This is a genomic window from Niallia sp., assembly GCF_031978665.1.
In the GTDB taxonomy this organism is placed as follows: domain Bacteria; phylum Bacillota; class Bacilli; order Bacillales; family Cytobacillaceae; genus Niallia.
The window spans coordinates 1-57,671 of record NZ_DALZDK010000035.1 but is presented as its reverse complement, the minus strand read 5'-3'; the positions used below and the strand labels follow the sequence as shown (position 1 = coordinate 57,671).

At 36.0% G+C, this 57,671-nt stretch carries 57 protein-coding genes, 1 tRNA gene and 1 pseudogene (1 of these 59 running past the window's edge); 3 read left to right on the top strand and 56 right to left on the bottom strand.

Annotated elements, in window-relative coordinates; genetic code table 11:
• The 18 genes from lysS to spoIIE all read right to left on the bottom strand — a co-directional run.
• On the bottom strand, positions 1-1,011 hold the 5' portion of the coding sequence (gene lysS / locus RTL21_RS18015; RefSeq protein ID WP_312097831.1) for a lysine--tRNA ligase. The gene continues 480 nt to the left of window position 1, outside the view; 1,011 of the gene's 1,491 nt are visible here — the first part of the coding sequence; the start codon lies at positions 1,009-1,011; its stop codon lies off the left edge, out of view.
• A 189-nt stretch (positions 1,012-1,200) separates the two neighbouring features.
• On the bottom strand, positions 1,201-2,202 hold the full coding sequence (dusB, locus tag RTL21_RS18010; RefSeq protein WP_312097829.1) for a tRNA dihydrouridine synthase DusB: 1,002 nt from the start codon (positions 2,200-2,202) through the stop codon (positions 1,201-1,203).
• 27 nt (positions 2,203-2,229) lie between these two features.
• Positions 2,230-2,445 (bottom strand): helix-turn-helix domain-containing protein, encoded by a 216-nt coding sequence (locus tag RTL21_RS18005; protein WP_016204768.1) that lies wholly within the window; start codon positions 2,443-2,445, stop codon positions 2,230-2,232.
• A complete protein-coding gene (gene folK / locus RTL21_RS18000) occupies positions 2,394-2,921 on the bottom strand; it encodes a 2-amino-4-hydroxy-6-hydroxymethyldihydropteridine diphosphokinase (RefSeq protein WP_312097826.1) in 528 nt (175 codons plus the stop codon). Before folK ends, RTL21_RS18005 begins: the two co-directional genes overlap by 52 nt.
• Positions 2,918-3,283 (bottom strand): dihydroneopterin aldolase, encoded by a 366-nt coding sequence (folB, locus tag RTL21_RS17995; protein ID WP_312097824.1) that lies wholly within the window; start codon positions 3,281-3,283, stop codon positions 2,918-2,920. The genes folK and folB overlap by 4 nt, the downstream gene beginning before the upstream one ends.
• Positions 3,276-4,109 carry a dihydropteroate synthase gene (gene folP, locus RTL21_RS17990; protein ID WP_312097822.1) on the bottom strand — a complete coding sequence of 278 codons (834 nt, stop codon included), beginning with the start codon at positions 4,107-4,109 and terminating at the stop codon, positions 3,276-3,278. Before folP ends, folB begins: the two co-directional genes overlap by 8 nt.
• On the bottom strand, positions 4,106-4,978 hold the full coding sequence (gene pabC, locus RTL21_RS17985) for an aminodeoxychorismate lyase (RefSeq protein WP_312097820.1): 873 nt from the start codon (positions 4,976-4,978) through the stop codon (positions 4,106-4,108). The genes folP and pabC overlap by 4 nt, the downstream gene beginning before the upstream one ends.
• Position 4,979: 1 nt before the next feature.
• Positions 4,980-5,564 carry an aminodeoxychorismate/anthranilate synthase component II gene (gene pabA / locus RTL21_RS17980; RefSeq protein ID WP_312097818.1) on the bottom strand — a complete coding sequence of 195 codons (585 nt, stop codon included), beginning with the start codon at positions 5,562-5,564 and terminating at the stop codon, positions 4,980-4,982.
• Entirely contained in the window at positions 5,561-6,973 is a 1,413-nt protein-coding gene (locus RTL21_RS17975; RefSeq protein WP_312097816.1) for an anthranilate synthase component I family protein, read from the bottom strand. The genes pabA and RTL21_RS17975 overlap by 4 nt, the downstream gene beginning before the upstream one ends.
• 676 nt (positions 6,974-7,649) lie before the next feature.
• The gene (cysK, locus tag RTL21_RS17970) at positions 7,650-8,585 is read right to left on the bottom strand and encodes a cysteine synthase A (protein ID WP_312097815.1); all 936 of its coding nucleotides are present in this window, start codon (positions 8,583-8,585) and stop codon (positions 7,650-7,652) included.
• A gap of 318 nt (positions 8,586-8,903) precedes the next feature.
• Positions 8,904-9,782, bottom strand: a complete 879-nt coding sequence (hslO, locus tag RTL21_RS17965) for an Hsp33 family molecular chaperone HslO (RefSeq protein WP_312097813.1) — start codon at positions 9,780-9,782, stop codon at positions 8,904-8,906.
• Positions 9,783-9,860: 78 nt separating this feature from the next.
• On the bottom strand, positions 9,861-10,637 hold the full coding sequence (locus tag RTL21_RS17960; protein WP_312097811.1) for a type III pantothenate kinase: 777 nt from the start codon (positions 10,635-10,637) through the stop codon (positions 9,861-9,863).
• 286 nt (positions 10,638-10,923) lie between these two features.
• Positions 10,924-12,834, bottom strand: coding sequence for an ATP-dependent zinc metalloprotease FtsH (ftsH, locus tag RTL21_RS17955; protein ID WP_312097809.1), 1,911 nt, complete (start codon positions 12,832-12,834; stop codon positions 10,924-10,926).
• Positions 12,835-12,940: 106 nt separating this feature from the next.
• Positions 12,941-13,489 (bottom strand): hypoxanthine phosphoribosyltransferase, encoded by a 549-nt coding sequence (gene hpt / locus RTL21_RS17950; RefSeq protein ID WP_312097807.1) that lies wholly within the window; start codon positions 13,487-13,489, stop codon positions 12,941-12,943.
• A gap of 22 nt (positions 13,490-13,511) precedes the next feature.
• Positions 13,512-14,897: a tRNA lysidine(34) synthetase TilS gene (gene tilS / locus RTL21_RS17945; protein ID WP_312097805.1), complete on the bottom strand. Its 1,386-nt coding sequence runs from the start codon at positions 14,895-14,897 to the stop codon at positions 13,512-13,514.
• Positions 14,898-15,047: 150 nt separating this feature from the next.
• Positions 15,048-16,049, bottom strand: coding sequence for a protein kinase domain-containing protein (locus tag RTL21_RS17940; RefSeq protein ID WP_312097803.1), 1,002 nt, complete (start codon positions 16,047-16,049; stop codon positions 15,048-15,050).
• A complete protein-coding gene (locus RTL21_RS17935; protein ID WP_312097801.1) occupies positions 16,018-16,752 on the bottom strand; it encodes a vWA domain-containing protein in 735 nt (244 codons plus the stop codon). The genes RTL21_RS17940 and RTL21_RS17935 overlap by 32 nt, the downstream gene beginning before the upstream one ends.
• A 132-nt stretch (positions 16,753-16,884) precedes the next feature.
• The gene (gene spoIIE / locus RTL21_RS17930) at positions 16,885-19,362 is read right to left on the bottom strand and encodes a stage II sporulation protein E (protein WP_312097799.1); all 2,478 of its coding nucleotides are present in this window, start codon (positions 19,360-19,362) and stop codon (positions 16,885-16,887) included.
• A gap of 514 nt (positions 19,363-19,876) precedes the next feature.
• Here spoIIE and RTL21_RS17925 point away from each other — a divergent pair.
• A tRNA-Met gene (locus tag RTL21_RS17925) sits at positions 19,877-19,950 on the top strand.
• Between the two features lie 178 nt (positions 19,951-20,128).
• Here RTL21_RS17925 and RTL21_RS17920 read toward each other — a convergent pair.
• The 28 genes and pseudogenes from RTL21_RS17920 to metG all read right to left on the bottom strand — a co-directional run bounded on the left by RTL21_RS17920 (position 20,129) and on the right by metG (position 48,687).
• A complete protein-coding gene (locus RTL21_RS17920; RefSeq protein ID WP_312097797.1) occupies positions 20,129-20,611 on the bottom strand; it encodes a S1 domain-containing RNA-binding protein in 483 nt (160 codons plus the stop codon).
• 94 nt (positions 20,612-20,705) lie between these two features.
• Positions 20,706-21,101, bottom strand: a complete 396-nt coding sequence (locus tag RTL21_RS17915; RefSeq protein ID WP_312097795.1) for an FtsB family cell division protein — start codon at positions 21,099-21,101, stop codon at positions 20,706-20,708.
• A gap of 17 nt (positions 21,102-21,118) precedes the next feature.
• On the bottom strand, positions 21,119-21,742 hold the full coding sequence (gene yabQ / locus RTL21_RS17910; RefSeq protein WP_312097793.1) for a spore cortex biosynthesis protein YabQ: 624 nt from the start codon (positions 21,740-21,742) through the stop codon (positions 21,119-21,121).
• Complete coding sequence (yabP, locus tag RTL21_RS17905; RefSeq protein WP_312097791.1) at positions 21,739-22,041, bottom strand: sporulation protein YabP; 303 nt, start codon at positions 22,039-22,041, stop codon at positions 21,739-21,741. Before yabP ends, yabQ begins: the two co-directional genes overlap by 4 nt.
• A gap of 142 nt (positions 22,042-22,183) precedes the next feature.
• The gene (locus RTL21_RS17900) at positions 22,184-22,441 is read right to left on the bottom strand and encodes an RNA-binding S4 domain-containing protein (protein WP_312097789.1); all 258 of its coding nucleotides are present in this window, start codon (positions 22,439-22,441) and stop codon (positions 22,184-22,186) included.
• A gap of 15 nt (positions 22,442-22,456) precedes the next feature.
• Positions 22,457-23,920, bottom strand: coding sequence for a bifunctional methyltransferase/pyrophosphohydrolase YabN (gene yabN, locus RTL21_RS17895; RefSeq protein WP_312097787.1), 1,464 nt, complete (start codon positions 23,918-23,920; stop codon positions 22,457-22,459).
• The gene (locus RTL21_RS17890; protein ID WP_312097785.1) at positions 23,913-25,532 is read right to left on the bottom strand and encodes a putative polysaccharide biosynthesis protein; all 1,620 of its coding nucleotides are present in this window, start codon (positions 25,530-25,532) and stop codon (positions 23,913-23,915) included. The genes yabN and RTL21_RS17890 overlap by 8 nt, the downstream gene beginning before the upstream one ends.
• A 162-nt stretch (positions 25,533-25,694) precedes the next feature.
• Positions 25,695-26,792: a DUF1648 domain-containing protein gene (locus RTL21_RS17885; RefSeq protein WP_312097783.1), complete on the bottom strand. Its 1,098-nt coding sequence runs from the start codon at positions 26,790-26,792 to the stop codon at positions 25,695-25,697.
• A 2-nt stretch (positions 26,793-26,794) separates the two neighbouring features.
• A complete protein-coding gene (locus tag RTL21_RS17880; protein ID WP_312097781.1) occupies positions 26,795-27,175 on the bottom strand; it encodes a GntR family transcriptional regulator in 381 nt (126 codons plus the stop codon).
• A gap of 220 nt (positions 27,176-27,395) precedes the next feature.
• Positions 27,396-27,932: a stage V sporulation protein T gene (gene spoVT / locus RTL21_RS17875; protein ID WP_312097835.1), complete on the bottom strand. Its 537-nt coding sequence runs from the start codon at positions 27,930-27,932 to the stop codon at positions 27,396-27,398.
• A 731-nt stretch (positions 27,933-28,663) separates the two neighbouring features.
• Positions 28,664-32,203 (bottom strand): transcription-repair coupling factor, encoded by a 3,540-nt coding sequence (gene mfd / locus RTL21_RS17870; protein WP_312097779.1) that lies wholly within the window; start codon positions 32,201-32,203, stop codon positions 28,664-28,666.
• A gap of 430 nt (positions 32,204-32,633) precedes the next feature.
• Positions 32,634-32,864 carry an anti-sigma-F factor Fin gene (gene fin, locus RTL21_RS17865; protein WP_312097777.1) on the bottom strand — a complete coding sequence of 77 codons (231 nt, stop codon included), beginning with the start codon at positions 32,862-32,864 and terminating at the stop codon, positions 32,634-32,636.
• Between the two features lie 96 nt (positions 32,865-32,960).
• Positions 32,961-33,524, bottom strand: coding sequence for an aminoacyl-tRNA hydrolase (gene pth, locus RTL21_RS17860; RefSeq protein ID WP_312097775.1), 564 nt, complete (start codon positions 33,522-33,524; stop codon positions 32,961-32,963).
• 161 nt (positions 33,525-33,685) lie between these two features.
• Positions 33,686-34,327 (bottom strand): 50S ribosomal protein L25/general stress protein Ctc, encoded by a 642-nt coding sequence (locus RTL21_RS17855; protein ID WP_312097773.1) that lies wholly within the window; start codon positions 34,325-34,327, stop codon positions 33,686-33,688.
• A gap of 173 nt (positions 34,328-34,500) precedes the next feature.
• Positions 34,501-35,457, bottom strand: a complete 957-nt coding sequence (locus tag RTL21_RS17850) for a ribose-phosphate diphosphokinase (protein ID WP_312097771.1) — start codon at positions 35,455-35,457, stop codon at positions 34,501-34,503.
• A gap of 83 nt (positions 35,458-35,540) precedes the next feature.
• Positions 35,541-36,894, bottom strand: a pseudogene (gene glmU, locus RTL21_RS17845) (bifunctional UDP-N-acetylglucosamine diphosphorylase/glucosamine-1-phosphate N-acetyltransferase GlmU).
• A 550-nt stretch (positions 36,895-37,444) separates the two neighbouring features.
• Entirely contained in the window at positions 37,445-37,735 is a 291-nt protein-coding gene (gene spoVG, locus RTL21_RS17840) for a septation regulator SpoVG (protein WP_026574035.1), read from the bottom strand.
• Positions 37,736-37,918: 183 nt separating this feature from the next.
• Positions 37,919-38,293 (bottom strand): RidA family protein, encoded by a 375-nt coding sequence (locus tag RTL21_RS17835; RefSeq protein WP_312097768.1) that lies wholly within the window; start codon positions 38,291-38,293, stop codon positions 37,919-37,921.
• A gap of 21 nt (positions 38,294-38,314) precedes the next feature.
• Complete coding sequence (gene purR, locus RTL21_RS17830) at positions 38,315-39,136, bottom strand: pur operon repressor (RefSeq protein WP_312097767.1); 822 nt, start codon at positions 39,134-39,136, stop codon at positions 38,315-38,317.
• Positions 39,137-39,191: 55 nt separating this feature from the next.
• On the bottom strand, positions 39,192-40,061 hold the full coding sequence (gene ispE, locus RTL21_RS17825; protein WP_312097833.1) for a 4-(cytidine 5'-diphospho)-2-C-methyl-D-erythritol kinase: 870 nt from the start codon (positions 40,059-40,061) through the stop codon (positions 39,192-39,194).
• A gap of 409 nt (positions 40,062-40,470) precedes the next feature.
• Positions 40,471-40,653 carry a small, acid-soluble spore protein, alpha/beta type gene (locus RTL21_RS17820; protein ID WP_312097765.1) on the bottom strand — a complete coding sequence of 61 codons (183 nt, stop codon included), beginning with the start codon at positions 40,651-40,653 and terminating at the stop codon, positions 40,471-40,473.
• Positions 40,654-40,852: 199 nt separating this feature from the next.
• Positions 40,853-41,116: a biofilm formation stimulator Veg gene (gene veg / locus RTL21_RS17815; protein WP_016204729.1), complete on the bottom strand. Its 264-nt coding sequence runs from the start codon at positions 41,114-41,116 to the stop codon at positions 40,853-40,855.
• Between the two features lie 317 nt (positions 41,117-41,433).
• Entirely contained in the window at positions 41,434-42,318 is an 885-nt protein-coding gene (gene yabG, locus RTL21_RS17810) for a sporulation peptidase YabG (RefSeq protein WP_312097761.1), read from the bottom strand.
• Between the two features lie 286 nt (positions 42,319-42,604).
• Complete coding sequence (gene rsmA, locus RTL21_RS17805) at positions 42,605-43,486, bottom strand: 16S rRNA (adenine(1518)-N(6)/adenine(1519)-N(6))-dimethyltransferase RsmA (protein WP_312097759.1); 882 nt, start codon at positions 43,484-43,486, stop codon at positions 42,605-42,607.
• Positions 43,479-44,039 carry a ribonuclease M5 gene (gene rnmV / locus RTL21_RS17800; RefSeq protein WP_312097757.1) on the bottom strand — a complete coding sequence of 187 codons (561 nt, stop codon included), beginning with the start codon at positions 44,037-44,039 and terminating at the stop codon, positions 43,479-43,481. Before rnmV ends, rsmA begins: the two co-directional genes overlap by 8 nt.
• Before the next feature lie 279 nt (positions 44,040-44,318).
• Entirely contained in the window at positions 44,319-45,500 is a 1,182-nt protein-coding gene (locus RTL21_RS17795; protein WP_312097755.1) for a resuscitation-promoting factor, read from the bottom strand.
• A 237-nt stretch (positions 45,501-45,737) separates the two neighbouring features.
• The gene (locus tag RTL21_RS17790; RefSeq protein ID WP_312097753.1) at positions 45,738-46,505 is read right to left on the bottom strand and encodes a TatD family hydrolase; all 768 of its coding nucleotides are present in this window, start codon (positions 46,503-46,505) and stop codon (positions 45,738-45,740) included.
• Between the two features lie 193 nt (positions 46,506-46,698).
• Positions 46,699-48,687, bottom strand: coding sequence for a methionine--tRNA ligase (metG, locus tag RTL21_RS17785; protein ID WP_312097751.1), 1,989 nt, complete (start codon positions 48,685-48,687; stop codon positions 46,699-46,701).
• A 701-nt stretch (positions 48,688-49,388) separates the two neighbouring features.
• On the opposite strand from metG, the gene RTL21_RS17780 reads away from it, so the two are divergent.
• A complete protein-coding gene (locus RTL21_RS17780) occupies positions 49,389-49,673 on the top strand; it encodes a transition state genes transcriptional regulator AbrB (RefSeq protein ID WP_312097749.1) in 285 nt (94 codons plus the stop codon).
• Positions 49,674-49,842: 169 nt separating this feature from the next.
• Here the strand turns inward: RTL21_RS17780 and rsmI are convergent, their stop codons facing one another.
• The 10 genes from rsmI to RTL21_RS17730 all read right to left on the bottom strand — a co-directional run bounded on the left by rsmI (position 49,843) and on the right by RTL21_RS17730 (position 57,194).
• Positions 49,843-50,706, bottom strand: coding sequence for a 16S rRNA (cytidine(1402)-2'-O)-methyltransferase (gene rsmI, locus RTL21_RS17775; protein ID WP_312097747.1), 864 nt, complete (start codon positions 50,704-50,706; stop codon positions 49,843-49,845).
• On the bottom strand, positions 50,684-50,971 hold the full coding sequence (locus RTL21_RS17770; RefSeq protein ID WP_312097745.1) for a GIY-YIG nuclease family protein: 288 nt from the start codon (positions 50,969-50,971) through the stop codon (positions 50,684-50,686). The genes rsmI and RTL21_RS17770 overlap by 23 nt, the downstream gene beginning before the upstream one ends.
• Complete coding sequence (locus tag RTL21_RS17765; protein WP_312097743.1) at positions 50,961-51,704, bottom strand: tRNA1(Val) (adenine(37)-N6)-methyltransferase; 744 nt, start codon at positions 51,702-51,704, stop codon at positions 50,961-50,963. Before RTL21_RS17765 ends, RTL21_RS17770 begins: the two co-directional genes overlap by 11 nt.
• A 124-nt stretch (positions 51,705-51,828) precedes the next feature.
• A complete protein-coding gene (yabA, locus tag RTL21_RS17760) occupies positions 51,829-52,206 on the bottom strand; it encodes a DNA replication initiation control protein YabA (RefSeq protein WP_312097741.1) in 378 nt (125 codons plus the stop codon).
• A gap of 12 nt (positions 52,207-52,218) precedes the next feature.
• Positions 52,219-53,046 (bottom strand): PSP1 domain-containing protein, encoded by an 828-nt coding sequence (locus RTL21_RS17755; protein ID WP_312097739.1) that lies wholly within the window; start codon positions 53,044-53,046, stop codon positions 52,219-52,221.
• Positions 53,039-54,046, bottom strand: coding sequence for a DNA polymerase III subunit delta' (gene holB, locus RTL21_RS17750; protein ID WP_312097737.1), 1,008 nt, complete (start codon positions 54,044-54,046; stop codon positions 53,039-53,041). Before holB ends, RTL21_RS17755 begins: the two co-directional genes overlap by 8 nt.
• A gap of 13 nt (positions 54,047-54,059) precedes the next feature.
• The gene (locus RTL21_RS17745; RefSeq protein ID WP_312097736.1) at positions 54,060-54,497 is read right to left on the bottom strand and encodes a YaaR family protein; all 438 of its coding nucleotides are present in this window, start codon (positions 54,495-54,497) and stop codon (positions 54,060-54,062) included.
• A gap of 104 nt (positions 54,498-54,601) precedes the next feature.
• Complete coding sequence (locus RTL21_RS17740) at positions 54,602-54,931, bottom strand: cyclic-di-AMP receptor (protein ID WP_312097734.1); 330 nt, start codon at positions 54,929-54,931, stop codon at positions 54,602-54,604.
• A gap of 172 nt (positions 54,932-55,103) precedes the next feature.
• Entirely contained in the window at positions 55,104-55,733 is a 630-nt protein-coding gene (gene tmk / locus RTL21_RS17735) for a dTMP kinase (protein ID WP_312097732.1), read from the bottom strand.
• A 21-nt stretch (positions 55,734-55,754) separates the two neighbouring features.
• Complete coding sequence (locus tag RTL21_RS17730; RefSeq protein WP_312097730.1) at positions 55,755-57,194, bottom strand: aminotransferase class I/II-fold pyridoxal phosphate-dependent enzyme; 1,440 nt, start codon at positions 57,192-57,194, stop codon at positions 55,755-55,757.
• 176 nt (positions 57,195-57,370) lie between these two features.
• Here RTL21_RS17730 and RTL21_RS17725 point away from each other — a divergent pair, with 176 nt between their 5' ends.
• Positions 57,371-57,583, top strand: coding sequence for a sigma factor G inhibitor Gin (locus RTL21_RS17725; RefSeq protein WP_312097728.1), 213 nt, complete (start codon positions 57,371-57,373; stop codon positions 57,581-57,583).
• The last annotated feature ends 88 nt before the right edge of the window (positions 57,584-57,671 follow it).

The window sequence follows — 57,671 nt, the reverse complement described above, 5'->3', positions numbered from 1 at the left end:
CTCAGGCCAGAAATCTACACCTGTGTATTGCTTGATCGCATCTACCATATGAAGTCTTGTCCATTCCGGCTTCAAATCAACTTGATAATCTCCATATGCTACTGTAGTAGAACCATGGATTTCTTGTGCAATATGAGCTACTAAATTTTCTGTAAGACTCATAATATCGCGGTAATCGGCGTAAGCTTCATAAAGCTCTATCATTGTAAATTCGGGGTTATGTCTTGTTGATACACCTTCATTACGGAATACTCGACCAATTTCATATACTTTTTCTAATCCACCTACTATTAATCTTTTAAGGTGAAGCTCAATAGCAATACGCATATATAAAGGCATATCTAATGCATTATGGTGCGTAATAAACGGGCGCGCAGATGCTCCACCTGCAATGGAATGCATCATCGGTGTTTCTACTTCTAAATATCCATGGCTATCTAAATATCGACGCATTGATTGAATAATTTTACTGCGTAGAATAAAGGTATTTTTGCTTTCTTCACTTGAAATTAAATCTAAATAACGTTGACGATAGCGTTGCTCAATGTCTTTTAAACCATGGAATTTATCAGGTAAGGGGCGCAAAGCTTTTGTAAGTAAAGTAAAATCTTTTACTTTAATAGAAAGTTCCCCTACATTTGTTCTAAATAGAACACCCTCAACACCAACAATATCTCCCAAGTCCACAGAGTTGAAAATAGCATATTGCTCTTCTCCTACATTGTCTTTCCGAACATATAATTGAATCTGTCCTTCAAGATCTTGAATATGAGCAAATCCAGCTTTCCCTTTCCCTCTTTTGGTCATTACTCTACCAGCAATTGTAACAGTAATATTCTTTTCCTCTAGCTCTTCTTTCTCTAGAGATTCATATTGTTTTTTTAAAGCTTCTGATAAATGAGTTCTATCAAAACGTTTACCAAACGGATCTATTCCTTGTTCACGTAACTCATTCATTTTGTTACGTCTAACTAGTAATTGGTCATTTAAGTTTAATTCTTCATGACTCATGCTTAATCATCTCCACTATCTTTTTATGTATGATCACCTAAAAAAGGAATCGTTCAATTTTATACATACTTTATTATTCTACACAATGTCACGATTACAGACACTAAAAAAGAAAAAAAACTGTCAGATTTTTATCCAACAGCTTTATTTTTACACATATTACAGGAAATTTAAACAGTTACCTTCAAATTAACCTACTTGGATTTCAGATTGATCTCTAGCTTCTACTTCTAGCACCAGTGCATTTAATACTGTAGCTAACTGTTCTCTTGTTTCACATTGATTAATTGCAGTTCTTGCTTTTGCATTTCCTTTAATCCCTTTTAAGTACCACGCGGCATGTTTACGCATTTCTCTAACTGCTACATACTCACCCTTTAAGCTGATTAAACGATCCAGATGAAGCAAGCATACATTTATCTTTTCACGAGCAGATGGATCGCCTATTAATTCGCCTGTTTCTAAATACTTAACCGTACTATAAATCATCCATGGATTTCCAAGTGCAGCTCTACCAATCATTACACCATCACAGCCTGTTTCTTCTAACATTCTTTTAGCATCTTGTGGTGTTTTTACATCTCCATTTCCCATTAAAGGAATATTGATAGATTGTTTTACTTCACGGATAATATCCCAGTTGGCCGTTCCTTCATATAGTTGGACACGTGTACGACCATGTAAAGCAACAGCAGCTCCACCTGCACGCTCGACCGCTTGTGCATTTCTTACCGCATAAATATGATCTTCATCCCAGCCCATACGCATTTTAACCGTAACAGGTTTATCTACATTTTCTACAACCGCAGAAACCATATCATAGATTTTATCTGGATCCAGCAACCATTTAGCGCCCGCATCACATTTTGTAATTTTCGGTACCGGACAACCCATGTTAATATCAATAATATCGGCATTGGTATTCTTATCAACAAATTGTGCAGCTTGTACTAACGTTTCTTTTTCTCCACCAAAAATCTGTAAGCTCAGCGGATTTTCCCGTTCATCAATATAAAGCATGTTCATTGTTTTTTCATTTTTTAAGACAATCCCTTTATCACTGATCATTTCCGCACAAACAAGACCCGCTCCAAATTCTTTAACCGTTAGGCGAAAAGCAGAATTCGAAATGCCAGCCATCGGCGCAAGTACCACACGGTTGCTTATTTCAACATTTCCTATCTTAAACAATCGTTTTACCTCCTTGATTCATCACCCTTATTTATTTTGATGTGGATCTAACTCTTCTCTTGTTATCTTTAGCACACCAACAATAGAATCAATCATCTCTTCTGAAGGCATACGATTCCCCCGCTCAATCTCTCCTAAAATAGAAACAGAAACAAGCAACTCTTTCGCTAGACTTTCCTGTGTATATCCTTTTAGCTTTCGAAAAGCTCGAATACGTCTTCCCCATTTTTCTGTTGTTTCCATACCCTTACTCCTTCTCTATCTGGCAAAAGCTTCAAACTCTCTTTTAAAAGCAATGATTTATTTGGTAACTTTATGTCTGGAGCAATTTCTATTAATGGAACTAAAACAAATGCTCGCTCTTCTATTCGTGGATGTGGAATAATTAGCTTATCTGATACTATATTTTCATGATTATACAATAAAATGTCAAGGTCTATTGTTCTAGGCCCCCATCTAATTATCCTTTTTCTCCCAAGTTCATTTTCGATGTTTTGGCATTCTTCTAATAGTGAATAAGCATTTAATGACGTTTCAATCTGTACTACAATATTTAAAAATAGTGCTTGCTCCTCATATCCAACTGGATCGGTCTCATATATAGATGAAATATTTACCACTTTTATCTGTTTATGATTACGAAGCATTTGCACTGCCTCACACAAGTATACCAATCGATTACCTATATTCGATCCTAATGATAAATAAACTTTATTCATCCTTTTCTCCGCCTCGTAATTTCTACAGCAACCGATTTATAATGACCTGGAATAGGAGGATCTGGTTTAATAATCCGAACAGTTATGCCCTCAATGAGGGAATAGGATGCCAACAGTTTCTTTGCAATATTCTCTGCGACTGCTTCTATTAATTGATATGGCTTCCCTTCAACAATCTCCTTCACATCGAAGAAAAGCTGTCCGTAATTAACCGAATATTGTAGATCATCCGTTTCTCCAGCCTTTGCTAAATCCACCTCTACTTGTAAATCTACAATAAAACGTTGACCTAACTTCGTTTCTTCTTTAAAAACTCCGTGGTAACCATAAAACTCCATTTGATTTAATAGTATCTTATCCACTATACTCTCCCTTTCCCATCAAAGCATCCATCATACGTACCATTCGCGTCATTTCTTTCACATCATGCACTCGAATAATATGGCATCCTTTTTGAATACCATAGCAAACAGTAGCTCCCGTTCCTTCCAATCGTTCTGTTACAGGTAAATTTAACACATTACCAATCAACGATTTTCTCGAAGTAGCAAGCAGCACTGGATATCCCATATCAACAAGCTTATCTAAACCCCGCATCATTTCCAAGTTTCCATTCAAATCCTTTGCAAAGCCAATACCAGGATCAAGAATAATTTTTTCATCAGAGATCCCTGCCGCTTTTGCAATTGCAATGCTTTCCTGTAAATCAGTTATTACATCTTCTAAAAAAGATGTGTAGTTAAGATTATCCCTATTATGCATTAATATAATCGGAGCTTGATATTCTGCTGCAATAGCCGCCATTTTAGGGTCTCTCTTTCCCCCCCATATATCATTGATAATGTGCGCACCTGCTCGTAAAGACTGTCTCGCCACTTTTCCTTTATACGTATCAATGGATAAAGGAACATCTACCTCCATCTTTAATCGCTCAATAATCGGAATTACTCGGTCCAGTTCTTCCTCTACCGAAATTTCTGTGTATCCAGGTCTTGTGGATTCGCCACCAATATCGATAATATCAGCTCCGTCCTCCACCATCTGTATCGCACGCTTCAGCGCTGTTTCTATTTTGTTGTATTTTCCTCCATCGGAAAAGGAATCAGGATTTACATTTAAAATTCCCATCACCATCGTTTTTTGATTAAAATCCAATGTGTATGGACCACACTCTATTTTATTTATCATTCCTTTATTCCTCCTAATTCTTTTACCGACCATAATTGATTGGAATACTTTCTATATTCTTTATGAAATACACTAGCAATAGTGCCTTTTAAGCCTTTATAGCCATATGTATCTATTCTTTTTATCGGAATTATCTCCTGGATAGAATTCGTTACAAATACCTCTTCTGCATCCGCAAGTATATCCAACGGAAACATGCCTTCTTTTATAACGATTCCCATATTCTCTGCAAGGGATAAAATAAACTGTCTCGTAATCCCATTTAATATACCCGTTCGCAAGCTAGGAGTATAGAGCATTCCATTGATGACCCAGAAAAGATTAGAAGTAATTCCTTCTGCCAAATAGCCTTCATTCGTTAAAAAAATCCCTTCTATAGTCATATCCGTGCCAATCTCTCGTTTAGCAAGGATATTATTAAAAAAATGATGGGATTTTAAGCGAAAAGCTCCTTCTGGGGTATTTCTTGGAATCGTAACTATTTGTCCCGTTTTTTCCATTATTCCCTCCGCTTTAGGAAGTGGCTTTATATACACAATTGTATTCGGGGCTATATATTGATCTGTTTGGAGCCCTATCATTCCATTTCCCGCTGAAACATTCCAGCGAATATATGCATTTTTAATATCATTTTTTTCCAAAAGATATTGAATAACTGAGACTATTTCTTCTCTACCAAAAGACTTCTCTATATTCATCTCTTGTAAGCCTTCATTTAATCGATGTAGATGGTCATCTAATAGAAAAGGATGTCCATCGTATACACGAATTGTTTCAAATAAGCCTAATCCATACATAAATCCATGATCAAAAACAGATATAACCGCCTCTTCTTCTGGGATTATCTGCCCATTTAAGTACATATACATCTTATCGCTTGCTTCCTTCTCTATAATATTGAATGAAATTCTGCAATATTTCCATACCAGCTTCTGTCATAATTGATTCTGGATGAAACTGTACACCTTCAATCGGAAGTTCCTTATGTCTAATCCCCATAATCTCCCCTTCCTTTGTCCAAGCAGTTATTTCTAAACACGAAGGCAATGTTTCTTTTTTGATAATTAAGGAATGATAGCGTGTAGCCGGAAAAGGATTGGGCAAGCCTTGAAAAATCGTTTTGTTATCATGGTAGATCAACGAGGTTTTTCCATGCATTAAATTAGCTGCTCGGACAACATCCCCTCCAAAAACCTGACCGATCGCCTGATGGCCTAGACACACACCAAAAATCGGCATTTTACCAGCAAAGTAGCGAATCGCCTCCAAGCTAATCCCAGCTTCATTAGGAGTACACGGACCTGGAGAAATCATCAAATACGAAGGATTTTCTTTATTTATTTCCTCTAAAGACGTTTTATCATTTCTTTTCACTTGTAATTCTTGTCCTAATGAACCTAAATATTGCACAAGATTATAAGTGAAAGAATCATAGTTATCAATCATATAGATCATTCGATTCCACCTAATTCCTCTTCCGCTAATTCTTTCGCATTCCACAGCGCTCTCGCCTTTTTCATGGATTCTTTGTATTCATTTGCAGGGATAGAATCAATTACAATCCCCGCACCAGCTTGAACATATGCTTGATTTTCCTTTACCAACATCGTCCGTATCATAATATTTAGCTCCGTATCATGGTTAAAGCCAATCCATCCTAATGAGCCTGTATATGGTCCGCGGCGGACTGGTTCAAGTTCTTCAATAATTTCCATCGTTCGTATCTTCGGCGCACCCGTAATCGTTCCACCTGGAAACATGCTATCAATAAGATCATACTCATCTTTATCATCTGCTAGCCGACCTTTTACATTAGATACAATATGCATCACATGGGAATACTTTTCGATAACCATAAATTCATTTACTCGAACACTCCCATATGCACATACTCTCCCTAAGTCATTCCTTTCTAGATCTACTAACATTACGTGCTCTGCTCTTTCCTTTTCACTTTCCATCAATTCATTAGCAAGTGCCAAATCCTCTGCTTCATTCTTACCACGTGATCGCGTTCCCGCTATCGGTCGCGTGCTCACTTGCTGCCCTTTCTTTTTTACTAAAAGCTCTGGCGAACCACTTACTAACTGGAACTCAGGTGTATGGAAATAGCCCATGTACGGAGAAGGATTTAAAACTCTCAGCTGCTTATAAACCTCAAGTGCAGACACATGCAAGGCTTTAGCCTGTCGAACAGATAAGTTAACTTGGAATACGTCTCCTGCAGAAATATATTCCTGAATCTTGCGCACGGATTGTTGAAATTCATTATCTTCAATCGATACCTTTACTCCTTCAGATTTTCCTACATCACCTTGCGGACGTTCCATTTTATTTTCTCCTGTCCAACTTATCGCATAGGTTTCTATTTTATCCTGAATAATAGTTAACTGATTCTCTGCATATAATCCAGAAATCCAGAGTTCATTTTCTTTATGGTCGTAAGTAAACCACTCTTCAAACAATAAAAAAAACACATCCGGAATATTCAAATCATCTTTTGTCTGATTCGGAATTTTTTCGATATAACGGATATAATCATAACTAATAAACCCAAGCGCACCCCCTTGAAAATCAGGTAGCTCTGGACTCGATTCCACAACATATTGATTCATTACTTGTTTTATAGAATGAAGGGGATTACCTTCAATTATGGTAGTCCCTTGTTCATTCATCACTTCTAAACGATTTTCTCTACCAATCATTTTTACTACTGGCGAAAATGCACCAATACTATATCTGCCACCGCGTCCACTTTCTAATAGAACATAATGGGACTTATCTTCAGCAAGGGTTAAAAAATGCTTAAAAAATTGATCATGTGATAAAGGAATAGTCTTACTATATATCTTGTAATTCTTCAATTAGGCTTCTCTCCTTACAATTTATCTGTTCTCATCATACAGGATGCATAGAAGGAAATACAAAAAAACTACCTATTTCTGCACACATGTAATTTTTATCCCAAAATCGAGTAGAGGGAAAATAAGATGATTATTTTCGCCCCTCTCACGTAGTAAGTGATAGCTCCTTTTTTGGTTAGCCTTTGAGATACGCTCATACTTTCCACCATTAATACATTCGGAGTATGCCACTTACGCATTCGTGGTGTTGAAACACTATAAATTTGTTCAGCCCTTCATGAACTATTTTCACTACTATGGCTTCTGCTGACTTCTTGCGGCTAACCTTTTTAAACTGTACTTCTGTACATCCGCAAGACCTCCCAGGGTAAGACAATTATCTTTCCTCTTTTACTCGCCTGATTTACTCCATAAAGTTACGCAATCTTTTGGACTTTGACTTGTGTTGGCCCCTCATCCCTTTATAAAGCCTTAGTATCAGATTTCTGTCCGTCGAGCCAAGATTTTATTCTATGCTTCCTCCAGCCCCTACCTCACGATAACTACCTTGCGCTTCCTTAGTGGTTGGTCGATGTTACCCCCACAGTGGACTTTCACCACCTAGATAGATGCCATGCCTGGCACACAACAAAAAGCCCCCTTTTAAAGGGAGGCTTCTGTGATTTAACTTTCATGCTTATTCTTCATCAAACTGATAAAGAGGTGTGCTTAGGTAGCGTTCTCCGTTACTTGGGATAATTGCTAATACCTTTTTCCCTTTTCCTAGCTCCTTTGCTACTTGTAAAGCTGCATAAATAGCTGCACCAGAAGAAATACCGCCTAATACGCCTTCTTCTTTTCCTGCGCGACGAGCATATTCAAAAGCTTGGTCTGTTGAAACTTGAATAATCCCCTCATACACTTCACTATTTAAAATATCAGGAACAAATCCAGCACCGATTCCTTGAATTTTATGCGGACCTGGTTTTCCGCCTGATAAAACAGGAGAATCAGCAGGCTCTACTGCATAAATTTTGATATCTTTATATTTTTCCTTCAATACTTCCCCCGCACCAGTGATTGTTCCACCTGTACCAATACCAGCAATAAATGCATCTAAACCATCTTCACCAAAAGCATCTATAATTTCCGGTCCTGTTGTTAATCTATGTACTTCAGGATTAGAAATATTTTTAAATTGCTGTGGAATAAAGTAGCCATTTTCTTTTGCTAATTCTTCTGCTTTACGAATAGCTCCACCCATCCCTTCTGGTCCTGGTGTTAATACTAATTCAGCACCATACGCTTTCAACAATCTGCGACGCTCGATACTCATTGTTTCTGGCATAACTAAAATCGCACGATAACCTTTTGCAGCAGCAACCATAGCAAGCCCGATTCCTGTATTTCCACTAGTTGGTTCGATAATTGTGCTACCTGGTTTTAAGTCACCGCTTTTTTCAGCCGCTTCAATCATTGCAAGTGCAATACGATCTTTTACACTACTACCTGGGTTCATGTATTCTAATTTTAAATAAACGTCTGCACTAGACTCATCTTCTACTAAACGGTTTAATTTAACTATAGGTGTTCCGCCGATAAGATCCACTACAGAATTTGCGATTTTTGACATTTTCTATCTCCCCTTATCATTATTCCGAGTAATTTAATTGGTTTTATAATATTAATTTACCAAATAACTCCTTCACTTGTCAATTGATATGTTTGTATTTTCCGAAAAATTAATCATTGTTCTTTATAGCCTGTTTATCACTAAAGATACCCTTACTTGCTACCCTTCTCAAAAGTTTACGTATATTCATGCTGCAGTTGTATTGCTAAAGTTAATCTATCCCCTATTCCATATAAAATATTGCTTTAGAAACAATAAAAAACAGCCTCTCAGAACGATTATAAATAACCTTTCTTGGAGACCGCCTCATTACAGTTCTTATTTTGCTTCTTCTAGTAATTTTTCTAGTTCTTCTTTGGTAAATACATATTTCTCATTACAGAAATGGCATTCCGCTTCTGCTTGACCGTCTGTTTCGATAATATCTTCGATTTCCGCTTGGCCTAAACTGACAATTGCATTAGAAAATCTTTCTTTCGAGCAGGTGCATGTAAAGGAAATCGGCATTTTCTCGATTACTTTTACATTGTCATTCCCACATATCTCTTCTAGAAGTTCTTCTGGTGTTAGACCCTTTTCGATTAATTTAGAAATTGGCGGAATTTCAGTCAATCGTTTTTCAATCTTCGTAATCGTTTCATCTTGCGCTCCAGGCATTAATTGAATAATAAAACCTCCAGCGGCTAAGATACTATTATCTGGATTCACTAATACCCCAACTCCAACAGAGGAAGGTACCTGTTCTGAATTAAATAGATAATAGGTAAAATCTTCTCCAAGTTCGCCAGAAACAATCGGAACCTGTCCTGTAAAATAGTCACGCATTCCGATGTCTTTTACAACAGATAATGTCCCTTCTGTTCCGACAGCTCTTCTTACATCTAATTTTCCGTGCTCATTTAAATCAAAATGGACTTGTGGATTAGTAACATATCCACGTACTTCCCCCTTTGCATTCCCGTCTACTAAGATAAGACCGATTGGTCCACCACCATCAATTTTCACCGTTAACTTTTGGTCTCCTTTAAGCATAGCACCTAGCATTGCTGTCGCTGTTAAAGATCTACCTAAAGCAGCTGAAGCCGTCGGCCAAGTGTGATGTCTTCTTTGTCCTTCTCCAACTGTTTCTGTACTCCTTACTGCATATGCACGAACTTCACCATCAAACGCTAACGCTTTTACTAAATAATCACTCATAATTTACTCCTTTTTTCTATCAGTTAATCAACGGACTACTCATTCCGTTTAAAAATAGGTCAATATGAACTTCTCTATTTATTTTAGTGTATCCTTATTTTTTTTATAAATAAGCTGTAATCCCTTTAATGTAAGAAACGGATCTATTTCATCAATTATAGTGGATTCTTTGGCAATCAGATTAGCTAATCCTCCTGTTGCAATAACCTTTGGCTGCACAACGCTTTCTTGCTTCATTCTTTTAACAATTCCCTCTACCTGTCCCACATAGCCGAAAAGAATCCCTGATTGCATGGCAGAAACAGTGTTCTTACCAATTACCCCTTCTGGTCGCGCAATTTCAATCCGCGGCAACTTCGCCGCTTTAGAATACAAAGCTTCTGTAGCAATATTAATCCCTGGCGCTATAGCTCCACCCAGATATTGCTTATGTTCATTTATATAGCAGAAGGTTGTAGCTGTACCAAAATCCACCACAATCAACGGACTTCCATATTCATGAATAGCCGCTACTGCGTTGACAATTCGATCAGCTCCTACTTCTTTAGGATTATCATATTTTATATTTAAGCCTGTCTTCGTCCCCGGACCAACCACTAGCGGTTTTAATTGGAAATACTTTTGGCACATTCTTTCTAGAGAGAACATTATTGGCGGGACAACGGATGAAATGACAATCCCACTAATATCCGAAAATGTTAAACCAACATGGTCGAATAAGGATTTAATGATCATACCATATTCGTCTTCCGTTTTATAACGATTCGTTTCAATTCTCCAATGATGCTTTAATTCTTCTTTATCATATACACCTAATACTATATTTGTATTTCCAATATCAAAGACAAAAATCATTATGGTCACCACTTTTTAATTAATTTCATTCTTAAAATCTCACTTATTGCTCTACTTACTTTATTATCTTATTTCTATAGCTGTAAATTGTTTTTCTTATGGTTGCTCATTTATTTAAGCCATTTAAAAACGTTCTTTTTCAATACTGGAAATATCATATCATACAACAGGAAAGAGACAAAGTCTAAAGCAATGGTTGCTTTCTAAAAGCTGATTGTTATATTTACAAAAACAAATAAAAAAGAGGATACGCTTTTAAAAGCGTATCCTTTTCAAGATGAACGACTTACTTGTCATCCTCATCTTTTTTATTAATATTTACCTTTAAGTCCTCTGAACCTAAAGTAGTATCAGCTTTTATCGTACGATCAGGCAAAACGCCATCTTTGTATAGGCTATTGATTTGTTCTGCATCCAATGTTTCTATTTCAAGAAGTGTTTCAGCGATTAAGTTCAACTTCTCACGGTTTTCTGTAAGAATTTTCTTCGCTCTATCATAACATTCTTTAATGATTCTTTGGATTTCTAAATCTATTTCGTATGCAATTGCATCCGAATAATTTTGCTCATTATTTAAATCTCTGCCTAAGAATACTTGGCTTTGCGCTTGACCGAATTGCAATGGTCCAAGCTTATCACTCATCCCATACTCCGTTACCATTTTACGAGCAATACCTGTAGCTCGTTGGAAATCATTATGTGCTCCGGTACTTACTTCACCGAAAACAATATCCTCTGCTACACGACCACCAAGTAAACCGGTAATCTTATCAAGAAGCTCTTGCTTCGTCATTAAGAAACGATCTTCCTTAGGAAGCATAACTGCATATCCACCCGCTTGGCCACGAGGTACGATTGTTACTTTATGAACCATATCCGCTTCATCTAATACAACACCGATAATTGTATGACCTGCTTCATGGTAAGAAACAATGTTTCTTTCTTTTTTAGAAACAACACGGCTTTTCTTGGAAGGTCCAGCAATAACACGATCTGTAGCTTCATCCATGTCTTCCATATCAATTTTCTTCTTATCTGATCTCGCTGCAACAAGCGCTGCTTCATTTAGAAGGTTTTCTAAATCAGCACCAGAAAATCCTGGTGTACGCTGAGCGATGCTTTTTAGATTAACAGACTCATCGAGAGGCTTGTTACGAGCATGTACACGTAACACTGCTTCACGACCATTAACATCTGGTCTGTCTACTGTAATTTGACGGTCAAAACGACCTGGACGTAATAACGCAGGATCTAAAATATCAGGACGGTTTGTAGCAGCGATAATAATAATCCCTTCGTTTGCACCGAATCCATCCATTTCAACTAATAGTTGGTTTAATGTTTGTTCACGTTCATCGTGTCCTCCACCTAAACCAGCACCACGCTGACGACCAACTGCATCTATTTCATCAATAAAGATAATACAAGGAGCATTTTTCTTCGCGTTTTCGAATAAATCACGAACACGTGAAGCCCCAACCCCAACAAACATTTCTACGAAGTCAGAACCACTAATGGAGAAGAAAGGTACGCCAGCTTCTCCGGCAACTGCTCTCGCAAGTAGTGTTTTACCAGTTCCTGGAGGTCCATTAAGTAGAACACCTTTTGGAATTCTGGCACCTAGCTCAGCGAATTTACGTGGATCCTTTAAGAATTCCACCACTTCAACTAGCTCTTGCTTTTCTTCATCTGCACCCGCTACATCATTGAAGCGAACTTTTTTCTTTTCCTCATTGTAAAGCTTTGCCTTACTTTTACCAAAGTTCATTACGCGGCCGCCGCCGCCACCTTGGGCTTGATTGAGCAAGAAGAAAAATAGGATAAATATAATCACAAACGGAATAATTGAAGTAAAGAATGTAATCCATCCACTTGTTTCTTGTGCAGGTTGCACATCGATTTTGGATCCTTCTTTAGCAGCTTTTAAGATTACATCTGCATTTGTCTCATTGTTTGTTACATAAGAAACAAACGTTTCGTTTTCTTTATAGCCAGTCAATTTCCCACGTATTTCTAGAACACCTCTTTCAGGCTGTTGCGTTATTTCTACAACATCACCATCTTCAAGGTGATTTATCAATTCAGTATATGTTAAATGCTTGGTAGGCTGATTATTTCCATTGAAAAAACTAACCACACCGATAATTACTAAAAATATTAATAAATAAAAAATGGTATTACGAAAAATACGGTTCATCCCTTACCTCCTCCCACGGTAAACAAACTATAGAGTATAGTAACATAGAAAATTAAGTAAATTCAAGGAATTACCCTTTGTGGAATGCAATTCCTATCCTATATACTTATTCACTTACACTTGTATAAACTTCTGGCTTTAATACACCAATATAAGGTAGATTACGATACTTTTCAGCGTAGTCTAATCCATAACCAACTACGAAAGCATCTGGGACGATAAATCCTACATAATCTGCTTCAAGATTTGTTTTTCTACCAGTAGGTTTATCAAGAAGAGTCACAATTTTGATTGATTTTGCTTTACGATAACGGAACAACTCTACAAGGTAGCTTAATGTTAAACCACTATCAATGATGTCTTCGATAATTAGTATGTCTCTTCCTTCAACAGAAGTATCCAAATCCTTTAAGATTTTTACTTCTCCAGAAGAAACAGTAGAGTTACCATAACTTGACACATCCATAAAATCCATTTCCAGGTATGTATCCACTCGTTTTAAAAGATCCGCCATAAAGGGCATAGCACCTTTTAATACGCCAATTGCCAAAGGAAATTTATCTTGATATTCCTCTGTAAGTTGAAAAGCTAAATCTTTGATTTTTCCTTGTATTTCTTCTTCAGATATCAATATTTTTTCAATATCGTGTTTCATTTCTTGTGTGCCCCCTAGAAGATCATTGCTTTTTATATGTTATTAATAGATTACTACCACTATTCGTATTACTATGAGAATATATCGATTTTTTTAGTCCTGGTATCCAAAGAATAACGCCTTTGCTATCCGTAATGATTGGCCAATTCTCTCTTTCCTGGATTGGAATTTTTTCATCGATAAAAATACGGCTCACTTTTTTCTGTCCATCCATCCCTTTCAAACGAATTCTATCGCCGTCTCTTCTAGTACGGATAATAAGAGGAAGGGAAATAGAAGATGAGTCCAAAAGAGTACAATGACTATCTGTATTAAGTTCACCGTTTATATATTCTACCTTAATATTGTACCCATTTGGTAATAATAACTCTCCCATTTTTGATAATTCATAATAAAAGGATTTAGTTGGAGAAAAATTAAGTTGAAAATGAAGTGAATAATAAGATTTTTTCACTTTCAAACCATTCGGGAGATCAATATTTCCAGAAGAATGAGGACTCTTAAGTAAGACAAAAATTTGCTCAGTATGTAATGCGGATAATGAATTAGGCATCTCGTCATAGAGATAATTTAATATTAGTTGAATACACCTTCTTTGTAAAGGAATAGCTATTGAAAGAAAGCGATTAATATCAACTACAACTTCCTCTTTCCCTTTTTTGGTTAAAATAAAAGAAAGTTTATCTTCTGCCTGCTTCATTAAATAGAGTTCATCATCTGCTAATTCTTCACTAAATCGCTGAAAATGCCTTGTGACATGTACGTTTTCCTTTTTCAAAAACGGCACAACATGCTTTCTGAATCTGTTTCTACTATATGTTCCTTTTTCATTGCTTGGATCTCTTCTTGGATTTAGATTATGTATTGTACAATATTCCTCAATATCCATCCTTTCTAAACATAAAAAGGGGCGAATAATTTTTCCTGTTCCAAAATCGCGGATAAAAGGAATCCCGGCTCTTGCTTTACCTGAACTTCCTCTCGTTAATCGCATTAGAATTGTTTCTATTTGATCATCGCCATGATGACCTAGTGCTAAATAATCTATGCTATGATCCTTCATGACTTTTTCATAGAAAGAATATCTACATTCTCTCGCAGCTGCTTGCGAATTCATCCCTGTTTTTTCAATTAACTCCGGCAAATTTATCTGTTCCCAAGAAAAAGGAATGTTTCTTTCTTCACAGAATAATTTCACAAATTCAGCCTCTTTAACCGACTCCTCCCCTCGAAACATATGATCCACATGCCCAGCATAAACTGTGATTTTCCATTCTTCTTCTTTTGTCCATAAAAAATGAAGAAGTGCTAAAGAATCCGGTCCTCCTGAAACTCCAACTAAGATTTTTTTACCTTCTAGGGTCACATTTTTTCTTTGCAAGTAATTCGAAATTTGCTCTTCAAACATTTCTGATAACTTCCTTATCACTATCACTATTCTACCAACACTCAGGTTATTACTTTTTCATCAGAGGTTGTAGTTTACTATAGTCAAGGATATCACTTTTTTGAAAGTGATACCAAAGACTATTCTCTAAAATTGTTAAAATTCCTCTTTTCAAGTTAATTGACCATATATATACAAAATATAACAAATGGAAATAAGAATAATGATAAGCATTGATTCAATCCAGCCAGCTTTTTTCTTCTTTTTAACCAGTTTGCTTCTTGTATTGGAAGTTTGGGGCTTTTGCCCTTTTACTTGTCGGGGACTATGTCTTTGCGTTCCCACCGATACGTTGCTTTCGCTTGGTTTCGTCCCACTTGTTAATTTTAATAAATCGAATCGCATTTCCTTTGCACTTTGATATTTTCCAGTCAACGCTTTTATTAGAACTCCTTCATAGCGCAGGAGTTCTTTTTTTTGTCGAATCATCGTTTGCAGCTGTTTCAGACCGCCTTCCACTTTATTAAACCGCTTTGGATAATAAAGATTCAGCATAATCATCGCAACAGCAAACAAATCATAGCTAGGTTCTGCCTTCCTTGTCCCTAATCCCCAGTAACCTCTATCAAAGAACTCTGTAAATTCTTTAATTGCTCTGCCAATAATCGTTGTTCCACCTACATCAATACATCTAATTTTCGTAGGTGGTCCAGTAATAATTAGATTCTCTGGTTTCAAATCGCCAAACACCCAGTTGTTTTCATGGAGGTTTTGTAAATCTTTTAATAATTGGATCATTAGCACATCAATCCATGAACCTTCCTTATTGTAAATAAAGGTCAGTAAATCCGGTCCATTAATGTATTCCATTACATAAAAAGAGAGATTCCCTTTATTCGTTACCCAATCATCCACATCTATTAAAGAAGGCCCAAGGCTATAACCTTGGACCTTTGCAAAGGACTTCAATACATTTACTTCGGAAGTTATAGATACACTATTGTTACTTAATTTCAAAGCAACTTTTCCTATTCTAGAATCCGCCAAAAAAACAGTACCATTCGCTCCATAGCCAAGCTCCTTTAGGATTGTATACTGCTTGTTATGCCACTTTCCTTTTACTACAGTACCATTATTAATTTTAAATTGACTCTTCGAAGTATTCATCATCACTTGAGATCAAGCTCCTTAATGAGCGCTTATGCTTAAAGTAAGAGACTGCTTCTTTTAAAGCTGGACCAGTTGGCGTAATTCCTCCGGTGGATAATTTCGGAAATATACTTGTAAGAGATTCTAGTCGTGGAGTCCAATCCATTAATTTTTCGACATCTTTCTTTTTCCCGGGAAATACAAATACAGAGTAGCGATTCTCACCAGATCGAGCATTTAAGCTTAGAGATAGATCAAGCAAAGCCTCTTTAACGGTCGGAAGTTTTTGCTTCATACTAGCGCTTGTATCCAGTAATACTAATACTTCAAGCTCAACTGTCTCTCCTAACTCGTCAACAACCTCCATTACTTCTCCTCGTTTTTCTGGCGGAAGATCCTCCATTGTTTTCGAGGAACCTAATATTTGTTGAAGCTCTTTATTGACTACACCTTGGAGTGTTTGAGTCATTGCTTTTTTTGTAACCATTTGGACTGTCTGGCTTAATTGCTGTGCATATACTACTTGACTGACACCGCCTCCAGAGAGTGCGATGCCTTCAATTTCCTTCATCCCCTGCTCATCAATCGTATCCTGTTCCATTACCCCAATGACATTAACGGTAATTCCTTGTTCATTAGCTAGGGCTGCCATCGCAATTGGATCTTCTCCTTTGTTAGAACAGCCATCTGTAATAAGCAAAATCTGCTTTAACGTACCTGTTTTCATAAATATCTCCCCTCCATCTTCGTGAGTTAGTCCCATTCTCGACGAAAAAGGAAGAATTTATACCTTCTTAAGAAGGATAAACAGAGGAGAGGATTTCCCTTTAATGTGGAAATCCTCTTCAAGTTATTAAATTTAATTTGCCACTTGTTTAAACCCTTTTACTGGAATAGATGCCCACTTTGGAATATTATGATCAATTTTCGCAACTAATACTGTCATGTCATCCTCAATTAATCCTAAACGTGATCGTATAACCTCCTCCATAATTAAATCAGCAACTTCTTGAGGTTTCTCTGTTTTCAACTCCTTAATTTTTCGTTTCATCCAGATTTCAAAGTTTTCAACATGTTTTGGCCCTTCAAAAACACCATCACTCATCATAATTAGCAAATCTCCAGCCTTTAATTGTTCACTAACAACATCGACATCAAATTCTTGTAGAATACCCATAGGCAAATTACTTGCCTGTACTTTCATTACTTTCGATCCTCTTTTAATAAAACTCGGTGTAGATCCTATTTTTAAAAATTTTACAGCTGCGTTTTGGAGATCAATCATTGCTAAATCTAGAGTTGAAAAAATTTCATCTGTTGTGCGTAAAGAAAGGATCGAATTAATTGACTTTATTGCTACTTGCTCTTCAATTCCTGATTGAAGTATTTTTTGCAATAATTGAAGCGTCTCTTCACTCTCCACATGGGCACGCTTGCCATTCCCCATTCCATCGCTTATCGCCATTGCATATTTCCCTAAACCTAGTTCAATCGTTGAATAGCTGTCACCTGAGATAAATCCACCGTCTTTCGCCGCATGTGCAACTCCAGTCTCTACTGTATAAGCCTTTGCTGACCGGAATGTCGCATGACTATAATCATTGGAATACGCAGAAACCTCCTCTTTATTGACAATAATTGTTTCACCAAGAATATCAGATAACATTGGTGCAATTAGTTTTTCGCATTCTCCATAGCCGGTATTATAGGGGATGGTTATATCAATATCTACATTTCCCTGTTCCAGACTATAAATCTCTACATTTTCAATATGAATGCCAAACTCCTGGATAGCTTCTAATATTAATTCTTCCTGCTTATAATGATTCTCCCTTTCTCTTTGAATTTCTTTTGCAAAATCACCCATAACTTCTGATACGCCAAGCAATTGATCCGCTACTAATTTCCTACTTTCCTGCACTTGTTTTTTTAATTTTTGATTAGCCTGGTACAAGGTGAGCTCTTGATGAATTGCATCGGTTACCCTCTTCGATCTGGAACAATGCTTATCCCAGTCCCTCGCAAGATTTGAAGAAATATTTCCGCCTGTATCAGCCATTTCAGTCATAATATCTTTCATATAGTCATAGGTTGTATTAAAGTTACGTGCCCAGCAATGTTCCTTTCGAAAGCATGTCTGACACGTCTTTTCGGTGACATTGCTTAAAAAATAGTCTAGCTCCTTATCTTCTTCCTCGACCATCTCACTTATATTTGGAGAGGAAAAACTATTGGAGAGTGCCTGAAAAACATTTGAAAACTGAGAAACTCTTTGAGCAGTAACATCTCTCATTTTTCTCATATATTGCTGTTGTTCTTGGGAATATTCTGTAGTTCCAGGTATATGCTTTGCAATGCGGGAGGTTAGACTTTTTGGTGTTAGAAGGAATAGAAATACAGCTATTGTTGTTTCCATTAATGAAACAGATAATATTCCTCCTCCTTCCCCATACATTCCAATCAAGAGCGTAGCAATAAATAACCCAAGCGCAACGCCAATCTTCTTGCCTTCTTTCAACAATCCTCCTAGAAGGCCAGAAAATGCTAGCAAGCTCATATGATAAAAGCTAGAAATACTTGCCAGACTGAAAATTAATCCAGTTACTACACCGACTGTAGAGCCAATTGTTGCTCCTGCAATAAAGGAAAATACCAGTACTAAGTAACGAGACAAAATATGTTCAATGGATAAGCCATACACTGCCCAACCTATTGTTCCAGTCATAATAGAAGCTAACATAATGATCAAACAAACGATTTCCTCTGTTTTAAGTGCTTGTCTCCTTTTGTTCACTGTGAGTAGCGGTAAGCTTTGCAAAAAGATTAATGTAAGTATATAACCAAGGCTACCTTCTACCAACGCTAACATTCCACCATATAATGTAAAACCATTCGTTAATAGATAAGCTTTTACTAAGCTGCCTAGAAAGACAAGCCCGAAAACAAATACTGGTACAAGTTGTTGTTCTTTACTTTTCCAGTTCAAAATGATTTTATAGCTAATTAAGAATAAAAAAGCCAAAGCAAAATTAGTAGCTGCCTCCGTTATTCCCAAAGTAGCCGCACCAGCAATTAATCCAATCAGTGCAAATGGGGCTTTATCTTTCCTTGATAAATACACGGCTGCAAAAAATGGAAGAGCAAAAGGAGTAAGCTGCCCTAATATTAAGGCTCGTCCAAGCAAAAAACCAATGATTATTAGTAAATAGCCTTTTACTAAAAAGAAATTCTCCACTTTTGCATTAAATTTATGAACAAATGAGCTGAAGCTATCCCGCGACTTCCCAAAATCAACTTCACCAATCGGGTCGATTATATCCCTTTCTACTTTTTCCATAAACTCCACTCCCTATCAAGTATCGTTGCTCCACATTATAAAAGGAAGCTATTTAAAAGTTTGTCAAAATAACGAAGCAGTTCTAACTTTTCGCTCGACTTCTTTCCTTCATTTTTTTAAGGAGCTACAAAATTCGATAGATTCCCTCCTGGTAATTTTTTCTGAATATTCTTTGAAAACAGGCTACTCTATAAATTAGAATCCTTTTTTATCAAACGGTACCTACCCTTTCCTACTGCCACTTTTTTGTATTTATTGCTTATTTTTGTCATTTCATGCAATATGTTTTTTCTAGATTTCTTTACATTTAGAATAGTGACTACTAAATAATCCTTTACACTTGTACCTCTCAGGTAATACTTTCAAAAACACTGATAAGAAATTCTGTTTTCGTAATTGCTAGTAATAAACCGCTATAAAAAGATGCCTACACAAATAATCTAAAGAAATATTTAAAACCTATTGACATCTCATTGATTTCTTTGTATCATATTAAATGTCTTGTTAATATCATGGCGGTGTAGCTCAGCTGGCTAGAGCGTACGGTTCATACCCGTAAGGTCGGGGGTTCGATCCCCTCCGCCGCTATCTAAAAAACCACGTAAAAATTTACGTGGTTTTTTTGTGTCTTTTTTCTCTCCGCAAACGGTGCTATCAGTAAATAAACTTTCCTTAAAACACAAAAAAGCAAGCCAAATTGGCTTGCTTAAGCTATGGGAATATATTAACGATAAACCCTGCTATCTATTGGTTATTCAGCAGCAAGTTACCCGCGTCTAGCGCCTCTTCCCCCGCGTTTCGACTCAGTATTTCTTTTCAGAGAAGCTAATCGATCTTCACTGTCTTTTAGGAAACGAGCCATTTTCGATTCAAAATTCTCTTTAGGAGCACGATTTTCATTTGATTTTGCATTACGTGACCTTTGAGAATTTCCACCGGAATAGCCGCCTCTTGATTCTCTTCTTTCTCCGCGTTCATATTGTGGTCTCTCTGGTCTCTCTGATCTTTCTGGTCTATCCTTCGCTTTCTTAATGGATAGTCCAATTTTCCCGTCTTTCTCGACATTAATAACTTTAACTTCTACTTCATCGCCTACTTTTAGGTGTTCATTAATGTCCTTAACATAATTGTCTGCGACCTCACTAATATGAACAAGACCTGTTGCGCCTTCTGGGAGTTCTACAAACGCACCAAAATTAGTAATTCCTGTTACCTTTCCTTGTAACTTGCTGCCTACTTCGATTGACATAAAAAAGTTTTGCCTCCTTAAGGATATAAAAAATCGTACTTATTTATATTATACAGAATGGAAAAAAAGAGTGTCAATATTACAGCTGACCTTATTATTTTCCAGTAGTGTTTTTTGCATCTTTTTCAGGGATATTAAAAATAATTTCCCCTTTTTGTGATAATAATAAATCTTTTCTAGCTAATTTAGCTAAATACTCTTCGTCATTTAATTTAGCAATCTGATCTTTTAACTCTGCTTCTTGCTTCTCTAGCGCTACAAGTTGTCCATCTAAATTCTCTTTCTCTGCTCTTTTCTCTTTTAAAGTGGAGCTTTGTGATATGAGTGTGGAAATCATGATAAAGCCAATAACTGCCGCACATACGAAGAACGTTGTGAGCCTTCGCATCAATAGCTTTTTCTTTCTTGCTCCACTAAGACTATCAGCTTGATGCTGTTTAGTATATTCTGTTGGAAATGTTGTAACATCTGGTTTTCTTATGGCACTCATAGAGGCTCCTCCTTTCATTATTTTTTTCTATTAGCTATCCATTCTTTCAAATAGTTCTTTATTTTAAAGTAATATCCTGCCAATTTACTAGAAATTCTCTCGACGAATAATTTACCCTTTTTCGGCACGATCAGCCATAGTAGGGATAAAAGCCATCCAATAGGTTTAAATAATATCCTTATGATAAATCTTAATACCCTAATAATAACACTGACAAGTGCCATAAGTCCCTTGCCTAAAGCAATTATTATCGACAAGAGAAAGAATACGATAGATTTAATTGGCTTATATACAATATTAACTAACACCTTAATAAAAAAGCGATAGGAATGAACGCAAAAAGAAATGATTTTTTTTAATAATCGAAGATAAAGAGCTTGGAATAAACTTTTGTACATTGCAAACCCTAACAGCAGTGCCAAGACCAAGTAAACGCGGACCTCTCCTTTGTTTACTAGAAAAAGGACATAAAACATAAGAAGAGCCTGAAAAATCCAAAAAAGGATATCATGGATAAAAACAATACTTCTTTTTCGCATCGGCCTTTTCAAGAAATATTGATATGTATCTAAGCTTATTCCAAAGAATAGACCCATGCTAACCATCGCTAGCATGGTCATAAATTGTGTAGATAACGTCATCGGAATATCTTGCTAAAGAATCCCTTAGCCTTATCTCCGCTTTGATCGTCTACATACACTAAATCAAATACCTTGCCTTTAATGGAGACGACTCCTTTTTCTACATCGAGATTTTTCATTTGAAGATTTTGACCACGAATGGATAAAAAGCCCATTACCGTTTCTAGAATGAACTCTTCGTTGTCAAAGCTCTCCACTTGCTTTACTCCCGTAATATCTAGAAGCTTTCTTCCCCTCATAATCACATCATGTTCCACACTATTACTTTTAGTGGTATTTGAATCATAATATTGGCTCATCTTTATCCCTCACAATCACTTAGTACATTCTCTACTTGTACAAATATATGTGAGCAATCATTATTTTAGAACAAGCCTTCAAAAGGAAGATAGTCAAAACAGCTCTACCTTGTTTTATTACCAATAATAAAGCTTATTAAACTTAAGAAATTGTTTCTTCTTTAATTATTTTATACATATTTGCTGCATCTTCTTTTTTCGTAGATTCCTGCAGCATTTCCACTTTAGCAGTTACTAGCTTTTGTCCAAAACGTACCTGCAGCTCATCTCCAACCTTCACATTTGTACTCGCTTTTGCCTGCAGCCCATTTACTAAAATTCTTCCTTGATCTGCTACTTCCTTCGCTAACGTTCTTCGTTTAATTAGGCGTGAAATTTTCAAAAATTTATCTAGTCGCATCCTAACAGCCCCTTCTTATCGTTGTTTTTCCTTTGCTTCATTCCAGTATCCGTCTAATTCCTTTAAACTCATTTGACTCCATTCCTTCCCAGACTCTTTCACCTTTTCCTCTATATACGAGAAACGCTGAATAAATTTCTTGTTTGTCTGGAAGATGGCAAGCTCAGGATCAACCTTATAAAATCTAGCGATGTTTACAAGCGAAAACAAAACATCACCAAATTCACTTTCTATTTTTTCTTTATTCGTTGCCTCTTCTATTTCCTTTTGAAACTCTAGAATCTCCTCTTTTACCTTTTCCCATGCTCCATTTGCATCCGGCCAATCAAATCCTACCTTTGCCGCTTTTTTCTGCAATTCATAGGCTTGCATCAAATGAGGTAATGCCTGATTTATTCCATCCAAAACAGAACTCTTTTCTTCCTTCGCTTCCTTTTTCTTTGCATTTTGCCAATGCTTCATCACGTCATCGACAGATTCTGCCTGTTCTTCTCCAAATACATGAGGATGCCTGCGAATCATCTTATCAGAAATTCCTTCGATAACATCGTCAATAGAAAAATAGCCTTCATCTTGTCCTATTTGACTGTGGAGCATCACTTGTAATAGCACATCGCCAAGCTCTTCAATAATATGATCGATGTCCCCTTCATTGATTGCCTCAATTAATTCATAGCTTTCTTCCAATAAATATTTACGTAAGCTTTCATGTGTTTGTTTTTTATCCCAAGGACAGCCATTCGGCCCACGAAGCTCCGCAATTATATGTCTTAGCTGAGAAAACTCTTTATGTAATATCTTTTCCTCCCGAACAGGCGGCACATATACACTCGTTAGATTATTTAAGTCTATCTCTCTATCTAATTCATGCAGCTCAATTGCTTTTATGTTTTCTAAACTGCTTCCGGCTGCAGTTACAATTTTAATAGGATAGTCATATGGCAGTATATCCATTAGCGTCAACTTTACTTCAGATGCAGAAAAAGTATCATATACTTGGCCAATAATCAAATGATTTCTAAGCTGGATGCTTGAGCGGTCAAGAGCTGTTCCATCTAGAAGCTGGAAACCTTCTATCGGATCAATTCTCAATGCTTGAAAAATACTGTCCAGAAAGCTTTGACCACCGGCAATTTCGATAGAGGCTAGTCCTTCTTTATCCTTTTCTATTAGCAATTGAACCGTCTTTTCTGCAACAAGGGGATGACCTGGAACAGCATATACTATATCCTTCTCTCCTGCTTTTTCTAACAGAAATGCAACAATTTCCTTGTATACTGCTTCAAATTGATCATGCTTTTCATAAATAGAATCAAATGAATGGAATGCGGCTCCTTCTTGTTCAAGAATTGATATTACAGGATGATCCTTTGTCCGTACATACACAGCGTTCTTCTCATCCATTAGACTTCGATAGACACCTAACGGCAGCTGATCCATATCACCTGCACCTAAGCCAATAATCTTTATTTTATTCATTTCGTTCCCTTCCTTTTTTCGGTAAAAACCATTTTAGTTTACTTCCTAACGGCAATAGAGATAATTCCCTCTCTTTAAAAACACTTCCTCGTAAAACAAGAAATACATAAACTATTCCGCCTATCATAACACCAGATAATGCTTGAATAGCACTTTTTATGCGATCGTTCTCTATAAATTCAAGCAACAACGAGGAAAGCGGTATATATCCTTTAAGTACAAGTAACATTACTAAACTCGCACCACTAATGATCATTATTTGCTTTATGCCAATAAGTGGCTCTTTGACTATTCTTCTCAATTTTACCACCATTAAAAGCAAAATAATAAATAATACAATAAGTGATGCGTAAGCTGCTCCATATATTCCATAGGAGGAAACTAAACTGATGTTAAGAACATACTTCCCTATAAAACCAACTATAATCAAAACGGCAGGATATAAAGAATGTCCTAAACCTTGAAGTATCGCCATTACTGTCACAATAATGGCATTAAAAAAGATAACAAAAAACAAGACAGCCAGGACATCCGAACCAGCATCGTTTTCAAACAGCATGCTGTTTGTCTCATTAATAATTCCAATTAAACCTACTGTTGCACCGAGACCAATAAAATAACTGACTAAAAGAGAAAAATGAATATTGCCCATTAGATCTTTATTACTGGTCTTTTGTCGATCCTTTGTAATAAGAGGAACAATACTCAAAGCCATGGATGTGGAAATAATACTTCCAATTTGTATGAGCGGCTGCCCTCTATCATAAATCCCTTTCATAATTTTAGCATTTTCATCCGCCATGCCATTTTCAATTAATAAGGAATATAGGTTCAAAGAATCTGCAAGCTGCAATAATATTAAAAGCATACTACTAATGGAAATCGTAATTCCCTCATATACCACTCTTTTGCATAGAGCACGATTTTCCTTGTGAAAAAGAGTGGAAAATCGAAATAGAGAGATAGAAAAAGAAGTTTTTCTATAAAAATAGATTAATACTAGCAGGGAAAGTAAGCCACCTATTACAGAACCAAACATAGCCCCTGAACCAATCGCATACAAGGAATACCCTTGATAGGAAAAAAACACAGCAACAAATAGGATAATGCCAACTCTTAGTAGTTGTTCACTTACTTGTGACACGGCTGTTGGAATCATATTTCCCTCTCCCTGAAAAATCCCTCTCAAAATAGCTGTCAAAGGGGAAAAAAGAAACGCAAAAGAAATTACCTTCAATAAAGAAGTTAAATGGGGATCTCCCATCCAGACAGCTAGTCTACCAGCGCTTAAAAACAGAACAAGAAAAGCTGCAATTCCTATTGGAACAAATAAGAAAAAAGAGGAACTCACAAGTCTATTTATACCCGATTGATTCCCCTCTACTTTCATTTCCATATACAATTTTGATAGAACTACTGGAAAACCATATGTAGATAAAGCAATAATTACCCCGTAAAAAGGATAAACTTGCTGATAAATATAAAATCCTGTATCACCAACAATATTTTGAAATGGTATTCGATATACAGCGCTTAGTACTTTAGTTATTAAAGCCGCTAGCATTAGAATAAAAGCGCCTTTAAACCAGACATTTGATTGCGAAGTCTTCACATGTCTAGCTCCTTCCATAATTACTTCGCTAGTATTATAGCATAGTTAGGATGTAGATGCCTGATTACAGGCAAATCCTCATTTTCCATTTATTATCAATTAACTTGCTTTCCAGCGCCTATTAATTTAAACCTGGAAAGCAGCTATATTAGAGAAAGAACATTATACAAAACTCAAAAAGAGAATAATGAGCAACGGAATAAAGACAACCACATACCCAATTGGATTGGCAAAGTTCATCGTCCATCCAATCCCAAATCGCTTTTCTACAAAAATAGAAGGATCATTTTTATTAAAATAAAACAATCCGCCCTTCCAATGGCTATCTGCATCAAAAGTAGAGATTTCTTGCGTTTCTTGTTCCTTTCCATCCAACTCTCGATTTAACCTTTCCACCTTGATCGTAAATGCAATCGTACTAATTAATATCATAACCATAATAAGGAGAGGAATAATAAATAGCATGTAATCACTGAAAATATTATTGTATAAGGTCGTTAATTGCAAAATGATAAAGAGAACAGTTACTGTAATTGACATAAGAAGTGTAAACCAGCTAGAATATTTGCGATACTTTAGCTGTCTGTGCTTTGATGCTTGTTTATTATTGGCAATCATTTTAATGCCTGATTTCTTCGTAGCTATATTGATTACTAAGAACATAAACTGCATCGTTAGTAAAATTAGAAGCATAGATACAGCAGAGATAGGCGTCTTCGCTGTAAATCGATCAGCTTTGCCATCGGCTCCCCAGTGCACAGGTATTTCTGTTGGCAATACATCATACTGAGTTGCAGTAAATAGAAGGAATCCAACTGTAATAATCATGGGAATAACAAATACATACCATGGAAGCATTTCATCCTTCTGTCTAATCCCGAGCTCTGTTACATTCACTTCTTTTAACTTCTCTTCCCACTTATTTTTTCCTTTTAAGCCAAGCATTTTTCCATGAAAATAAAAATACAGGCTAATGCTCCAAATTAAGATTACAAAAAGTAGAAATGTCCCAATAATTGCAACTTGATCGGCTTGGGGATTACTGGCTGCTTGCCAGATACAATAGGCGATCATACTAATAATAGAGGGAACCAACACCAAGAGAGAATATCGTTTTTTATAGGTCAAAATTTGAGGATGCTTTATTTGTGCATCTGGAACTGTAATACCAAATGCAATTGTTTTTCTGATTAAAAAAGGGATAGCAGCTTGAAGTAAGACAGTAAATAACATCATAATAATAAAAATAAGTACTTCCATTTCTATTTCCCCTTCCATTTTTGAATAATTGATTGCATGAGACTTATTAGTTCTTCTTCATTCATCCCTAGCGCTAATGCCTCAACTACAATTGGCTTTAAGCTATTTTCTATCCTGTCCTGCTCTTCTTCCGATGGTTTCCTATTGGTGGTCCGAATAATTGCACCTGATTTAGGAATTATTTCAATAAGCCCCTTATTTTCTAATTCATGGTAACTTTTATTTACAGTATGCATATTTACACCTAAATCAGCGGCTAAGGACCGAACAGAAGGCAGTGTATCTCCATTCTGCAAATCTTTCCTTATTATCCCTATCATAATTTGCATCGTAAGCTGTTCATAAATTGGCATTTCTATATCAGGATTTATTTGTATATACATAATCGTCCACCTCAAACTGTTATATACTTATTATAACAAATATTGTTCTATCTTGAATAGAACAATATTTAATTTTCATTAAAACCATTGGTAGCTATAGTAAGATTAAGCGCTTATTTTTTACGAAAAAGAAATACCAAAAAAAGTCGACAACCTCTTTTCCGAGATTGTCGACTTTTTTGAACATTTATGGATTAGTAAAAAAATGCTATGCAAGCAATTATGATTCCATTTGGCGAGCTAAAAATCCTGCCGCAGTCTCTACAGCCTTTTTCTCTACATCACCAAGGGAGTCTTCTTTTGAAAAAATGACAACTGCTCCAATTGGATCTCCATTAGCAATAATCGGACCAATTGTATAAGCAGAAATAGCTTCCGTCGTACCATCTACTAAGGATACTTGGTCTTGTTGATTCATTATGATAGATCCTCTGTCTTCCATTGCCTTTTCCACTATATTACTAATATTTTTATTTAAATAATCCTTCTTCGATCCACCTGAAACAGCAATGTACGAATCTCTATCACAAATTAACACAGCATTTCCTAAACTATCATAGAGAGCTTCGGCATACTCTTTAGCAAAATCACTTAACTCACTAATTGGTGAATATTTTTTTAAAATCACTTCTCCATCTCGATCAACAAAAATCTCTAATGGATCACCTTCACGAATTCGTAATGTTCTTCTGATTTCTTTTGGGATAACGACACGACCCAAATCATCGATTCGACGCACAATTCCAGTTGCTTTCATTCCGTGTTGCCTCACTTTCATCAGATGATTTTTTAAATTGGTGAATGCATTCTCACTATACATGAAATGTTCACCATATTTAAACATAGTATCTTTCATATGGTAAGTTCTATACATTAATCATGTAAAATTTTCTCTAGGTAGCTTTATTTTCCTTGGAGAATATTTCACCAAGGAAAAATATTTACCATATCCTTAATTAGCGAGAATCTCCCCTCCTTATATGGAGGATAAAACCATTTATCTATTTAAGTGCTTAACTTAGATGTCATTTAATGAAGACTTTTTTTTGCAAAGTTTGTTGTTATACCCGCAGCCTGAATGAAAAACTACTCTTATCCTTTATCTATATTTGTTTATACCCTTGTCCCTCCTTATTAAACATTGCCTTTTGGCAATTTCTTTTGAAAATTTAGGAATGAAAAAAAGCTCTCTTAATAGAGAGCTTCAGACTGTAGACAAACCCCTAAATTTTAGAAACGGACGTTCCATTTAAAGTATATTTATTAAGCTCTTCGAATAAGTTGTTGCTTTCCGCTTCAAGGGTTCGCTTTCCGTGGGGCTCGCGCTGAGCCGCGGTCTGCCTATTTGGCCAGGGTCTCACCTGTCTCGCTAATTCCACAGGAGTCTCACCTATCCGCTCCAAGCAACGCATAAAAATTTAATTTAACTTTTAAAAAATCTTTTTGTCGACAAACGGAGAAGCTCTCTAATAGAGAGCTTCCCAATCATTATTTAGTAACTTCCTCTGGCTCTTTCTTAAAGGTACTCAATGCTTCTACCATTTCATGACAAGCACTAAGCCATTTGTCCTTTTCTACACCTTTAACGTGGAAGATCATTTTTAGTTTCCTTCCTTCCATGCCAAGGCCGATCATTCTGCCGTATTTGGAACTCTTCTCAAATATTTTTTGGCCATCCATTCGATCGCTTCCTTGTTCCGATAATAGAATCAGAACTTCATCCTTCGTTTGTTTTATTAATTCTACTCCCGCTCGTTTTCCATAAATTTTCATTTCTGTGATCTTGAAAAGATATGCAACTTCCTCTGGATAGTCTCCAAAACGGTCAATTATTTCTTCTCTTAGTTCTTCCATATCCTCTAAGCTTGTAACGCCTCTAAATCTTTTATACATTTCAATCTTTTGCTGTCCATCCTGGATATAAAACTCAGGAATATAGGCATCTATATCTAAATCAATTTCAATTGCCTGTTTTTGTTCTTCATCTATCGTTCCTTTTCTCTCTTCAATTGCTTCTTTTAGCATTTGAGAGTATAAATCAAATCCGACAGAATCAATAAATCCATGCTGTTGAGCGCCGAGAAGGTTTCCAGCTCCACGAATCGTTAAATCGCGCATGGCAATTTTAAAACCAGATCCTAATTCTGTAAATTCTTTAATTGCCTGTAGTCTTTTTTCTGCAACTTCTGTTAAGACTTTATCCTTCTTATACGTAAAATATGCATAGGCTACTCGATTGGAACGCCCGACTCTTCCCCTTAACTGATAGAGCTGCGATAGCCCCATACGATCTGCATCTTGGACGATTAATGTATTTACATTCGGAATATCTACCCCTGTTTCAATAATTGTTGTACTTACTAAAACATCGTATTCTCCTTCTAAAAACCCAAGCATTACTGATTCTAATTCGTTTTCCGTCATTTTACCATGCGCATAGGTAACCCTCGCATCAGGGACTAACATAGAAATCTCTTCTGCTTTTCTTTCAATGTCTTCTACACGGTTATAAAGGAAATAAATCTGCCCATTTCTCGCAAGCTCTCTTTCAATCGCTTCTCTTACAAGTCCACCGTTATATTCCATCACATAGGTTTGGATAGGGAATCTATTTTCTGGAGGTGTTTCGATAACAGATAAATCCCGTACACCTAGCATAGACATATGGAGCGTTCTTGGAATCGGTGTTGCTGTTAATGTCAACACATCCACATTTGTTTTTAACTGTTTAATTTTCTCCTTATGCGTTACCCCAAAACGTTGCTCTTCATCAATAATCAATAAACCTAAATCTCGATAGGTAATATCCTTTGATAGTATGCGATGAGTTCCCACAACAATATCAATTGTTCCAGCTTTAAGCCCTTTTATTGTATCATTTTGCTGTTTTCTCGTCCGGAATCTACTTAATAGGCCAATTTCAATCGGATAATCTTGGAAACGTTCTCTCAACGTCTCATAGTGCTGTTGAGCCAAGATTGTCGTTGGTACTAAGAAGGCAACTTGCTTTCCGTCAGCTATTGCTTTAAAAGCTGCACGGATGGCAACTTCTGTTTTCCCATAACCTACATCTCCGCAAAGAAGGCGATCCATTGGTCTTTCTCTTTCCATATCTTTTTTAATCTCATGAATGGAACGCAATTGATCCTCAGTTTCCTGATAAGCAAATGCTGACTCAAATTCCCGCTGCATTTCTCCATCTGGAGAGAATCCATAACCAACAGAAGCTTCTCTTTCCGCGTATAGCTTAATAAGATCATCCGCTATATCTTGAACAGAAGATTCTACCTTTTTCTTTACCCTCTTCCAATCATTTCCGCCTAATTTGTATATTTTCGGCTCTTTGCTCTCTGATCCTACATATTTTTGTACTAAATCTATTTGTTCAACCGGAACGTATAGCTTATCATTTCCTTGATATCGCAAATGTAAATAATCCTTGTGTACTCCATTTATTTGAAGTGTTTCAATTCCAAGATATTTACCAATCCCATGATTAACATGAACAACATAGTCACCAACATTTAATTCAGAATAGCTTTTTATTCGCTCTGCATTTGATAACTTTTGTCTTCTTTTAGAGATTTTTTTTGTTTTTGTCTTAAATAATTCTTCTTCCGTTATAACAGCTAGTTTTAAAATAGGAAGCTCGAATCCTGACTGAAGATGCCCTTCTAGCAGCTGAATTTTGCCTTCAGTAACCTTCTTAGCATTCTTTTGAATCATTACTTCCATATCGTAATCCTGCAGTACTTGCTCTAACTTTTCTAACCGTTCCGCACTATTACCAAGCATTACGACTGTATAATGATTCTTTTTCCATCTTTCCATTTCTGTTTTTAAAACATTCATTTGGCCATGGAAATTTTGCATTTGTTTACAAGAAACATTGACTATATTTTGCGGATTAGTATTTGGCACATGTCGCAAAAATAAAGATAAATAAACAATCGGCTGTCTTGCTTGATGTAAAAGATGATTGATGCTTTGGGATAAGGTTAATCCATGAATAATCTCTCCCTCGCCTAATAAGCTCGTATACCAATCAGCCTCTTCCTTCTCCAGCGTGTCGTTCATTTCTTGCACTCTACTAATTTCATCGATAATTAAAAAGCCATTAGTCGGTAAATAATCTATTAAACTGACATGTTCTCCATAAAGAATGGATAAGTATTTATATAATTGTTCAGGCTTTTGGCCATTTCTTAGCTGTTCGATTTCTCTGCTTATATTTTGCGTAAGTAATGTTTTAGTCGTGTCATCTTTTATTTTTTTTAAACTTTGGGCTAATCCCTTTTCCAGCTTGCTTAGCAGTTCATCAACCGCTTTCTCATCATAAAGAATTTCTGTAGCCGGTCCTATGCTAACGCTTTCCTTCTTTTCCTTTGAGCGTTGATCCTCAAGGGAGAAAGCTCGAATCGAATCAATTTCTGTATCAAATAGTTCAATACGGAGCGGATCCTCTTCTGTTAATGGATAAATATCTAAAATTCCCCCACGCACACTAAATTCTCCTGGTGAGGATACCATCTCCGCGCGCATATATCCCATATGAACAAGCTTTAATAAAAATGCATCTAAATCAAGGTCTTGCCCTACCGAAAGCTTTAGCTGTGCTTCTTTCCACAATTTTTTCGGAGGAAGCAGCTTTCTTAGACCCGCTACTGGCACAATCATAATCCCCGATTTTTTCTTGGCCCAGTAGTTCAATACCTCTATACGCTGCGCTTTAAGCTCTGGACTTGCAATACTAATCTCAGCCGCAATTAATTCATTTGCCGGGTATAGAAAAACTTCCTTTTCGTCCACTATATTCGTAATATCGTCATATAGCTTTTGTGCCTGCAATAAATTATGCGTCACTATCAATAACGGTTTCTTTGTTCTTTCATAAATAGAAGTCATATATAAAGTACGTGCTGAATTGGAAAGACCTGAAACTAATTGCTCATGTAATCCAGCCTCTAATCCAGAAATGACATTTTGTATATCTTCTTGCTGTTTAAATAACTCTTTTAGCCCTAACAAAAAACTTTCCCTCCCATTCCAAAAGCAAAAGCACCAATAACAAGTGGTGCAGAGCTAGTTTGTTCATGCATTTTAGTGAAGTCGTATACTAGCTTACTAGCCCTCTTTATCTTTAAGGATAAGCAATTCCTAATAATTTGTTCCTATCTTACATGAAATATTTATGATTGCAATCTATTTAGTTCTAATAAAAAGACATTATCTATATACTTCTTTCAAAAATACCCCTTAAGCAGACCTCTCTATGCTCATAAAAGCAGCTTTATTAAAAAAATGGAGAAAATACTCCTTTATGTTGTTATATACGAGATATCTTGCCTATATTCCTGCTACACAAAAGAAAACATATATACAGACAACGGAAAAATGCTTTGGATTATTCCAAAGCTTTTTTCCGAATTAAAAACAGACAGCTTGTTTGCACATTTTTCTAATGAATCAAATAATCATTTTCATAGTAACCGGGATTTTTGGACAACGACTCTTGGCAATCTTCACATATAGATTTTACCTCAATATCTCCTGTTTGATGATATTGAATCATGTCAGATCGATCTTCATCTGTTAAATGATCAAATCCTAATCGATTGGTTTCTACTGATTCTGTATCAATTGAACCTATATGCACACCACAATGTCTACAATGATAGTGTATAGCCATTCCTAAACCTCCTTACTAGTACATTAAATATAATGCTAGTATTAACCTATTCGGAGGCAAATATAACCGAATTAAACAGGAATGGAATGATATATCTTACTGGATATTATATTTATTCATTACTTGCAAAAAAGGTTCCTCTGTCCAATGCGCACATGCATCTGCACATTTCTTGATGGTACCTTCTAATATGTCCGTTTCTTCTTTTGTAAATTTCCCTAGGACATAATCAACAACTTTCATTCCATTATTAGGACGATCAATCCCAACTCTTATGCGATTAAATTTTTCTGTACCAACATGAAGAATGGTTGATTTAATCCCATTATGTCCGCCCGAACTTCCCTTTTGACGAAGTCGTATTTTTCCAACCGGCAAGTCTAAATCATCATAAATGACCACTAAATCCTCTGGCTCTAAATTATAGTAATCCATAATAGGACGAATCGACTCTCCTGAAAGATTCATATATGTAAGTGGCTTTAATAAAATTACTTTTTCTCCACCAATATTCCCAATGCCAAAATTCCCTTTAAATTTCGCTTTATCTAAAGGAATATTGTAATGGTTTGATAAAAAGTCTATTACTTCAAATCCTATATTATGTCTTGTTCTATCATATTGCTTTCCTGGATTCCCAAGTCCCACGATTAATTTCATTACAATCCCCCTGCTTTTTGTTATCACTACTATATAAGCCATACAAGAAAAAGGTTTGACCAATAGAATACTTATCGGACAAACCTTCTTTTCTTGCTAGTGCTTTTTAGAAAACGTACTTTCTAAAAATGTACAGGGAGAATTCACTTGTATGGATTGGATTACTCTTCTGTTGTATCTGGCTCTGTTTCTCTACCTTCCACATTATCAGGCATTCCTTCTTCTTGTTGTTCTCCTGTACTAATTTCTTCTTCCTGTCTTGGTGCAAGAATCGAAGCTATTACTTCTTCTGTTTCATGATTAATTTCTATTTTACCATAACCCTTAACATCTCCGACAGTAATCGTATCTCCTACTTGCAGATCTGTTACGTCAATATCAATACTAGGTGGTATATCATTAGGCTTTGCTGTTACAGTTACTTCATGTAGTGCCTGTTGCATGACTCCGCCATCTTTCACTCCAGCTGCTTCACCAACTAGCGATACTTTCACTGGTGCACTGATAGCTTTTGATAAATCAACTGCCAAAAAGTCCACATGCAATATGGATCGCTTAATTGGATCGGAATCATATTCATTTAAAACGACATTATGGGTTTCCCCATCAATATCCAGCGAAATAACGCCGTTTCTTCCAACCTCACGAATCGTTTTCAAGAAATTAGCCTCACTCAAAGAAATCGCAGTATTTTCTACTTTTGATCCATAAACAATTCCTGGAATTTCTCCGTCATTTCTTAATTTCGTTATACTTGAATGTTTGTCCGTCGTACGCTTTTTTGCCTGTAATGTTGTCGTCATTATGTCACCTTCCATTATTTTTTCAAATAAGCACTCTTATATAAAAAATGCCCTAAACGGAAGAAATTTAAACATAAAAAGAATTCCTTTCTCTTTTGAGAAAAACCGCAAATATTAATAGTCGCCTGCCTAAAGACAAGCGACTGATTAAAAAAGTTAAGTTATTAGATCTATCAATCAAACAAGAAACTTACCGACTGGTCTTGGTGAACACGTAAAATAGCTTCACCTAATAAATCAGCAACGGATAATTGAATAACATTTCCTGAAAGCTTCTTATCTCCAAGTTCAATAGAGTTTGTTACAACTAGCTCTTTAATTTTAGAATTATTAATTCTCTCCATTGCAGGTCCTGATAGTACAGGGTGTGTACAGCATGCATAAACCTCTTTCGCACCATTTTCAGCAAGAGCATTTGCTCCAAGTGTAATAGTTCCAGCTGTATCAATGATATCATCGATAAGGATAGCAATTTTGCCTTCAATGTTACCAACAATGTTCATTACTTCCGCCACATTTGGTTTTGGACGTCTTTTATCAATAATAGCAATTGGCGCTTTTAATCGTTCTGCAAGCTTTCTTGCTCTTGTAACGCCGCCATGATCTGGAGAAACAATCACAAGCTCTCCATCGAATTCACGCTGGCTAAAATAGTTACCAAGGATTGGTACACCCATTAAGTGATCAATCGGAATATCGAAGAAGCCTTGAATTTGCGGTGCATGCAAGTCTAATGTAATAACACGAGTAGCTCCAGCAGTTTCTAGTAAATTGGCTACTAATTTTGCTGTAATTGGTTCACGTGCTCTTGCTTTTCTATCTTGTCTAGCATAACCATAATACGGAATTACTAGGTTAATCGTCTTAGCAGATGCACGTTTTAATGCGTCAATCATAATTAACAATTCCATAATATGTTCGTTCACTGGTGCACTAGTTGACTGAATAACATAAACATCACAACCACGGATACTCTCTTCAATATTAATTTGAATTTCTCCATCGCTAAAACGTGTCACAGAACATTTTCCTAATTCTACTCCAATTGACTCGGCAATTTCCTGAGCTAATGCTGGATTAGAGTTTAAACTGAATACCTTCAAATTTGGATCTAAATTCTTAACTGACATGCTGAACCTCCACTGGTCTTTTTCCACTAATAGTACGAAGAATGAAACATGAAATAAAAAGTAATTATTCTTCTCTAACTTAATTATTTACGCTTGTAATTCTCTTTATTGACTTGACGGGCACGGGCAATAGAAAGTGCCTCAGAAGGAACATCATCTGTAATGGTAGATCCTGCTGCAATATAAGCGCCCTTACCTATTGTGACAGGAGCAATTAAATTGGAATTACAGCCAATAAATGCGCCATCCTCTATCGTAGTCATAAACTTATTTTCGCCATCATAATTAACCGTGATTGTACCACAGCCAATATTTACATCACTACCAACACTCGCATCTCCAATATAACTTAAGTGAGATGCTTTACTTCCTTTTCCAAATGTTCTTAATTTCAACAAAATTTCCGATCTTTACTTCATCATCAATAGTAGATGCTGGACGAATATGAGCAAACGGTCCAATATTCACATCAGAACCAATGCTGCTATCATGTGCGACAGACTGTTTGATAGCCGTATTATTTCCAACAACACAATTATTTATTTCAGTACTTGGACCAATGATACAATCTGAGCCTATGATAGTCGCACCTTTAAGAATACTCCCTGGGTATATAACAGTATCTTCTTTAATCGTTACATCTGCTTCAATATACGTATTTAACGGATCAATAATCGTTACTCCATTGCGCATATGCTGTTCATTGATACGTTTTCTCATAATTGCTTCTGCTTCTGATAAAGCAACACGATCATTCACACCAATTGTTTCATCGAAATCAACTGTTTGGAATGCACTAACTGTTTCTCCCTGCTGCTTTAAAATCTCAATAACATCTGGCAAATAATATTCACCTTGCACATTTTCGTTTGAAACATTATTTAGTGCCTGAAATAACAAAGTATTATCAAATACATAGGTACCTGTATTGATTTCAGTTATTTTTCTTTCCGCTTCTGTTGCATCCTTGTGTTCTACTATTTTTTCTACTACTCCCATTTGGTTACGAATAATTCTGCCATAACCATCTGGCTTGCTAGCGTTTGCCGTTAAAATAGTTGCCTTCGCTCCCATTTTCTCATGCTGTAAAAAGAGTGCTTCTATTGTCTCACTGGTCATAAGTGGTGTATCTCCACATATCACAAGTGTCACTCCCTCTTTATCTCCAAGAATATCCTTTGCTTGTATTACTGCATGTGCCGTTCCAAGCTGTTCTTGTTGATATACATAATTTACACTATCACCAAGCTGTGCTTTTACTTTTTCTGAACCGTGGCCAATTACTGTTACGATTGAATCCACTTGTAGCTTTTCTACTTGATCTACAACGTGCTGTACCATCGGTTTTCCACAAACAGGATGAAGCACTTTATAAAGTTTCGACTTCATTCTAGTTCCCTGTCCAGCGGCTAAAATCACTGCGTAACGAGTTGTCATTCACAGGCCTCCAATAACCTTTTTATCCACTAAAAAATATATCTTAAATACCTCTTGATTTCAAGGAATGATTCACATTTTATGTATGCTTCTTTATAAAAGGTGTTTTTTAATTGTAACATTTACCTTTTCTCCACTACAATGAGCTGCTTAAAACTTGGCATAATCGAATTACAACAAAGAAAGCGAAATACCAATCTATCTTCCACTACGTGTTAGTTGATAGGCTATAGTGGTGATTGTCCCTCATGTAAATTCCTGTTTTTTGCTTATACTTTGAAATAGGGTTCTTACTATCCACTCATCTTAGAAAAATTTTTTCTTAACTATTTTATGATACTAAAAGTAAAAGTGGTTTTCATTGGAAAATTAAGGGGTAAATAGGAGAGAAATACAAAAAAGGATTTTTGCGAATGTTATCGTGATTATTTGTAAATCATACATACTTTGCTTTCTGCAATTATTATTTTGCCTCTAGAATCCGTTTATTTTTTGAAGGGCAAAAAAAGAGCCTTACTCTTAGGAAGTAGGCTCTAGCTGCAGATTATTTTTAGGAAGCTCCAGCTTCTTCAAATTCAATTTCTAATTCACCCAGGCGGTGGTATTCTGCCAAAACTGCTTCCTGGATTTTCCCTCTTGTTCCAGAGTTAATTGGATGAGCAATATCTCTAAATTCACCATCCGGTGTTCGTTTACTAGGCATCGCTACAAACAATCCATTATTTCCATCAATTACCCTAATATCGTGAACAACAAATTCATTATCTAGTGTAATAGAGGCAATAGCTCTCATTCGTCCATCCGTATTAACTCGGCGTAGCCTTACATCAGTTACTTCCATCCTGTTCACCACCTTTACTAGAAGATAAAATCTAGTTATTAAATTCAACAGAATTTTCATAACTCCTTCTTAAAAGGCGAAATTTTTTAGAATATTTCGGATAAAATAAAGAAAAATTGCCGAAAAGTGATAAAATCCTCATTTTTTCGCTTAATCTTCGACTATTTCCCTCCATGAAGCAACTTATTTACAAAGAGCGATCACTTCAATTTCAACTAATACATCTTTAGGAAGTCTCGCTACCTCCACACAAGAACGAGCAGGCTTATGAGTAGAGAAATATTCCCCGTATACTTCATTGATTGCTTGAAAGTCTTCCATATCTTTAATAAATACAGTCGCTTTCACAACCGTTTCAAACGATGCTCCCGCTTCTTTTAAAACAGCGGATAAATTCTTAAATACTTGATGCGTCTGTGTTTGAACGTCCCCTTCTATTAGGGTTCCTTCTGCTGTTAAAGGAATTTGACCAGAACTGAAAAATAGATTATTAACAACAATTCCTTGAGAATATGGCCCGATAGCTGCTGGTGCATTACTTGTTTGAACAACTTTCATTTGTTTCTTCCCCCCTAAGATTTATTTTTTGTCAAAATAATTACCATTTTTCACAGAAATTTTCTTTTCCTTCACATCAACGCCTGAAAGTTTGACTAGTGATAAATAATCATCTACTAATCTTTCTTCCGCTTCCTCCGCTTCCACTAATACCGCTATTCCGGCAACACTTGCATTGAATTCCTCTAATAAGCTAATCATACCATTGATGGTACCACCAGCTTTCATAAAATCATCCACGATCAAAACTTTTGAACCGTCTTCCAAACTTCTTTTGGACAGTAGCATTGTTTGAATTCTTTTAGTAGAACCAGACACGTAATTAATACTTACTGTGGAACCTTCTGTTACTTTACTATCTCTTCTAACCATTACAACAGGAACGTTTAAATAATTTCCTACTGCATATGCCAAAGGAATTCCCTTTGTAGCAACTGTCATAACTACATCAATATCCGTATCAGCAAAGGCTGAGGCAAAAAGCCTGCCTACTTTTTGCACGATAGCTGTGTTCCCCAGTATATCATTCATATATAGATATCCACCTGGCAAAAGTCTTTCCGGACTCTTAATTAAATCACAAAGCTCATCTACAAATGGTTTTGCTTCCTCTTCACTGACTCTTACTTGATACTTTACTCCGCCGGCTGCTCCTGGCAATGTATGTAAAGTACCTATTCCTCTTTGCTCAAACGTCTCCTTAATAATAGCCAAATCTTCGCTTATCGACGACTTGGCTGAACTGTACTTTTCTGCAAAATAAGAAAGAGATACTAACTGCCTAGGATGCTCCAACAAGTAATTCGTCATGTCTATTAAACGTTCACTCCGACGAAACTTCATAATAGAACCCCCAAAATCCGAATATTTAAGGACAATTTTACATTATCATACGGATTTAATCAAGGGTATGCCTGTGTCCAATCATTCGGACAGCAAATACTTGATCACAAAATCCTCTTAATCCATTGTAAACACGATTCATTCTCGAATCATGTTGTATTAATCCGAAAACGGTAGGACCGCTCCCACTCATAAGAACCGCGTCTGCTCCAAACTTACAAATTTGTTCTTTGATTTGGGCAACCTCAGGATATAAGGATAAAGTGACATTTTCTAGTACATTCCCTACATTCTTACACATTAGATCATAATCCTTCGAGGAAATCGCCTCGATCATTTTTCCCGTATTCGGATGCTCAATTGTCTCTACATCTAGTCTTTTATAAATATCAGCTGTTGATACACCGATAAATGGTTTCGCTAAAATAACCCAACAAACTGGCGGTGTTGGCAACTCTTTAATGATTTCCCCTCTTCCAGTTGCAAGTGCTGTTCCTCCGTATACGCAAAAAGACACATCAGACCCTATTTCTGCTCCAATGACTGCCAATTCATCTAATGTTAATCCTAAATCCCATAACTTATTTAGACCACGTAATACAGCTGCTGCATCACTGCTTCCTCCAGCAAGACCAGCTGCAACTGGGATATTTTTTTCTATCTTTATTTCTACACCTTTTTTTACATTGAACTTTTCCTTTAATATATTTGCTGCTTGATAAGCAAGATTTCTTTGGTCATCAGGAACAAATCTATTAAGAGAAACTATTTTTATTACATCGCTGTCTAGCAGTGCTAGCTCGATTCTATCTGCTAAATCAATTGTTGTCATAATCATTTCTACTTCATGATACCCATCTGGCCTCTTATGAAGCACATCCAATGACAGATTGATTTTAGCTGGCGCTTTAACCAAAAGCTTCAATATTTCCACCCACTTAACAAATTTCATCATTTACTTTTTTCCTCCAACTAATGAAAGAGGATTTTCCTTAAAGGAGGTAATAATAGTAGGCTAGACGAACTTTATCTTTTCCTTATTCCGTACCTAACAAGCATGATGCTCATCTAATCTTCTATATGGATATAGTGATTTTACCACAAATTATTCTATTACATACAATAGAGATTGCGTTTTCCTATATTTTATCACCAATTTAAGGCAGGAATCTTTCTACCTTTACTACGGAATATAAAAGGATCTACCATTATTCCTTATATCTATACTATTTATCAATAATATAGATATAAGCTAATGATAGATCCTATTGTTACCGTGGGTAAATCCATTATGATTTAATACAAATAAGATGGACGTAAAGTGACATATGAAGTTATTCTTTATTTTGAGTAAGAAGACTCTGCTGTGCTATTTCTATCGCTCTTTTGACCATATTCCCTGCATCTCTTGCACGAATACCGCCCCAGCCCTCGTTTTGGACCACATCATAGAAACCAAGTTCTTTAGCTATTTCTTCTTTTAATCCTTCAGACATAATCCCTTTTCGTCTACCCAAAGTGAATCTCTCCTTTCATCACCCACGGTAAGCTTAGTATGTAACCATCACTAGTTTTTCATGTTATCTATTTGTTGCCAAAATCCATGCTTATTTATACATTTACATCCGCTTTATTTTGATTATCCTAATTTTTCTCCATGAAAAAAGCAGCAAACAAATTGTTCACTGCCGCTTAATGCTTTCAAGCGATATATAGTTAGCTTAAAGCAATTTGTCCTGATGTATCCTCAAAGAAGGTAATTTGAACCGTTTCTGTTAAAACATCTGCATAGCTGTATGATACACGTTCAAATGCATTTTCATCCTGATCTAACTCCACTACAAACACAGATGGATAAGTCTCTGCTAACACGCCCGAACGCTCAATTGTCTTACGACGACCGCCATTTGCCTTCAGCATAAGCCTTTTTCCTAAATTTGAATCAAGAGCTTTTTTTATATCTGATAATGTTTTTGCCATTCGGTCCACCTCACTGTGTAAAGTATATCATACTGACACAACAGAGTCAAATAAAAACATAAATTATAACAGTCTTTTTTGGAAGTTGTCAATATTTTTTATTCTTATTTTTCTCCAATTTTTCAACAAAGATAGTATGCACGAGGTGAGAATAAATATGTAGAAAAGTTCAATTTTTTTCTAATTGCCATGAAAAGCGTTTAATTTATAGAGGAAAATCCAATATCAAAAGGAAACACACAGGATGGATATCTAAATAGCCATCCCCCTCCTCTAGGCTGTTTATGGCTCTGTTATATCCTGTGTGTGGCATTTGATTACACTTCTTCTGATTGATTCGTATGATATGGCATACCTGTTCGAAGAACCCCTTTTGTTTCAATTCCCCCAAGCCCTTTTTCACCAGTTAAAGTATTTCTTAATACATCCCAAACATTTACTCTTTCCATAAATGGTGTAAAACTAATCTTTGCAACAATATAAACAGGATCAAGGGCATGAATATTTACTCTCGAAGGAGAGCTTGCGAAATTAGCTCCTGCATAAATAAGCGATTCAAAGTGGGATTGACAAGCACCAGCAAAAATAACTAACTGATCCAAATTAGGCAATTTCTTTCTCGCCTCTCTTACAGTCTGTACAAAGTATTTAGAATGCCGATATGCATTAATATCATTTTTATCCCCTAACGCCTTAGAATAAGCGTCATGGCCTGTGATAACAAGTATATCTGGACGATAATAATCCAAAAGACTGCTTATTTTACTAGGCATCTCTTTTTCATTGCAATGTACCCCGTTAACAGGGATTCCGATTTTTTCATATAAAAGTAAACATTTTTTCAAATAGTTTGGATCGCCATCAATATGCAGCACCTTGCCTGGTAGTTGAAAATAGTTAGAAGGTTTGCTATAAACCTCTGTTACTTGATACTCCTGTTTTCTTCTTAAAAGGTTCACATCTTGTCGAAATAATTGGAGAGATTGTTCCTCCATCAACTGGACCTTTTGTGAAATTTTCCGTTGCATCGGTTGATTGATTAACACTAAATCCTCATATGGAGCATCCGCAATTAGACGAAAATCCTCCCCATAAAGAATGGCGATTTTTTGACCATTTACCTCTTTTGTATCAATTATTCGAAATAATAGATCACAATGATAAGACTCTCTGCCGACGATATCCATGATGTTTATAGTCACTGTCGTCACTCCAATTAACCCAAACACGTTTCTGAGTGGTTAGTAGTATTCAATATCTATCTCTGATAAAATATGCATCTGTCTATAAAGTTGTGAGCAATTCAAAAAAGAAGAATGGAAACATAAATTCTGGAGAGTTTGATCCTGTTAACTAACTATGCCTATTATTCAGACCGTTCAGGATTTAAAAAATTTATAAGAAACCTAAAAAAGATGTACAGAAATTTTCTCTTTCCTGTTTATTCTTTAGGAAAGAGAAAATAATCTGTACACCTATTTATGGCCATTATAAACTAAACTTTTCATACAGCACATCACTTAACTTCGCAAACTCTTCGATAGACAGCGATTCTCCCCGTCTAGATGGCTCGATATTCGCTTCCTCTAGCGCTTCAATAATCTCTGCCTTTTTTTCTTTTCCACCCTCTAATTGGCTGGATAGATTGTTTAAAATAGTCTTTCTTCTTTGTGCAAAGCTCGCCCTTGTCACCTTAAAGAAAAAGTCTTCATCTTTCACCGAAACGGACGGTGTTTCTCTAATAGTTAGCCGAATGACAGCTGAATCTACATTTGGTTGTGGAACAAAGACTGTTTTCGGAACAATCATGACTACTTCCGGTTTCGTATAATACTGAATAGCTATAGAAAGGGATCCATATTCCTTCGTCCCTGGTTTAGCAGAAATGCGTTCCGCTACCTCTTTTTGAAGCATGACAACAATTCCTCTTAAAGGAAGTTTTTCTTCTAAAATCTTCATAATAATTGGTGTTGTCACATAATAAGGCAAATTAGCCACGAGCATAATATCCTGTATATCTTTAAACTCAGTGTCTAACATTTCCTTTACATTTGCTTTTAAAATATCCTGATGAATAATTTTCGCATGTGGATATGGCTCAAGCGTTTCCTTTAAAATCGGTAGTAGACGTTGGTCAATTTCATAGGCAACTACCTTTTTGCTCCGTTTTGCTAGTTGTTCTGTTAACGCTCCAATTCCAGGGCCAACTTCTATTGCACCAGATTCTTCTGTCAGTTGTGCATGATCGACAATATTTCGCAAAATGTTTGTATCGATTAAAAAATTCTGTCCTAAGCTTTTCTTAAAAGAAAAACCATACTTATCTAGGATTGCTCTTGTTCTTGCTGGCGTTGCTATATCTTTATACATTCTTATCCTCCTGGCGTATTTCCTTAATGGCTTGCGCAAACTCTTCTTTCGTAATATGAAACATCAATAATCTCTTATAAAGCTGCTTCCCATTTGTATACCCAATTTTAAGCAATCTGCCTAAGTGCTCTCTGCGCTCCTTCGAGGTGGCACCACCAATTAGTCCAGCATCTATTAAATCTTCTTTTGTAATTTCTTCTGTTATGGCTTCCTGCATAAGGTGAGCATCTTTTAATGCCTCTCTAATTGCTTCTATCGATGCGTGTTCCACCCCAACACCTTTCCCATGCTTATGAATAGCAAGTTCTTTCGGGATAAAGGCATGCTTACAATCAGGAATATGCTGTTCAATTGTATGACGAATTTTTTGACCAGGATAGTCTGGGTCGGTTAATACAATAACTCCCCTAGTTTTTTGTGCTAGCTTTATTTTATCCAATGTTTCTTGATTAATTGCTGAACCGTTTGTTTCAATTGTATCTGCATTAACCGCTCGTTTAATAGCAGTTGTGTCATCTCGTCCTTCCACTACTATTATTTCTTTAATCTTCATGGAACCTCCAAAAAAATAATTATAAAATTTGAAAAAAAAATGAAACATAATTGTAACATGAATCGTCTATATATACAGAGAGAGAAAAATTTATAATCACTATCATTATAGCTAATATTTATGTTTTAACAAATGGCTGTTTTCTGCAAACTATTTAACATATGAGAAAACAGGAAAAGAAGCAAAGAAAAAGACAGAGGAAATGATTCCCCTGCCAGATTAGCTATCTTCTTATCCTTCCAATTTAGATGAACGATAAAATGTCGAGATTTACTGATGCTAATTAATTATTTTTATCTTAACTTGCCTGTTACCCCAACGGTAAGCTTCTGCTTTTGTGGAAAAGAAAACATCAATTTTCTGCCCTTTCACACTACCGCCTGTATCACCTGCAATAGCATAGCCATAGCCTTCTACATAAACTTTTGTTCCTAATGGGATGAAGCTTGGGTCGACAGCAATTACTTTTGCATTCGGATTAGCTTTCAGATCAATTCCTGTAGCAGTTCGTCCAGAACATCCATTACAGCTAGCAGTATATGCTGTTGAATTGACGTACACCTCTTGCCCGTTCTCTTCTCCTCGAGATGCAAGTTGTACTACTTCGCCTTTTGTTCCAACAGATACAATTTTGTCCTGCTTTTCTTTCACTGTTGTTTCACTGAGTAATTTTCGGGAAATTTCCTTGCCATTTTCCTTCGTAACCTCATACTTTTTAGAGACTAAACCTTCTGTTCCCTCTTTAAGTACTTTTTCAGTTCCTGCCGGAAGATCACCATCCTTTTGAGTGATGACGGCAAAATTAATCGGTTGTTCCACTACATCGGTGACCTTTTCTATTCTTTTTATATTAACAACAGTTTCTTCTTTCACTTCTTCTTTTAGATCTGGCTCAACTCGGTCTAATTTTGCAAGTGATATCTCATGTTGTGTTAAAAAGTCAGCGACCGTAGTCGAAGTGGACCATACTTGTTTTTTCTTTCCTGCGTCTACTAGTGTTACTGGAAATGCTGTATGTACGACAACTTCCATGTTATGTTCTATTGTGTTAGTTTCTTTTTGATTGATCTGATCGTGCTCGTTCAAAGAAATTTTTTGTTCTTTCAAAAACTCTTTAACAGTATCTACTGTTGTCCAAACCGTTTTCTTCTCGTCGTCTTTTTGCAATTCAACCTGCTTAGCTTTCTTCCAGACAACTTCTAGGTTATCTGTAACCTTTGTGTTTAACGAGGGAAACACATAATCTTCTGAGCCAACGGCAATTTCCAAGTCATCAAATATTTGTTGTATAGTAGATGAGTGCGTTTCGATGATTTGTTCTTTACCATTTAACGTGAGCGCCACTGTATTTTTAGTAGTTTCATAAATTATAAATCCTAAGCCACTCGCAAAAACGATGAAACTAGCTAAAAAGATGGGCACTTTTTTCCTGCTCAAAGATTTCGAAAACAGGTTTTTCATGTTTTGGATTACGATGAAAAACGCCTCCTTTTCTCTCGGAGTGATTATATAGAGTATCATGTCCGCTGTCAACCCTTAAGAATCTCTGAACGTATATCTTATTATGCAAAAAAAACAAGCGAAAGGAAAGAAAGAAATCTCGACATAATTAGTCTATGAGAAAAGAAAGCGATGTAGAACGATTAAAAATAAGGTGAATTTTGGACAAGTCCTTTCTTCATTCGACAAAAACCTTTATCAGTTTATGCCGAATAATTTTTTTGCATTTTCTGTTGTTTTCAAAGCAACCTCTTCATAAGAAATTCCTTTAATCGCAGCAATCTCTTCAGCAACTAATTTTACATAGCTTGGTTCGTTTCTTTTTCCTCTAAATGGTGTCGGTGCTAAATAAGGACAGTCCGTTTCAATCAATAAATGATCCAATGAAATTGCTTCTGCAACCTCCTTCGGTTTTCGAGCATTTTTAAACGTAACAGTTCCACCGAGTGAGATATAGAAATTCATATTTATGCACTCAAGTGCTGTTTCCACACTTCCGCCATAACAGTGCATAATGCCGCCAACCTCTTTAGCATCCTCTTCCTTCAAAATTTCTACAATATCAGCAGTAGCTTCCCGATTATGAATAATTATCGGTAGTTTTACTTTTTTCGCCAGTTGGATTTGTTTTCTAAATACTTCTTTTTGAATATCCTTTGGCGATTTATCCCAATGATAATCTAACCCCATTTCTCCAATCGCAATCACTTTAGGATGTTTCGATAATTCTTCAATCCACTTTAAGTCTTCCTCTACCATATCAATGGCATCTACCGGGTGCCATCCTATGCTTGCATAAACAAAGTCATATTGCTCAATAAGCTCCATCGCTCTTGTGATAGTAGGCCTATCAAATCCAACAACTACCATTTTCTCCATCCCTACATCAAGCGCTCGTTTTATTACTTCTTCTATATCCTCTTGAAACTCATCTGCATTGATATGTGTATGTGTATCAAATAACATGATACTCATCCCTCCATCTATTGTTATATATACTTACAATCAATCCCTATAACCTTTATACCCAAACGATTGTAAAGGAAAGAAGAAAAAACATAGAGATGTTTAATCTATTGAATTTCCTCGTCCATTCTCCATTCCTAAAAGAAATCGACGATTCCATCCACTAAAAACATCTCCATGTTTTTCATTGATTTTATTTTACTTTTGATCCAAGCGGTAAGGATTCTGCTATTGTTGCAAGAGACAGGGCGCCATCTTGGCTTCCAGCTAAAATCATCCCCTGGGAAAGTTCTCCTCTTAGTTTAACCGGTTTTAAATTTGTTACACAAATAACCTTTCTTCCCACTAAGTCTTCTGGAGAATAATACTTAGCAATCCCTGAAACTACTTGTCGTTTCTCATAACCTAAATCTAATTGTAGTTTTAATAGCTTGTCTGCCTTTTTCACAGGCTCTGCTTCAAGAACCTGTGCAACACGTAAATCAACTTTCATAAAGTCGTCTATCGTGATTTCCTCTACTTCAGGAGCTTCTAGGACTTCTGGCTTCTTTTCTTCTTCCTTTTGTGGTCCTTTCATTTCTCCCTTGATAAATTCTACTTCTTCTTGCATATCTAACCTTGGGAAAATCGGATCTCCCTTTTCTACTATAGTACCTGCAGGAATCACACCGAAACGTTCAAGACTATCCCAAGTGTGTAAGGAAGCATCTTGTATGTTCAATTGTTTAAAAATCTGGTCAGGTGTCCTTGTTAAGAACGGCTTAAGTAAAATAGCGATTCTTCTTAAGGATTCCGCTAAATGATTCATAACAGTTGCTAATGCTTCTGTTCTTTCCTCTTTCGCTAATACCCATGGTTGCGTCTCATCAATGTATTTATTATTTCTGCTAACTAATTGCCATAACGTTGTTAATACGACAGAGAACTCCATGTTTTCCATATGTTCCGCGTATTTCTCCACCGTTTCTCTATGTGCCTCAACAAGCGACTTTTCAAAGGCTCCTTCTGACTCTTTATAGGTAGGTATTTCTCCATTAAAGTACTTATTGATCATCGCCACCGTACGATTTAATAAATTCCCTAAATCATTGGCTAAATCAAAATTCACTCTTTCCACAAATGCTTCTGGAGTAAATACACCATCAGAACCAAATGGAACTTCTCTTAGTAAATAATAACGAAGAGCATCTAATCCATAACGATCAATTAATGTTACTGGATTGACTACATTCCCTTTAGATTTAGACATTTTCCCATCTTTCATAAGAATCCAACCATGTGCAAAAACCTTCTTCGGCAATGGAAGATCTAATGCCATAAGCATAATCGGCCAATAAATAGTATGGAAGCGAACAATTTCTTTTCCTACTAAATGGACATTTGCTGGCCAAAACTTCTTATATAATGTGTCATCATCAGAACCATAGCCTAACGCTGTAATGTAATTGGAAAGAGCATCTATCCATACATAAACAACATGCTTTGGATCTCCTGGCACTTTAATTCCCCAATCAAAGGTAGTTCTTGAAACTGCCAAGTCTTCTAACCCGGGTTTAATAAAGTTGTTAATCATCTCATTCTTACGAGATTCTGGTTGAATAAATTCTGGATTTTCCTCATAAAACGCTAATAAACGATCAGCGTATTTTCCCATTCTGAAGAAATAAGATTCTTCTTTTACTAATTCAACTGGATGGCCACTATCAGGACTTTTTCCTCCAATTACTTTTCCATTTTCATCACGGATAGGATCAACTAACTGAAGCTCTGTGTAGTAAGTTTCATCCGAAACGGAATACCATCCTTGATATTCATCTAAATAAATATCTCCTTGATCCACTAATTTCTTAAACATTTTTTCGACAATATCTGTATGTCTTTTTTCTGTTGTACGAATGAAATCATCATAGGAAATATCTAGCTTATCCCATAACTCTTTAATTCCAGCAACAATATCATCTACATATTGAATAGGAGTAATTCCCGCTTCTTCTGCTTTTCGCTGAATTTTTTGTCCATGTTCATCTGTTCCAGTTAAGTAACGAACTTCATAGCCCCTCATTCGTTTATAACGGGCCATTGCATCTCCAGCAACAGTTGTGTAAGCATGTCCAATATGTAAATTGCCACTTGGATAATAAATGGGCGTAGTAATATAAAAAGCTTTTTCTTGATCCTTCACTTAGTTCCCTCCTATATATATGTATCTATCTGTACCTTTAATAAAATAAAGCTGTTTTCATAAAGTTTGTTGCTATTCCTCGTAGCCGGAATACACTTCGCTTTCCGTGAGGTTCACCCTTAAGCCGCGGTCTGCTTTTTGCCGGCAGAGAATCAGGCTGTCTCACTAATTCCCGTGGCGTCTACATGTATTCCGTCTGCTCCATTTTTCCAATTAATTCTTTTTTCCTATAGAAAAAACAGCAATCTTTTAGAAAACAACCTAAAATAAAAATAACCGATATTTCTATTGTAACCATTCTTCTTTTTTATCGAAACAAAAAAGTATAAGAACATTCGTTTAAACCGCATAATCATTGCCATTTTTTCCTTTTATCCCATCAAAATATACCTAAAATTACTAGTTAATGCAACAGCCTTTTTTGAGCGTGTAACAAGAGAAGAGAAAATGTTGTATTTTGTCGAAAAAAGAGCGGAAATAGAACGACCAGACTATACCAATTTATACCAACATATATCTAAACTTGTATCGTTTTCACTAAAAAGCCTAATTTAATAAGGTTTTCAAAATACAATAATTTGAAAATAAAATAATTGACGTTTATGGGAATGGCTGGTATTATAATGACATACAAAGAAATTTGTCGAAAATTAGCGAAAAAAATATAAATATCCACATTTACTTTTGGGAGGAGAAAACAAATGAAATCTACAGGTATTGTTCGTAAGGTTGATGAATTAGGTCGTGTGGTTATTCCCATTGAATTAAGACGTACATTAGGAATTGCTGAAAAAGATGCCCTAGAAATTTATGTAGATGACGAAAAAATCATCTTAAAAAAATATAAGCCAAACATGACTTGCCAAGTTACTGGAGAAGTTTCAGATGATAACCTATCTTTAGCTGGCGGTAAATTAATTCTTAGCCGTGAAGGTGCTGAGCAATTAATCGAAGAAATTAAAAGCAACTTTGAAGTTTCAAAATAAGAATTAATAAAAAATGAGCCTTTCACCATCTATATGTATTCATGATTAGCAATCATTCTTTATTCTAAAAGTGACTTATTGATGAGAAAGACTTATAAAAAAGGGCTACGCCTTAAAGGTGAACACATGGTTATCTCTTCCTGTTCCTCTTTAAGGGGTAGCCCTTTTCTTATTCAATATGATATTCTTGATAGACTTCTCTTTTTTGGATTCCTCTATCTAATGCTGTCCTTTTAATTGCTTCCTTTACCGTCATACCCTCTTTTTCGACATAATGATCTACTTGTTGCACAATGGTTAATGCGTCCCACCAATTATCTTCTTCTTTTTGTAATTCACCCTGTTCGATAACTAGACAGAACTCTCCCCGTATTTCTTCTGCTTGAGACCAAGCAATTGCTTCCTCTACTGTACCACGGATAAATTCTTCATATAGCTTTGTTAATTCTCTACATAAAGTAATCTTTCTGTTACCGAGAATCTCCATTATTAAACCTAATGTTTCTTTTAAACGGTGTGGAGATTCATATAATAGTATTGTACCTGGAACATGCTTTAGGAAAAGTAGTTCTTTTTTCTTCTCCTTCTTTTGTCTATTAAGGAATCCATAAAAATAAAAAGGATGCGTCGGGAGACCCGAAGCAATAAGTGCTGTTAATGCTGCATTCGCTCCCGGAAGAGGAATAACTGGAATTTCTTGTTCAATAGCCTCTATCACTAGCTCGTATCCTGGATCCGCAATAGTCGGCATTCCTGCATCACTTACTAAAGCAATTACTTTTTCCTCTTTCAAGGCTTGTATTAGCTTCTGGCCACTTGTCTCTTTATTATGCTCATGATAGCTAACCACTGGAGTAGTGATTTCAAAATAATTACAAAGCTTTTTCGTATTACGTGTATCTTCTGCCGCAATAACATCTGCCTCTTTCAGAATCCTAATTGCCCGAAAACTCATATCCTCTAGATTTCCGATAGGAGTAGGAACTAAATATAGGGATCCGCTTTTATCTTTATAGCTTTTTTGTTGCTTCATTTTCTTCACCAACCTCCTTCAGCAAAAACTGTTCTTTCTTCTTTCTCTCTAACTGTTTAAAAGCATATTCCGCTTTCATAGCTTCTTGTTTTGTTTGGAACTCCTCATGATAAACAATGGCCACCGGCAAACGACCCCTTGTATATTTTGCCCCTTTTCCTGCATTATGCGTTTTTAAACGTTTTTGCAGATCATTTGTATAGCCTGCATAATAGCTTCCATCGTTACAAATTAATACATAGAAATAATGCTTCTTACTTTCCATATAGAATTCTGCTCATTTCCTCTGTATAATTGTTGCCATCTTTATAAACATATAACGGAGGTAAAACTTTTAAATCAGGTTTTCCATCTTTTATTGCCTCGATTAGCAAGATATTTGCTTCTTTCCCTTCCTTGGGATAAACAAAGCGTATACGCTTTGGCTCTAATCGGTTTGCTCTCATCAAGGTAAGGATATCTAATAATCTTCCTGGTCTATGGACAAAAGCTACTTTTCCACCTTGTTTAACCAATTGGCTGGATACGCTAATGGTGTCCTCCAACGTGCAAAGAAGTTCATGTCTCGCAATAGCAAAGTGTTCATTTATATTAATCTCTTCTATAGAATTTGTCTTCTTAAAATAGGGAGGATTACATGTAACTGCATCATACTTCTCATAACCAAGCAAGCTAGGAGCATCCTTAATATCACCATGAATCATTTTTATCTTTTTTTCTAGATGATTATACTGAATACTTCGATTTGCCATATCGTATAATCGTTCCTGTATCTCGACTCCTATAATATCTCCCTCTGTACGAAGCGACAGAAAGAGTGGAATAACACCATTGCCACTACATAAATCAACAGTCGTTCCCCTTTTCAAGGGAATAGATACAAAATCAGCTAATAATACTGCATCTAAGGAGAAAGAAAACACGGATGGACTTTGAATAATTCTTAAACGTTCATCCAGTAAATAATCTAATCTTTCATCTCCAATTAATGGAACCACTCTTTTTTACCTCCATTTTATTATTTTTCGCATAGAAAAAGAGATGTCTCAAGAAGAAAGAGTCATCCCGTACAATACAGTAGTGTATTGTTTATTTTCTCGGGGAGTCCCTCCTGAGACATCCTTATTTTTTATTAAGAAACGATAAACAAAATAGACAATCACCATCTTTTCGAGGACTTCCAAAATGAAGATTACAAATATGAAATCCTTCTTGATACAGCCTTGCTAGGTTATCATACCCTTCCCCTATATCAATGTTTTTCTCTTCCATATTCTTGCCTTGTTTAGCGTTTCTTTTTTTATGTTTATCCTGTTTGGAATCTTTCTCTCTTGGTATATCCTCTAAATGCCTTCTTAGATTCTCATTTTCTAGCTTCAACCTATTATTCTCTTCAATAAGCTCTGCTACATGCTGTTTAAGATCACCTAATTGCTTATATAAATTACCAATTTGACTTTCCATATTTATTACTGATTCAAAAACTTCTTTTTTATCCACTCTTCCACCTCATTAATCTGTGGATTGAACTGAAACAGCATCTTCTTGCAGTATTTCATCTAATGTATATTCAAGCACTCTTTCTTGTTCAGAAATTTCCACTTGGAGTACACGTTCTAAAATATTTAAACCTACAACTTTCCCTTTTCCCTCTGGTGTATTAATCCAATCACCTAAGTCTGGTAAGAGTTCCTTTGCAGCCTCATAATCGTCATTTTCATATTTTAAACAACACATTAATCGTCCGCATAATCCAGAAATTTTTGTTGGGTTCAAAGAAAGGTTTTGGTCTTTTGCCATCTTAATAGATACTGGTTCGAAATCTCCTAAGAAAGTCGAACAGCATAGCATTCTTCCACAAGGGCCAATGCCTCCAAGCATTTTCGCTTCATCTCTAACTCCAATTTGACGAAGCTCAATTCTTGTTCGAAAAATGGAAGCTAAATCCTTTACCAATTCCCTAAAATCTACTCGACCATCTGCAGTAAAATAAAAAATTATTTTATTGCGGTCAAATGTATATTCTACATCCACTAATTTCATATCTAATTCATGTAGCGTCACTTTCTCGCAGCAAACTTCATATGCTTCTTTCGCGGCAATCTTGTTTTCTTCTACAATCAATTGATCTTTCTGATCCGCAATTCTTAATACTTTTTTTAAAGGTAAGACAACGTCATTTTCATCTACTTTTTTCGGTCCAATTACTACCTTTCCGAACTCTACACCCCGAACAGTCTCGACAATGACAAAGTCTCCTTTTTGAATAATTAATTCATTCGGATCAAAATAATATATTTTTCCAGCTTTTTTAAAGCGGATTCCTACAACATCATACAACTGAAGATCCCTCCTGCAGCTTTAGCACTAGCTGCTCCATCAATAACTGTGGATTCATATTCCCCTGCAGCTTTCGCTTTGCTTCAAAAATAGCTGTCATTTGTTCCGTTATGCGTTTGTTAGAAGTTCTTAATGCATAAGTATCTAACCGTTCCTTTTCGCTAACGTATACAATCTGATCGTGCTTGCCAAGCTGTATATATAATAAATCTTTATATAGTAGCAATAATAAGTCGAGCCCTCTATCAAACTGATCTTTTTCTTTAAAATGCGAAAACCAGTCTCTTTGAAGAGCTACCAATGCTTCTAATGGAGCTCCTTTAAGAGCCTCATATAATTTTACCACTATTTTTTGTGCTTGTACAAACCATTCATCCGTACTGAGAGTCAATGCTTCTTCAAAACTATTGGTAATTTGCGCAAGTAAAGGAGCTTCATTCGGTTTAATTCCATTTCTTACTAGTTCTTTTGCCATTTCATCTGGAGATAATGGCGTAAATGAAAGAACCTGACACCGAGACAAAATGGTCGGCAATATTTGCTGAATTTGTTCGGTTAATAGAATGGCAGTTGTTTCCGCATTAGGTTCCTCCAAAAATTTCAGCAAACTATTAGCTGCATTTGTGGTCATTTTATCTGCATGAACAAGAATGTATACCTTTTGCTTTGACTCTACTCCAGTTTTCGAGAACTCCTCTTGTAGACTCTGTATCTGATGTTTTTTTATTGATAATCCATCTGGCTCCAGCAAATGAACGTCTGGATGATTTCCATTATTTATCCGCTTGCAATTAGAACATGTTTCACATGGAACATATCCTTCTATACTATTTTCACATAAAATACTCTTTGTGAGAACAAGACTTATATCCCTTTTACCTGTTCCCTTCATTCCCTCAAAAAGGTAGGCATGTGCTAGTCGTTCTTTTTTTAAGCTATTTTTCAGCATCTTTAAAACAATGGGTTGTGTCCGTTCAAGCTGTTCCCATGTTCTTGTCAAGACAATCACTCCATTACGTATATATATTAATCAGCAAACCTTTAATTTCACCAATTTTATCCAAAATATTCAAACTGTTTTTCTCTTTAGTGATTACTTCTTCTGTTAATTCCACTAATTTATCATCAATGACATGTACAACACTTAAATCTCTGCCTTGACCAAACTGATCCCAAGAACTATCTTTTTTTACTTCCATCCCAAATTCAACAGCTTCCTTTACAAACTGTTTGACTAGGGATTTATATTTAGTCAAATCCTTTAGATTTTGCGACCTACCCAACCTATTGCCGATATCATCGATGTTTTTCATTAAAGTTTGAAGTTGCTCAACCTTTAATTTCTCATTTTGCTGTTGGACATATCCTTGAAATTTCGAACCACCTAGACTGCCCTTGGCTTCTATTCTAGTCCCTTCCGGATTGATTCGAATGTCTTTATTAATCTTCATATTCTTCCTCCTGAAGAACGTTCTACTTCCTACTAAAAAGGTGCCATCAGCGATGGCTTTTAACAAAAAGCACATCGCTAACAGTCAATTAACCAATGTATGATTTAAAATTGCTTAAATTGCTCCACAGGTAATACAAAGACAGTGGCTCCTCCAACTTCCACTTCCACTGGATAAGGGACATAGGAATCCGCGTTTCCGCCCATTGGAGAAACAGGTGCTACTAATTGGTCTCGTGATTGACAATTCTCTTTAATGATTTGCATTGCCTTTTCCACTCGTATATCTTCCGTTCCTATCATAAAGGTGGTATTTCCAGATTTCAAAAATCCGCCAGTACTTGCAAGCTTTGTAGCTCTAAAATTATTTTCAACAAGTGCATTAAGCAATTTATTACTATCTTTATCTTGAATGACTGTCAGAATTAATTTCAATTTTATCCCGCCCCTTATTATAGTTTCCGAATGATTTTTTAACTTGTTCCTATTATAGCAATAAATATAAAAACAAACAGCTGAAAGAAAAAATAATTCCTAAAGCGCGCTGTCTTCTTCTCTTTCGAGCTAATCTATTTACAGTGGAGTATTATATTAGAATGAACCAATGTTACTTTAGAAAACGATTAATAATGTCTATCGTATCATGAAAAACCTGCTCTAAAGATTTCGATGCATCTACTTTAACAATTCTCTCTGGAAACTTCTCTATTACCCTATAATAGCCTTGCTGCACTAATTCATGAAATTCTATCTTTTCTAAATCTAGGCGATTAATTTCCCTACCACTAGTATTATTGATTCTTGCTAAGCCAACTCGTGGATCTAAATCAAAATAAATCGTTAGCTCAGGCATCACATCTCCAATAGCAAATTGATTGATCTGCCAAATTTCCTCCATATCAATTCCTCTAGCAAACCCTTGATAAGCCAATGAGCTATCAATAAACCGGTCACATAGAATAATCGCCCCACTTTGAAGAGCTGGTATTACTTTCTCTACTAAATGTTGCCTTCTTGCAGCAGCATAAAGTAAAGCTTCTGTTCTAGCATCCATTTCCGTATGTTTTGGATCTAATATGATGCTTCTAATTTTTTCTGAAATAGGGATACCACCTGGCTCCCTTGTCTTTATAATCTTCTTCTCTTGTTCCTGATAATAGTTTAACAACATATCTATAATCGTTGTTTTCCCTGCTCCCTCTGGTCCTTCTAATGTAATAAAAAGCCCTTTTGTCACCTTGTTGTCCTCCTAAAGCGGTCATTTCTCAAAAATATTAATTTTATGTTCATAAATAGATGGACTGCCTTGAAATCGTGCTCCATCCTTTAATAAATTCTTTATTTGATTGATATGATATTCCGTTATTTCCTCTCCAGGGATTAAGATAGGTATTCCTGGTGGATATGGAATAATTGTTTCTGCACAAACAGCATGTATGGCATCATTTAATGATACTTCCCTTTTGCTTCGTAATCCTTGCTCTTTTTCACTAAGTTTTAATTCTACTATATCCGCACTTTTTTTTATAGATGTTGGTACTTCCCTTTCATAGGAAATTTTAGATCCATTTTCAGAAAACGCCTTTTTAATTTTAGTAATTACCCCATTTAAAGGGAAGACTATCCCCTTTTTCAACAATGGAAAAACAAATAGAACATTATTAGAATCAGCTAATTCTGTATAGACTCCTTCCTTTTCCAACTGCTTTTGAAGTTCAATACCACTTTTATTTGTTGCTGATTGAACAGTAATTTTCAAAGGGTCCCCTTTGTAAGGATACGTTAACACTTTTATCTGCGGAATCAATTGCAACTCATTACGAAAATGAGTAAGTGTTTTTTGGAGATACTCCCAATCCTCTATACTATACGTAGCTAAATAATGTCTAGCTTTATCTAAGGAGGCCATGATTAAATAAGAAGGGCTGCTCGACTGCAATATCTCTAGATAATATTTTACTTCATCTTGCTGGATGAAGTCAGTATTATAGTGTAAATATGCTCCCATTGTTAAGGCAGGGAGAGTTTTATGTGCAGACTGAACAACTATATCTGCTCCTAGCTGAACAGCTGATGGCGGAAAATTATTGTTTCCGATAAAATGTGCACCATGCGCTTCATCTACTAATACACAAATTCCGTTGGCATGCGCTAATTGAATGATTTCTTCTAAATTTCCAACCATACCATAATAATTAGGAGAAGTTAGAATGAGTACTTTCACTTTAGGGAATTGCGCAATTGCTTGCTCAATGGTTTTTACTGAAACGACTGTTTCCACTTTCCATTCTTCCGCATAATCAGGACTAAGTAAAATTGGTTGTGCTTTCGCAAGCTTTATGCCATTCATTATTGATTTGTGACTATTTCTTTGAACAAATACTTTATCCCCTTCTCTTAAAGTGGATAGTATCATTGCTAAGTTTCCGACAGTACTTCCATTTATTAAAAAATAGCTTTTTTTTACTCCATAAAAATCTGTTAATAGTTTTTCTGCATCTCTAATAACACCCGTTGGAGCATGCAAATCATCTAGATCATTAAGTTCCGTAACATCAAATTTCCATAAATCCCCTTTCCATGCCTCTTCATTATTAGGGATCAATTCTCCATTCTTATGGCCAGGTACGTGAAAAGATATATTATCTTCCGACTGAAACTGTAAGAGTTTAGAATATAAAGGTGTTTTTTCTTGCAATTTTATTCCTCTTTTCTTTTTTCACTCTATATATTTTATCACTTTTTTTACTATGTCATCATTTCCTTTCTCTAAACATGCTCGTTTAATGAGTTTTAGATGATTAATAGACTTTCAGAATCAATGTATGAATGATTGCTAAAATGGTTAAAATAGTTGCTATGGAGGTGGAGAAAATGGGGAAATATTATAATACCCAATCAATCCTAGGGGAAAAATGTCTCATCTGTGAAAAGAATAAATTAGAAGGAATTCATCTCTTTCAATCCTTTATATGTATGGACTGTGAGAGAGAAATAGTCAACACAAAAACCAGTGATCCAAAATACCAGTTTTTTGTTTATCAAATGGGAAAAGCTCGAATTTTACAAGAAAGACGCCAAGCTTAAAACAACCCCAATCGCTAGGGACTAATAGATAGTAAAAAACAAGCATCTCACAAAGGAGATGCTTGTTTCATTCGTGCCTGGCGACGTC

Bases quoted from the DNA above. Each gene is read 5' to 3' on its own strand.
- pabC (WP_312097820.1), bottom strand. From the start codon at position 4,978: ATGTATATGTACTTAAATGGGCAGATAATCCCAGAAGAAGAGGCGGTT.
- RTL21_RS17790 (WP_312097753.1), bottom strand. From the start codon at position 46,505: ATGTTATTTGATACACATACACATATCAATGCAGATGAGTTTCAAGAG.
- RTL21_RS17795 (WP_312097755.1), bottom strand. From the start codon at position 45,500: ATGAAAAACCTGTTTTCGAAATCTTTGAGCAGGAAAAAAGTGCCCATC.
- RTL21_RS17835 (WP_312097768.1), bottom strand. From the start codon at position 38,293: ATGAAAGTTGTTCAAACAAGTAATGCACCAGCAGCTATCGGGCCATAT.
- tilS (WP_312097805.1), bottom strand. From the start codon at position 14,897: ATGTTTGAAGAGCAAATTTCGAATTACTTGCAAAGAAAAAATGTGACC.
- ftsH (WP_312097809.1), bottom strand. From the start codon at position 12,834: ATGAACCGTATTTTTCGTAATACCATTTTTTATTTATTAATATTTTTA.
- rnmV (WP_312097757.1), bottom strand. From the start codon at position 44,039: ATGAAGATTAAAGAAATAATAGTAGTGGAAGGACGAGATGACACAACT.
- purR (WP_312097767.1), bottom strand. From the start codon at position 39,136: ATGAAGTTTCGTCGGAGTGAACGTTTAATAGACATGACGAATTACTTG.
- folK (WP_312097826.1), bottom strand. From the start codon at position 2,921: ATGAATAAAGTTTATTTATCATTAGGATCGAATATAGGTAATCGATTG.
- RTL21_RS17850 (WP_312097771.1), bottom strand. From the start codon at position 35,457: ATGTCAGTTAAGAATTTAGATCCAAATTTGAAGGTATTCAGTTTAAAC.
- RTL21_RS17725 (WP_312097728.1), top strand. From the start codon at position 57,371: ATGGGGAAATATTATAATACCCAATCAATCCTAGGGGAAAAATGTCTC.
- RTL21_RS17880 (WP_312097781.1), bottom strand. From the start codon at position 27,175: ATGTATATACAAATAAATCCTGATATAGAAATGCCAATTTATGAACAG.
- rsmI (WP_312097747.1), bottom strand. From the start codon at position 50,706: ATGAAGCAACAAAAAAGCTATAAAGATAAAAGCGGATCCCTATATTTA.
- RTL21_RS17780 (WP_312097749.1), top strand. From the start codon at position 49,389: ATGAAATCTACAGGTATTGTTCGTAAGGTTGATGAATTAGGTCGTGTG.
- pth (WP_312097775.1), bottom strand. From the start codon at position 33,524: ATGAAATTAATCGTGGGACTTGGGAATCCAGGAAAGCAATATGATAGA.
- RTL21_RS18005 (WP_016204768.1), bottom strand. From the start codon at position 2,445: ATGGAAACAACAGAAAAATGGGGAAGACGTATTCGAGCTTTTCGAAAG.
- RTL21_RS17745 (WP_312097736.1), bottom strand. From the start codon at position 54,497: ATGAAGATTAATAAAGACATTCGAATCAATCCGGAAGGGACTAGAATA.
- yabN (WP_312097787.1), bottom strand. From the start codon at position 23,920: ATGAATAAAATAAAGATTATTGGCTTAGGTGCAGGTGATATGGATCAG.
- RTL21_RS17935 (WP_312097801.1), bottom strand. From the start codon at position 16,752: ATGAAAACAGGTACGTTAAAGCAGATTTTGCTTATTACAGATGGCTGT.
- RTL21_RS17920 (WP_312097797.1), bottom strand. From the start codon at position 20,611: ATGTCAATCGAAGTAGGCAGCAAGTTACAAGGAAAGGTAACAGGAATT.
- RTL21_RS17960 (WP_312097811.1), bottom strand. From the start codon at position 10,637: ATGATTTTTGTCTTTGATATTGGAAATACAAATATAGTATTAGGTGTA.
- fin (WP_312097777.1), bottom strand. From the start codon at position 32,864: ATGGCTATACACTATCATTGTAGACATTGTGGTGTGCATATAGGTTCA.
- hslO (WP_312097813.1), bottom strand. From the start codon at position 9,782: ATGAGTGATTATTTAGTAAAAGCGTTAGCGTTTGATGGTGAAGTTCGT.
- RTL21_RS17855 (WP_312097773.1), bottom strand. From the start codon at position 34,327: ATGACGACAACATTACAGGCAAAAAAGCGTACGACGGACAAACATTCA.
- spoIIE (WP_312097799.1), bottom strand. From the start codon at position 19,362: ATGGAAAAAGTAGAAAGGGATATAATCGACCCGATTGGTGAAGTTGAT.
- hpt (WP_312097807.1), bottom strand. From the start codon at position 13,489: ATGAAACACGATATTGAAAAAATATTGATATCTGAAGAAGAAATACAA.
- cysK (WP_312097815.1), bottom strand. From the start codon at position 8,585: ATGTCAAAAATCGCAAATTCTGTAGTGGATCTTATCGGCGGAACACCT.
- spoVT (WP_312097835.1), bottom strand. From the start codon at position 27,932: ATGAAAGCAACTGGAATTGTGCGTCGAATCGATGATTTGGGTCGTGTC.
- rsmA (WP_312097759.1), bottom strand. From the start codon at position 43,486: ATGTATAAAGATATAGCAACGCCAGCAAGAACAAGAGCAATCCTAGAT.
- RTL21_RS17915 (WP_312097795.1), bottom strand. From the start codon at position 21,101: ATGAGTGCCATAAGAAAACCAGATGTTACAACATTTCCAACAGAATAT.
- RTL21_RS17900 (WP_312097789.1), bottom strand. From the start codon at position 22,441: ATGCGACTAGATAAATTTTTGAAAATTTCACGCCTAATTAAACGAAGA.
- yabQ (WP_312097793.1), bottom strand. From the start codon at position 21,742: ATGACGTTATCTACACAATTTATGACCATGCTAGCGATGGTTAGCATG.
- folP (WP_312097822.1), bottom strand. From the start codon at position 4,109: ATGATAAATAAAATAGAGTGTGGTCCATACACATTGGATTTTAATCAA.
- RTL21_RS17885 (WP_312097783.1), bottom strand. From the start codon at position 26,792: ATGGAAGTACTTATTTTTATTATTATGATGTTATTTACTGTCTTACTT.
- pabA (WP_312097818.1), bottom strand. From the start codon at position 5,564: ATGATCTATATGATTGATAACTATGATTCTTTCACTTATAATCTTGTG.
- RTL21_RS17770 (WP_312097745.1), bottom strand. From the start codon at position 50,971: ATGGAAAGTAAGAAGCATTATTTCTATGTATTAATTTGTAACGATGGA.
- veg (WP_016204729.1), bottom strand. From the start codon at position 41,116: ATGGCAAAAACATTATCAGATATAAAAAAAGCTCTTGATTCAAATTTA.
- yabP (WP_312097791.1), bottom strand. From the start codon at position 22,041: ATGAGCCAATATTATGATTCAAATACCACTAAAAGTAATAGTGTGGAA.
- spoVG (WP_026574035.1), bottom strand. From the start codon at position 37,735: ATGGAAGTAACTGATGTAAGGCTACGCCGAGTTAATACGGATGGACGA.